Genomic DNA, 57,671 nt, shown 5'->3' on the forward strand with positions numbered 1-57,671 from the left:
AATAAGCATATATAATTAGTCCATAATCAAAATTTAAACGCATAAAAAAGCCCGCTAGCAATAGACGGGCTTTTTTGTTATGTGAAATATTTGCAAAATAGGATATTTGGCTAATTAAATTAATTTTGAATTTGAGTCGTTCGAAATAGGGTAATGCAAATATTTAGAGATTAATTAGGTAAATAATCAATAATATATTAAATTTTATTTGATAGTGTATTAATGCTCTTAAATGACACCAAACATCTTAATTCATCAAGAAAACAAGATAATCTTTTGCGTATCAATCTTATTATTTACCTTTTATCGATTTCTACTTGCTACAACAGTAGCAATGATTTTGATGTAAATTAGTCTAATTGACATTATAAAAATGTTTATTGGTAAATATTTTATAATTTTATCAATTTGTTATATGAAATTACTATTAAAAAAAGGAGGCGGCAACTATTTTTGATATTGCATGATTAGAAAATAGTAAAATATTAGGGATATTAGGTTCAATCGTTTATTACTCATTAAAATTAAATAATTTGTCTAATAATGACAAGATAAAGATTAAGAAATTCATAGTATTATGCATTATTTCTAATACATGTTCTTTTCAATAAAATTAACCTATCACATTGTTTTTATTAATTATTTTTCCTATTTTAAATAAACAAAATCAGCGGTTAAATTCAATTACCGTTGTTAACTTATATAAAGATTTATTATGCCTATAAAAGATCCTAACAACATTAATTGGTATGTTGTCATTTATTTAATGATTGTCACCTTATTGGGCTCATTAGCGAGTTATTGCTATCACGTGCTCAATGGCAACAAATTCAATGTCTGGGTGTTATTTGCACAAATATTTATTTCAATATTTGCCGGTCTATTGGTTGTACTGGGCGCAAGTTATTTCAACTGGGAATTTGAATTAGCAGGAGGCGTAGCTGGTCTAGCTGGTTGGTCTGGTGCAACCCTAATAAAAATACTCGAAGAAAAACTGTTAAAAAAAGCTAAAGGAGAATAACCGTGAAACTTACAGCAAACTTTAAATTAGAGGAATTTACTAACTCTCTATTAGCCAGCAGATTAAAGATAGATAATAGCGTGCCTACAGAGTTGATGCCTAATATTAAATTCACCGCTGCAAAGTTGGAATTAGTCAGACAAGCTTTAGGAAAGCCCATTATTATTACTTCTGGTTATCGTTGCCCTGCGCTAAATGCGCGTGTTGGTGGAGTCGCAACCAGTGCACACACGCAAGGATTAGCCGTCGATTTTCATTCGTCTTTTGGTACACCTAAAGAAATTTGTCAACGCTTAATCGATGCAAGAGTTGAATTTGATAAGCTTATTCAAGAACATAATCAATGGGTGCACATAAGTTTTAGTCCTACATCTAACCGTCAACAGGTGTTAACCGCGATAAAAAACAGTGGAAAAACAACATATGTAAATGGGTTAATCTAGTTACTACTCTTACTTTAACCTTATCAATTTTGCTCAGTGCTTAAATGAATTTTGTAACAATAGATGTTGGTTATGTCTAGCAACTACAAAATTTTTTGAATGGAATCAATTAGTTTATTAATCAAGGGAAAGATAAGCCTGATACGCTGGTAAAACAAATAAGTATCGATATTTTACAAGACATCGTCTTCTACCCCCTTCGAATAACTCATCTCAAATTTCTTGAATTAGAAAATCATCAGACAGATTTTAGTCGACAATTTGAGTCCAATTGGCACGTATCATCTGATACTACAGAAGTAGAATTAGTTGATAAAGAAAATGTCAATTACATTGATTCTACTAACACTTCAAAATACTGCATGGCACAAATAAAAATATGTTTTGTGATGTGCAATTCATTTATATCACTAATCACATTCAAAATATTACTCGATTGGAATTTGATAATGTAAGACATACACCAAACAAAACGATCAGAAAAGCAATATTGAAAGTATAGATATATTCTAATAATAAACTTAGTAAAGAGGTAAAAATTGATTTTGCCTATTTCGGAACGGCTTGAATCATATCTTGAAATAGTTGCAAAACAGGTACAATTATCCATTTTTGATAAAAATGTTACTATTCAACAGAATGATAATGCTTATTTAAGATCAACTTTATTACCAGCGATCACAACCTGTTTCGATTTGGACAGTGAATCAAGAGTTTATTAAGGTGTTTATCAGTACCAATCAATACGGGCAAATCAGATGCTTTGCGTATATGTGATGCGATTATTGCTCACTTCCCACTTAATTTAGAGTTAAAAAAAGACAATTTTGCGCTTTATATTAATTCTGTACCAAGTGCTTATCCTACTATAACGGATAAAACCACTTACACTATTCCCGTCAGTATGAATTATCATGCTGACACTTTAATGTAATAAAATAAAGGAGTTAACACATGGGTTTTGCTTTACCTAATGGTGCACGAGTTTACGTGCAAAAATCAAAAGATGCTAAGCTTGATTTTAATCTAATTACTAACGATAAAGAGGCTGTCGTGACATTAAAAGCTGGGCATGGACTTAATGTTGATGACGAAGTTGTTATTGCTTCGTCTTGGAATAAACTAAATAATGTTGTGGCACGAATTGTACGTGTTAATAATACCGATGTCACTTTAGGTAATATTAACACAAGTAATGTTAATGTATTCCCAGCTAACGAAGGCTTTGGTAGTCTTACTAAAATTACCGATTGGGAACGATTGCCACAAATTAAAGAAGTAGCCAGCGAGGGCGGTGAACAACAATTTGTACAAATTCAATTTTTAGAAGATGAAACAGAACGTCAATTACCGACGATAAAATCAGCTAAAACCAAAACTTTTACCATTGCTCATGATAGCTCATTACCGATTTATCCTTTACTACAAAGCTTAGATCAAACCAATGAAGTTGTGGCTATGAAAATGTATGTACCAAAAGCGAATGAAACACGTTATGACGCGGTGCGGGTTTCATTTGATCCAACACCAGAAACCACGATTAACGAAGTTGAAACAGTAAAAATTAGTACCACTGTTGAATCACCCGCTATTACATTTTATAAAGATAAATAAGGTGAATGGTCAATGGCAAAATTTAAATTAATTGCAGATCCCACTTTTAAATGCAAAGTGCTAATTGCTCGGCCTGGCCAAGAAGACGGATCAGTTGAGTTTACTTTCAAACATTATCCAGTCAATGAGCTTGCTAAATTTGAAGATGAACTGAAAAATAATGGTGTTATTGATTTTATCATGAAAATTGTCGCTGGTTGGAGTTTAAATGATGAATTTAATCAAGACAATATGCAAATTTTATTAAATAACTATCCATCTGCTTCACAAGCAATTACAACAACTTACTATAAAGAATTATTTGGTCAACGCGAAAAAAACTAATTGAGCTTGTCACTGCGTTATATACGCCTGAACCTTCTCAAGATGAATTAGCTGCTTTTGGTTTGTCTGAGGATGATTATGATGGCGAATTTATAGAGATATGGCAGGATAATTTAGATTCATTTCGATTATTTAAAGCCATGTCAACGCAATGGCGTACAAGCATGAGTGGACTAATCGGGCTTGATTATAATTGCCTTCCTTGGGTGATGAAAGTGAATAATATTTTAGAAAGCGAAACGATTTTTCACGATATTCAACTAATGGAAAGCCAAGCCTTAAAAATAATTCATAAAACCAAATAACCGACGAAAGTCGGTTATCTAACACTTATCATTTTTAATCTAAATAAGATAAGCGATAAGTCACATCTATTTATTCATAAATGAGCAATGGAAAAACGAATCGAAACGGATTTATTACCAATAAAAAATAGCATAATAAATTAATTTATTGATATCAAACAAATAAAGATTGTGATAACAAAATTGAAATAATCATTTTAAAACAGCCTAGTGAAGGTGCGCAAACAAAAGTTATTGATTAATTTGCAATTTGTAAAATTGCAATAAACAATCAAATCTAAATTACAAATAGCAAAGTAAGCATACATAATAGAGCCATTAATGAATCAATCCATTTATTAGATTTATAGAAAATTAAGTTAGTTAAGGAAATAGAGATGAACAGAAATATTATTATTGCCGAATCAGATTTTGATAAGTTATATGCAAAATTAAGTCATATCACCGCTATATCTGAGTTATTAATTAGTGATATGGGCAATTCGCATTGGGCCGATGAGACTGTGCTAAATAGCATTTCAGCGATTTCAACCATATCAAATGAAATGCAAGATATAATAACCAAAAGACAAGAAATAAAGTAAGCACTATTATTGTTGGTAATAAATTCTTTAAATAATATTTAGCAACAGATTTAATTTAAGATTGGCTTCTCTATTTTAGTAGAACAACTTATTACTTAATAAACTCGCTTTGGCGGGTTTTTTTATGCCTGGAGAGTATTATGGCAGAACAAATTACATCGCTAACGTTAAAAATTAATGTTAAAAGCGTTACAGAAGTAAATAAACAGCTTGATTTTTTTGTAAAAAAATCAAAGGAATCGGCTGCGGCAATAAATACACTAGGTTCATCGACTGAAAAAAATCTAAGATTTTCTGAGAAGTATACACAATTACTTGTAAAAAATATTAAAGCGATAGAATTAAATTCTAAAGTACTAGAAAAACAAAATAAAGAATTAATGATTCTATCAAAAGTTATTTCTCCAGTTAATGATGAATTATATAATCTTCTTTTAACTCAAAATAGGTTATCTAGAAATAATGGATCAGATTTTTTTGATGCTCACTCATTGAAATTTTATGATGAAATGATCGAGAGTTCTCAAAATAGTTTATTAGAACTGATTGAAATACAGAAGGATTTTTCTGCTTCAAATGATCAAATGAAAGTAACACTTAGTTCGCTTTCTGATCAAATAAAAGAGTTATCGGAACAATCACAAAAAAGTAAAAATCCTCTTTTATCATTTGCTGAATATGGAGTTGAAATTGGGGCACTATTTAAAAATCCGATAGCAAGTATAGTAGGAACAATAGCTGAAATTGGAATTGTTGTTGGTAATGATTTGATTTCCTATTTTTCTAAATCGACAACAGCAACAGAAACACTAAGAAAAGCGCAAGAAAGTTTATATAACGTAATAAAAATTAATCAAGACGGCATTGCTTCTTTCACAAATGAGATAATTAAATTAAATAAAATCAATCCTAAATTAGCGCAAGCAACAGTTGAAGTCGCTAAGCAAGATGCTAATCAGACTCTTAGTTCATTAAAAGAAACGCTAAAACAATATTTTGCTAAAGATAACGTAAATATTTTTAATGATATGGATTTTATTAAAAAAAATCAGCAAAATCCTGGTGGGAGTTATAAATCTGGAAGTTCTATTATTGATGAAGAAAATAGACAACAAGTACAAGAAGAGATAGAACGTAGAAAACAAAAAATTGAAAATGAAGCACAAATTTTAGCGAAAAAATTTAATACAGAAAAGCAATTAATATTAGAAATCTATCAAAAAATATTTGATATTTTATCAACAAAAGATTCAGCTTCATCCTCAAAAAAATTAAATGATTTAGCTGTATTTGTGTCAGATTTAAAATTCAAAGCAGGAGAGGAAGATGACTCATTAAATGATCTTATCAAATTATTAAATGGCTTGGTTGTTAAATCTCATGATGCTGTTGTAAGTTTAAACACTTTAAATGACTATAATGGAAACCCAAACCCAAACCCAAACCCAAACCCAAACCCAAACCCAAACCCAACAAATAATAACATTAATTCTTTCAATTATACGCCAAAGCACAATTTATTAGAATCTAATAGAGAAGTTGAAAAAAGCTTACAGATTCAATTGCTTTCTTTAAAAGAGCAAAATACAACAGTACAAAATATCACGGCTGAACGAAAAAAATACTTAGAATTTCAAGCTCAAATTAAAATGCTTGAAGAAGAAACAGATAAAAGCAAATTAACGGCTGAAGAACGTTATTTGTTGGCTAATAAATTATCTCTAAGTTTGCAGTATGAAAAAAATGCAGCTATAGCAGAAGAAATTAATGCGCTTAACAAAGCACAACAAATAAAAGAAAATATTTCTGAAACTATATCCCAGTATAAAAATAGTATTACTGATAAAAAAGCAACTTTTGGCATGAGCTCGGCTGAAAGTGCCCATTATTCTGAGAGGATTGAACTAGAAAGAAGAAAAGAAAAAGATTTAGATCCTAGTAATCATCTCACATCAGAAGATATTGTTAGCATCACTCAAGATTACATATCAGCAGCCAATCTTTTAGAACAACGTTATGCCTTAGATGATACACAGAAAAGTGATTGGATTATGGGATTAAAAACTGGTTTAAAAGAATTTGCAGAAACCTCTTCAGACGTATTTAGCGCAGCCAAAGGGTTTGCACAAAATACCATGGGCTCTATGGCAAATATGATGACTCAATTAGTGACTACAGGAAAAGCCAATTTTAACGAGTTTGCCCGTTCTATCTTAATTAATATTATTGAAATTATTAATAAGCTAATACTAGCCCAAGTAATTCAAACAGCTTTAGGGTGGATGGGGTTTGGTGGTGGAGCAAGTAAAGCGACAGGGGGACTTCAAGATGCCTACAGTGGCGGCGAAATTCGTGGTTATGCAATGGGTGGTAATGTTGGATATGCGTTAAACCCAGGGGGCTTTACCGGTCGAGGTAATAAATATCAACCAGCAGGTATTGTTCACAAAGGTGAATTTGTTTTCACTAAAGAAGCAACCAAACGTATAGGAGTAAATACACTTTATGCATTAATGAATGATAAAAAACAAGAGTATGCTAATGGTGGATATGTCGATGTTGGTCAGGCTTCACCCATTGCTTTTACTCGTCAATCGAATCAATCAACAAGTGCTGTAAATGTATCGGCAAATATTGCCGTTAATATGTCATCAGAAAACAACTCAGCAACAACTACAACAAATAATATTGATGCAAAAGCTGTTGAGGCTCAAGTTGGTGCCGTTATACAGCAACGCATGAATGAGATGATGAAAAAACTTGTTTCACCAGGTGGTGACTTATATAACGTAATGCATGCAAGATAAGTTATTGGAGAGGTTATGGCAGTAGATAAATTTCAATGGAAAACAATGGGAAATCCAAAAGTTTCGGATCTATCCAATATTAATGAAATTAGTTTTGGCGATGGTTATACACAATTATCAAGCACCGGTATTAATAGTACTACAGAAGAGTGGCAATTGACTTATATGGGGCAACAAAGCGAAGTTAAACAAGTTCGCGCTTTTTTAAATTCTCATATTATCAAATCTTTCAAATGGACTAATCCCTATGGTGAAGAAAAGTTATACCGAGTCGTAAATAAATCTATCGAATCAGAATTTATGGGAGGAAATGTTATTTCACTATCATTCAAATTTATTCAGGCTTATGCACCATAAATTATTATTACCTATTCAATTAACCACCTTTAGGTGGTTTTTTTATGTCTGGAGAACATAAATGCCAATAACACAAGACTTACAAGCACTTGAAGGCAACGAGCTAATTCAACTTATCGAACTTGATGGAACAAAATTTGGATTAGATGAAGTCCTTCGTTTTCATGCGCATAATGTCTCATCAGAGGGTTGGGCCTCTTTTGTTGTTGATAATTTACCTTCTATTAAATGGCAAGGAAAAGAATACTTACCTTACCCTTACGAACTAAAAGGTCTTGAGTTGAGTAGCACAGGCGCCCAACCGACACCAACGTTATCAGTTGGCAATATTGAAGGAAAAGTGACAAGGCTTTGCTTGGATTATGCAGATTTAGTTCAAGCAAAAATTAAAATCCATACCACAATGGCTAAGTATCTTGATGCGGCCAACTGGATTAATGGTAATCCAAATGCAGATCCAGCTCAAGAACGCGTCCAACTATTTTATGTAAATAGCAAAAAAACAGAAACCAAAACTATGGTTGAATTTGAGTTGTGTTCACCTTTTGATATCCAAAATCTACAGCTACCAACAAGGCAAATTACCACTGTTTGCACTTGGTGTATGCGTGGCTGGTATCGAAGTGGTACTGGTTGTGATTATGCTGGTAATAAATATTTCACCAAAACTGGTGATCCAACGGACGATCCAGCAAAAGATGTATGCGGTGGACTTTTAAAAGATTGTAAAGCAAGGCATGGTAATGCTTCGCTTCCTTTTGGTGGTTTTCCTGCAGCTAATTTACAGAGTAAGTAATATGAGACAAAAATTATTAGATGCCATAAAAAATCATGCAGAAAGTCAATACCCAAATGAAGCCTGTGGATTGATTATTGATACGGGTAAATCACAAAAATATGTTCCTTGTCAGAATATTTCTGATAATCCTAAAGAGCATTTTTTGATTGCCGCTGACGAACAGTTACAAGCCGAAAAGTTGGGCGAAATTATCATGATTATTCACTCTCATCCTGATGTTGTATCACTAGTGCCATCTGAATTTGACCGTATTCAATGTGATCATTCAGGTATTGAGTGGGGCATTATATCTGTACCCGATGGTGATTTTTGCACAATATCACCGCGCATAAATCGAGATTATACCGGACGCCAATGGCTACTTGGGCATGCTGATTGTTGGTCACTGATTATGGATTATTATCAGCGAGAATATAATATTGATTTAAATAATTATTCGGTTCCAAGGCAGTGGTGGGAAAGCGGAACAGAACATCTTTATGATGATAATTGGCAAGCTGAAGGATTTGTTGCAGTCAACATCACTGAAATGCAAGTTGGCGATATCATCATGATGCGTATTGGTGCGCAAGTGACCAATCATGCTGCTATTTATGTTGGTGACAATCTTATTTTACATCATTTATACGGTCAATTATCGACTCGTACGCCTTACGGTAAATATTTTCGAGATAGAACAGTTCGCATAGTACGACATAAGGAGTTATTTCATGCTCAGTAATTTAACACTAAAAGGTGCAATGGCTAAGCAGTTTGGTAAAAATCATCAATATGATGTGCAAAATCTTAAAGAACTATTACGCGCACTATGTGCAACGATCAAAGGATTTGAAAAATACATGTGTTCAGCGCATTTAAAAGGTATTAAGTTCGCTTTTTTTGTTGATGGCAAAAATATTGGTATTGATGAGTTTGATATTAATGCGAATGGCAAAAACTATACGATTATGCCAGTCACACAAGGTGCAAAAAGTGGAGGCATGTTTCAAATTATTATTGGTGCAGTTGCATTAGTTGCCGCTTTTTTTACAGCAGGGGCAACATTAGCTCAGTGGGGAACTCTCTTGACGGCTAGTACGATGAGCGCAACATCTATTTTAACAGGAATTGGTATTAGCATGATGTTGGGGGGCGTGGTTCAACTACTGACTCCACAGCCTAAATTTAATGCAGGTAAATCATCGAGTGCCGAAAATAAACCTAATTATGGATTTGGTGGGCCAGTGAATACTAATGCTGTTGGCTATCCTGTGCCTGTTTTGCTTGGTGAACGTGAAATTGGTGGCGCGGTAATTAATGCCGGTATTTATTCAGAAGACCAACAGTAGGTGAGTTATGCAATTGATAGAAGGGCAAAAAGGCGGAAGTAAAAAACAACATACGCCATATGAACAACCTGATAATTTACTGTCAAACGCCAAACTTAAGTTGTTATTAGCGTTAAGCGAAGGTGAAATTCAGGGACATTTAACAGAGCAAGACATTTTTATTGATAACACTCCGCTGGCCAATTTAGATGGTTCTCGTAACTTCAAAGGCGTCAATTGGGAATTTCGCAATGGCTCGCAGACGCAAGACTATATTCAAGGTATACCCGAAATTAGTAATGAATTGCGAGCTGGTTTCACAGTTAAAGCTGATAAACCGTGGGTGCGTGCATTTTCGAATTTAGATCTGGATGCAGTTCGTATTAAATTGAGTTTACCGGCTCACGTTGAGTATAAGGATAATGGTGACTCAGTTGGTACAGTTACCAAATATGTTATCGAATTATCAACTGATGGTGGTGCTTTTCAAACGGTGATAAATGGGACGTTTCAGGGTAAAACCACTTCAGAATATCAGCGTGATCACCGGATTAATTTACCAAAAGCTATTGATGGTTGGGCTATACGAGTAAGACGATTCACTCCTGATTCAAAATCGAGTAAATTGGTTAATGCATTTGGCGTGTCATCCTATGCTGAAATAATTGATAGCAAATTACGTTACCCAAATACCGCCTTGCTTTATATCGAATTAGATGCGAGTCAATTTAATGGTTCAATACCTAAAATTAGTTGTAAAGTTAAAGGTAAAGTTGTCCAGGTTCCTGATAATTACGATCCAGTGAGTCGAACATACATTGGCACATGGACAGGTGGTTTTAAAATGGCTTATACCAACAACCCTGCTTGGCTTGCCTATTACTTAATGCGTGATGAAGTAGCCGGAATGGGGTTAAGAATTGATGCCAGCATGCTTGATAAATGGTCTATCTATCAACTGGGTCAGTATTGTGATCAGATGGTATCTGATGGGCGAGGCGGAAAAGAACCACGTTTTGTTTGTAATGAATATATACAAAGTCAGGAAGAAGCCTATACTGTTTTAAAAGATCTGGTGGCTTCATTTCGAGGCATACTATTTTGGGGTAACGATCAAATCTGTCTAACGGCGGATATGCCACAAGATGAACCTGATTTTATTTACCATCCTTCAAATGTTGTTGGTGATTTTACCTATTCAAGTGGTTCATATAAAAATCGCTATACATCATGTTTAGTGGCCTATTCAGATCCGGATAACCACTACTGTGACGATGTTGAACCCGTATGGGATTATGACTTGATGCGTCGTTATGATGTTAATGTCATGAAGTTAACCGCTATAGGCTGTACATCGCAAGCCGAAGCCCAAAGGCGTGGACGATGGGCTTTGCTTTCAAATGCGAAAGATGAAGTGGTTGCGTTTACTGTCGGATTAGATGGTTACATTCCTTTACCAGCTAGAATTATTGGTATCGCCGATCCCTCACGTTCAGGTAAAGAAAACGGCGGACGAATACAATCAGTTACTGGTCGAAAAATCACACTTGATAGAAAGATAGATTATCAAGCCGGAGATCGTTTAGTGATTAATTTGCCCGATGGTACCGCGCAAAGTCGAACGATTAGATCAATTAGTGAAGATCGGCAAACAATTACGGTGACTGCAAACTATAAAATAACACCTGTCGCTGGAGCAATCTGGTGTATTGACAGTGATAATGTTGCTATTCAATATTTTCGGGTTACCTCAATATCGGCAAGTGAAAATGGTAAATTCAACATTACTGCTGTGGAGCATGACCCCAATAAATTCAACTACATTGATAATGGAATCCGAATTGAGCCTAAACCAATTACTGTGGTACCGCCGACAGCGGTATCATCGCCAAAAACTATTAGTGTTTTTGAAAGTAGCTATATCTCACAAGGACTGTCTATTTCGTGTTTGAATGCTCAGTGGGATGCCGTTGAAGGTGCAACAAATTATATTGCCCAATGGCGAAAAGATAATTCATCTTGGAATAATATTGGCAAAACTAATGGAACTAATTTTTCCATTGAAGGTATTTATTCGGGTACATATGATGTGCGTGTTCGCGCTGTTAATGCGCTTGATACTTCATCACCTTGGGCATATTCACAATCAAAATTCATTAAAGGCAAAGTTGGAACACCCGAAAAACCTGTCGGCTTTAGCGCAAGTGATGATGTGATATTGGGTATAGATTTAACTTGGTCCTTTCCTAAAGGCGCGGGCGATACCAGCCATACCGAAATTCAATATTCCAACAATGAAAATGAAGAAGATGCAAGATTACTTTCTAATGTCAGTTATCCTAGTTGCAGCTATTCACAAATGGGACTTGCAATTGGTCAAACTTTTTTCTATCGTGCTCGTTTAGTTGATAAAATTGGTAATGTGAGTGATTGGACCGATTGGGTGCAAGGTATTTCCAGTACCAATACCAATGACTTAACCGATCACATTTTTGAGGAAATAAAAGAGACTGACGCATGGAACTCATTAGTCGAACAAACAAATAATAACACCAGCTCAATCACAGACCATACTACTATGCTGGCTGAAAATACACGTTTATCAATCGAAAATGCTAAGTCCATTATTGAAAACGCTTTAGCAAATGATGTTGATTCTCAAAGGTGGCGAAAAGAAATCGGTAATGCTCATGCTGAAATAAAAGAAACGAAAGCTTTGGTTGTAAATGAAAGTGAGGCAACCGCAGTTAAATTGACCGAAATCTCATCAAATTTAAATGGCGCGAACGCTTCTATCAATGAACTTAAACAAACGACAGTAAAACAAGGTGAATCGATTGAGTCTCAAAGTAACATTCTAACGCAATTATCATCATCAATAGATAGTGTAAATAATAGTGTTAAAAATAATGCAACAGCCATTAATCAAATGGATACAAAAGTTACCCAGCAAGGTAATGTAATTACTTCACAGGCTAATAGTATTAATTCAATTAATACTAATATCGGTAATGTGTCTGCGCAAGTTAATGATGTGTCAAAAGCCATCCAAGACACCAATGGTAAATTATCTGCCTACCGCACAATGAAAGTGGAGGTTGATAATAATGGTAGGCAGTATGTTGCGGGTATGACCATGGGTGTTGAAAATACCGATGTAGGTATGCAGTCAAATGTTATTTTCCTTGCTGATAAATTGATGGTCATGAATCAAGCTAATGGTACACCAGTACCCGCTTTCATCGTCAAGGATGGTTTTGTCATCATGAATGATGCAATCATAGGTAACTCAACTCTAAATTTTGCAAAAATATCAGATACTATACAATCAGAAAACTATATACCAGGTAAGTCTGGGTGGAGGTTATTTAAGGATGGTACTTTTGAAATAAATAGTTCATTTTATAATGAGGGTCGAATTGTACTCAATGGTGAAGGTTTAAAAGTTTTCGATGAAACAGGTGCTTTAGTTGTTCAAATCGGTAATTTGGAGGTGTAATGTCATTTGGAATTAAAGTTTTCACAAAAACGGGTACGGCATATAAATTAGATAGCAAGTGTACGACAATGTGTATTTCAGGCGCGTTAGGTTCAAATGTATATCCGCAAACAGGATTGTATGTACCTGAGGGATATGATTATTATGCTCATTTGTCAGAGCCGTGTGGGTTTTGGTCTTTTGGTACTGATTCAACAGGGGCAACATTTATTGATGCATCAAGTGATCCTATTGCTTATTTAGATCAAAATCGTCAATTATGTTTCAAGAATGGTGAATACGGGAGAAATTCTTGGTCGAAGTATCCTGATGAAGTATATTTAGACCAAAATCAACAGCTTGTTCTTTTGACGTGGCCGAAATCCATTAAAGCTAATGGTCACGGCATTTTATTTAATGGTGTTAGTTCTTTTTTTCAAATTAATCAGTATAGTAATTTTACTAATGTAATATGGAAAGGAGATATAGAAATCAGCAATCAAGGATGGAGAGTTAGCGATATAGATCCGTCATTATCAAATTATAATTCATTTGTATTTTTTTATTGCGACGATCCAACCATTTCAATTGGTAAAGATTTTGAGCACAGATATTATGACGTTTTTGGTTATGTTCCTTACGATCATAATGGGCATGTAAGTAATCGAACAATTAAAGTTAAAGTTGTCATTTTTGGTGTCGGTCACATAAAAACATCAAAATTTGGCTTGCGAATATATAAGAATAAAAATGTTGTATATGATTCTTGTAATGAAATCTTCATTAATCCGGTGTTAACAAGTTTTGAAAGATACTCACTTGGTCAATGGCAGTCAATAAATGGTATTAAACGCCCGATGCACGCAACGGTTTCAGTCGGAGCTAGTTTTTTTAATGGCAACAAAAATCAAAATTGGGTTTGCGACATCGGCGTAAGATCAAATGGTTATCAACTCTCTACGTCAGAGCAACGAATACATAAAGTTTTTTGGTTTGAATCTGAATTGAGTTATGGGTTCTATATTTCTGCGCAAAAGGTCCTAGTTTTAGACGCTGAAAATTATTTCAATTTTTGAGGTTAACAATGAAAAGATTAATAATTCTATCTGTAATATTATTTTCGTCTTTATCTTTTGCAAATTATTCAAGTTGTAGAGCTATTTATCAAGAAAACTCATTGGGTAATGCAATAAATGGATTTGATATCATCAAGATAAAAAAAATTAATGATAATCACTATGATTTGAGTTTGAACGTTGATGGAACTATACGTTAGATACTCGATAATTTTTCCACCCATATATTAATTATATGTGAGGAGCTCAAATACAAATAAAAAGGGATAACTCAAAAAAATTATTTAAATTATAAATTAAAACCGGAAAATATAAACGCTCTCGTAGCGTTTTTTTATGTCTAAAATTCGAGGAATACTATGTCTTGGTACAAAACAGGTACGATCAATGTAACAAAAGGCAGTAACATCGTGACAGGGATTGGCACTAAATGGGCTAATCCGTTGTTGGGTATTTCTGCTGGTAGAATGTTATTGCTACAATCATCAAATCAAATTGAAATCTATGAAATAGCATCCGTACAATCTGATACGCAATTAATGTTGGCAGATGATTATCGTGGTGAAAGTAAAACAGGGGGTATATATCAAATCCCTACATCACCAACGGTTTCAATTGAAAGTTTAGCATTACGCATCTCTGAAATGTTAAATTATTATCAAACACAACTTAATGCTTGGCAGACAATATTAACAGGTGATGGTAAAGTTACATTGACAGCACCTGATGGAAGCGTTGTTACAATAATTTCGCAATACTCTATTCAACAAGAACTTATTAAGCTTATTGAAGAAAGTAAAGTTTATGTTAGTGAGTCAGCAAAAAATGCAAGTAACGCTCAAAAGGCAAGTACATCAGCAACAGATAGCGCTAATGCAGCCAAAACAAGTGCTGATTCAGCTAATAAATCAGCAACAGCAGCGAGCGTATCAGCTAAAAACGCTAGCGATAGCGCTAATTCAATTAAAACATCCGAAACTAATGCTAAAACATCAGCGAATGCAGCGGCTAAATCAGCAGATGATGCGAAAAGCTGGGCTTCAACAGTAGATACATCGACATTTGTGAAAAAAAACGGAGATACAGTTACAGGTCAACTTACCCTTAAATACAAAGCGTGCGGTATCAAATTCAATTATGAAAATCCTGATAATGTTACAGTAATTCGCCCAATTGGAGACAATTTCTCATTTCTTTTTTATGATGCAGAAAAAAAGAATTGGTTTACAAAGCTTAGATATGCTAAAGATGGTAATGCGTGGAAATTTGATAATATTGATGATGTTACTATTAACGGCAAATCCGCACTAAAAGTAGGTGACTATGGTATCGGCGGCCAAAAGGGTGCTGCTGTCAATAATTTTGATGAACGCTTAGCGGGCGGGTTTTATCAATGTAGGACATCCAATTTTCCTAATTTGCCGTTCAATGGGGGAGATTGTACGGCAACATTGCTTGCGTATCCTAGTAACAGCTCATATTGGAAAGTCGAGCAATTAGCTGTAGTTAATAGCAAGACCCCACGCATTTATTATCGTACAGATTCAAAAGATGATGGTAAGCAAAATTGGTATGAAGTAATAACGACGGCGAATGCTTCCACCGATATTGTAGGGGCTTTACCAGCGGTTAAAACTGTTGTTAATAATACACCTACTTATATGGTAGGTAGCCATGTAGTATTCAAAGATGCCATTGGTGACCAACGTTTAATGCCATTTCGACGTGATGAATTGCCGTTTGGTTGGTATTTTCGTAATGGCGATAATTACTTATTAAGTTCACCGCAAGGCAAGGCTTTAAATGGTTTGTCTGCCAATTATAAAAACGACCATCGTATTACGATTAAAACTATAAATGGACAACAATATATTAATGTGCCAACGGCATTTTCTGCCGATGGGCGTGGTTTTTTTGATCGAGCCGTTGATGGAGCTAGCCGACAAGTAGGTAGTGTTGAAGATGATGCTATTCGAGAAATTTGGGGGCATTTCGATTCCGGCGTCGTTGATAATCATACTCTATATACACGCGGTGCGTTTCAGGGTACGAATGCAATCTATCCGCAAAACGGCGCATTTGAACCTAAAAAGGATTGGTGGGCATGGGGTTATGATTTTTATGCATCACGAGTAGTACCAACAGCAAATGAAAATCGCCCACTTAACATTGGTATGACACCTGTAATTTACCTTGGAGTTTGATATGATTAATTATTATTATGATAATTCAGATGACCTTAAACCGTACACACATCAATTAGAGGCTAACGACGACACAATGCCACCTGACAATGCGTTACGGATTGCTCCTGAATTTAAAGATGGGTTTTGTCCGTGTGAGCAAGATGGTAAATGGGTTTTAGTCGAAGATAACCGCGAAAAAACAGCTTTTAATATTGAAACAAAAGACGCCGTTAAAATTGACTACCTTGGTGAACTTAAAGCAGGATTTACGTTACTTGAACCATTCGAATTTTGCAAATGGAACGGGAAAAAATGGGTAAAAGATAAAGTGGCCGAAAATAACGCTACCATTGAACAAAATCAAGTTATGAAAAATTCACTAATAAATCAAGCCAACGAAAAAATAGCGTTGCTTCAAGATATTATCGATTTAGATATGCAAGAATCTAATGAAGAGGAACAGCTAAAACAATGGAAAAAATATCGCATATTATTAACTCGCATTAGTGTATCTGATACGAATATTTCGTTTCCAACTAAGCCCGAATAAATTAAACACACACTACCAATGTTTTCCATTCATCTTATCCTTCCTTTACTATAATTAAGCAGATAAGCTTTCTTTTTGCTTAATCCTATAAATTATCTCGCTTTATTCATTCATATTTTGATAATAAACAATTATTTGTAAATATTAGGGCATCATTCCTTTCAAAATTGGTAGTGTATTATTTGTTATCATTCATTTTTACACTTAAAATTCTCCACTACACTAACAGAATAATTATTAATTGATTTACTTGATCTCAATTGAGTATCTATTTATCGTTTTTTTGAATAGCGTTACTTAATTTTGTGATTAATTTTGTCACTTTGTTATTAAAATAAAAGTCATCATTATTGCAGCAACTTCATTTGATCTGTTTTACAAATTTGCTGATGAATTAGGCAAGTTAGCGTTAAATTTAAACCTATATTTCAAGTGACACTCCCTTATTTAATCGATAAAATAGCCGATATTTATCCAAAATTAAATAATGATAAGAGTAAATAGGAATGGCAAAGCAAATCAAAATAATCAAGTGCCCAAATTGTGGTAGCATACAAAAAACTGAAATTAAACCCGATCATTATCGTTGTGAAAATTGTCATACTGAATATTTTTTAGATAGTGATGATATTAATGTTAATGTCACTTATGATAATAGACCAACTAATTTAGATAATACGTTTTTTGGTGAATTTAAATCAAAAATAATTGTTATTCTAGGCTGTATTGTGATTGGCTACGTTTGTGTTGTTTTGATCAATATGTTTTTTAAATCGAAGCCTTCTTATGATGCCCCAGTCGCAACTACGCAAATACAACAAAATCAGACTACAACCACTAAATCAGTGTCGGCCAATCCGCAAATTGCGCAAAGTAGTGGTACACTGCGTGTTAATTATAATTTTTGCTCATTAGTTTTAGTCGATAATAAACCTTTTGTGATGGGAATCATTAATCGTTCCAATAGTTTACCCTATGAACAAAAGTATTATTTTACTGTGTATGATTTGCTTTCCGAAAAAATTGTGCAAGAAAGCCCAATTGCTAATGTGAAATTTGATAAGTTTGGTAAAGTTAATTGGACTTCATATGACTTTACTAAAGATAAAACCTATCTAGTTGCAAGCAAACGCACTGTTTTTTTACTTGATAAAAGGAATTTTACCCTAACTGATGTGACATCTTCGTTATTGCAAAATTATCCTCAATTTAATAAAGGCATTGCCTCAGTCAATATCACGACCGCACAAGGCGCCGTTGGCCACGTTTTACATATACTGACTGATGATGGGCAAAAGATCTATTATTTCCCTTTGCAGGATAAAGCTTTTGTTGATAATAATGATTTTTATATGACAATTAAAGATTTTGAGCGGAGTGCAGATGATACCAGTAAACACACTGCTTTTAGCTTTGCCAATAATTATGGTGAGGATTTTAAGTTAATTAAATTTACTTTTATTAGTCCTGATGGTAAAAGCCATTACACTTTTACATCAGCTAAAGTTGGTGATCAAAATACTGATGGTTCAGGCAAGTTTACTGATGCGGCAAACGCTTATAATTACAGTCTTCCTTATTACGATAATCCAAAATATCAACTGGTTTCTCATCAAAACCTTACTCCGGATAGACTTTATTTTAATCCTGAAATTATCTATTTTGACGATAATACATTAATTATAAAAACCAGAACTAGTGCAAGTCCCGATTCAAATTATAATTATCAACGATTGGATATTAATAACGGTAAAGTGATTTGGACATTATCAAGTGATGATATCACCATAAAAGAGATCATGCCTTTTAATGATGGATTTATCATTAAACAGAGTTGCGATAAGTATGCGCAAATAGCTTCTGATGGTACTATCATTAAAAAACTAACTTTAGTAAATGAAAAATAATAAGTATGACTAGTATAAGGAATATGATATGGGATTAGGCAACTTTTTTAAAAGACAACTAAAAACAGTAATAGAGTGGAAAAACCAAGAGCAAAATGTTTTATTTTATGAGTTTCCAACTCCAACTAATGAGGTAAAAAATGCCAGTAAATTAATTATCAATCCAGGACAAGGCTGCATTTTAGTTTATAAGGGTGAAGTGATCGATGTGATGACTAAATCGGGTATTTATGAACTTTCTACATCCAATCATCCTTTCATTACTAATTTAGTTAAAATACTGCAAAGCTTGGAAAGCGAACACAAAATGCATGTGTATTTTTTCCGTTTAGCAAGTTTGGTTAATCAAAAATGGGGCACATCAACGCCGATAAAATATATTGATAGTGTATATCAATTTCCAATTGAACTTGGTGCTTATGGAACCTATGCAATTAAAATTGAACAAGCTCAGCATTTTTTTACCGAAGTAGTAGGCAGTAAATCAGTTTATACCGCAAACGATCTGAGTCAATTAATGATTTCGCGTATCATTCCAACTATCACCTCACAATTAGCAACGGAAAGTTATTCTTATCAAAATATTGATTCACAATTAGTTAAATTATCGGACCAAATTAAACAGAGTTTGCAAGCTATCTTTGGCAAATTAGGTCTTTTGTTAGAGGATTTTCAAATTGAATCCGCCACATTTAGTGAAGAGACTTTAGAGCGCATTAGTAAAATAGCTAATTCAAGAACGGATGCATTAGCTGCCAAAGAGGTCGGTTTAGATTATGTCGAACATGAAAAACTCAAAGCATTACGCGATGCAGCTCAAAATGAAGGTGGACTGGCTGGTGCAGGTTTACAACTTGGTGCAGGTTTAGATTTAGCAAAATCGTTTGATTTAAATAAAAATAATGCCACAAATACCGCAGCGACGGCTAATAATGAACAAATTATTAACCAATTAAAACAGCTCAAACAACTGGTTGATGAAGGTATCTTGACTCAAGAGGAATTTAACGCGAAAAAGGCACAGTTATTGGATAAGCTGTAAACTAATATACTAATTACTAAAACTAGCATTTAATTTACCAATCATTTATGACTAAAATTTAATGATAAGAATATGCATTGGCCACTGGTTACTATTACACTAATCAGTGGTCAATTTATAAATAAGTGGTACTTAACGCATTGTTATTGCTTGCTATTTAAACAGTAGTAATAATGATCGTTATAAATCGTGATGTTGATAATAGGCTCAGAATTTAAATTAAAAAATATTAGCCATTTATGCTTATTTAGCTGTAATAAATTTTATAACTCAATTACAATTTTTTGTATCATAAAGCTATAAGTTCATCTAGCTATATCGTTGTTTAACAGTGGTCTAATTTGACATAAATAGGTAATATCAAAAATAGTATATTTACTTTTGATATTACCTTGCATTGTGATCTATTTGGCAATAATTTCAAAATACTTGAATTTACCTTTACCACTTATTGCTTGTTTTGCTTCGCTGGCAGCAAAAATACCCACTTTCGCGCCAACCCATTTGCCTTTGCCTGCCGCAAAATCACGGCTGATCTTTTGCCAAGCTTTATTGGTATCTTGATAATAAAATTGGCAAATACCGTTTAATCCGACCTCAACTTTTAATTGACAATTCGGTGAATCAAATTGAGTAATAATCTCTTGATATTCATCAACTATCCCAGCATCTTTCATCCAACCATATCGATAACATAAAAAATAGTGATGATTTTTATAACAAAGGGTTAGGGCCGCATAACGTTCGCCATAAATGATCAAACCTGCAAAATCACCCGAATTGTTTGTATTGAGCTCTAATGCAGTTTCAGCAGTAAATTGCCATGACGAAAATTTTTGTAATAACAAATTAGGAGCAAAATAGAGTGTTTGCTGTTTGTTATGTATTGGTAGTGGGTAACAATTTAACGTTAAGCCATCGCTCTGTTCTGCAAGCCAATTTTTTTGAGGATTGGCTTGCCATTGCCACTGTAAACCGATCTTGCCTTGCTTGAAGTCATCGCTCGTTTGCATGGTATAACCATTTGAATTACAAGTGGTTAATGGTTTTGGATATGACACAACAGGTTGACCGCAGTTATCATCGATGGCGGTTCCGATTCTTGGCCAATCATCATCACCCCAGTGCATTGGTTGTAGATGTACGATTCGTCCATATAAATTGGCATCCTGAAAGTGTACAAACCAGCATTGATTATTATCAAGTTCAACCCAGCCGCCTTGATGGGGACCGTTAATAGTGGTATTACCTTGAAATAAGACATTACGAGCAGTCCAAGGCCCCTCTAAGTGTTGGCTACGTAATACGGTTTGCCAACCGGTTTCAACGCCGCCAGCTGGCGCAAAAATATAGTACCAACCGTTTCTTTTATAGAGTTTTGGACCCTCAAGTGTTGGTAAGTCGGCTGTGCCATCATAAATAATTCTTCCATCGTCAATTAAAGCCGTGCCATCATTACTCATACGAAACAGCTGTAATTTATGCTTGATGCCAGAACGGCTTTGTGCAAAAGCATGAACTAACCAGGCTTGACCATCATCATCCCAAAATGGACAAGGATCTATCCAACCTAATGCGGGTTTTACGCAATGTGGTTTACTCCATTGCCCCCATGGGTTATGCGTATTACACATAAATATCCCTTCATCGGGCGTACTAAAAAATACCCAAAATTTTTGGTCATAATATCGAATAGATGGCGCCCAAACGCCTTTCCCAGGTTGCACACAATCATAACCCGGTAAATCAAGAGACGAAAATACATGATTTATAATTTGCCAATTCACTAAATCTTTAGAATGCAAAATCGGCAGTGCTGGCATATGATTAAAGCTAGATGAAACCATGAAAAAATCGTCTTTGACTCTGACAATATCTGGATCTGAATAATCAGCACAGATAATGGGATTGTTATAATAATCAAAACGCATATAATTACCTTTTACATTACATTATTAACGTAACTTTTATCCTAGTTATTGTTTTCAATATTTTTTTGTCTGGCAAGTAAATCTTGTTGAATTTTTTCCATCATTTTGTCATCTAATTTATAAAAACGCATAAGCCACCAAAGTAACAAATATGAAAACGCAGGTCCTATAGTTAACAGCCCAATAATGCCCATCGTTGCAAGTGGCGTTTGCACATCCACACCAGCTTGATAACCTAATAAGCCTAAGCAAATACCAACCAATGCGCCCGCAATTGCCATACCCAATTTAAGTGCAAATAAGTTTCCAGAAAAAGACAAGCCTGTTGCGCGTCGACCAAATTTCCATTCACCATAATCGGCCGCATTCGCCATCATATTCCATTTGAAGGGTTGATACATTGAATGGAAAAAGCCGATTAAAAAATAAAGAGGGAATACCACAGCTAACCAAACTGGTGGAATAAAAAACATAATGACGCCAATGGCAAACAAAATTAAATTAATATTTTTAAATAATTGAATCGCGGTAAAACGTTTAGCAAAATATCCAGCAGCCATTGCACCTAAAATAGTGCCAATTACTGAGGTTGACACAAAAGCAGATTTCATCGCTGTTCCCGCTGCCGAGCTAATACCGCCCATCATTAAATAAGTTGCATAATAGAGTGTTGCTGAACTACGCATCACCCCAGCCATGCTAGAAAAAAACGTAATAATAGCAACAATGCACCACTGATCGTTAGCTAGCAGACATTTTAAATCTTTTTTTATGCTGACATTTTTATCTTCAATGGGTGTTACGCGTTCTTTAGTGGTTGCAAAACAAAACACTAACATCGCAATAGCAATAATGCCCATTACTGCCATTGTCATTTGAAAGCCGAGTTGTTTATTCTCTTTACCAAACCAATCCACCAAAAATAGAGTACCGATTGACACCATTAGTCCAGCTGCTGATGAGATGGTAAAACGAAATGATTGTGCAGAAAGACGATCTTTTTCATCACGCGTAATGACCCCTCCTAGTGCACAATAAGGGATGTTAATAAAGGTATAGCATAGCATCAACAACGCATAAGTAATGTAGGCATATAAGAGTTTACCAGAGTAACCAAAATCAGGTGTAGTATAGGTCATGACTGCAAGCACAGCATAGGGAATGGCAAACCAAATTAACCAAGGTCGAAATCTTCCCCAGCGAGTTTTAGTTCTATCGGCTACCATACCGGTAATAGGATCGATAATGGCATCAAAAATTCGTGTTGCTAAAAACATGATTCCGACTGCGGCAGCTGATAGTCCATAAATATCGGTATAAAAGTAGGTCAAAAACATGGTGACTGATGAATAAACAATTCCACATGCTGCATCACCCATTCCAAAGCCTATTTTTTCCATGACTGATAATCTTTTATTATCCATCATCATCTCCTTATAATTATATAAACACACTGTTTTCTAAACAGTTTTTAAGCATATTTGTTTCTATTTCGAATTATTGAAAATAAACAACGATGGATTGAGTGTATAAAATTCATTATCAAAACAATATTATGATTTTGCGTACTGAAATTACGATATATGGTTAATGTGATAAATATCACAAATTTTATTGTGATATTTAATTATCTAACCAATGATAAAAAGTAAATCTATGGAAAGTCATCTAATAAACAATTTGGTAATCAAAGGAATAATCGCACTTTTTTAACGCTATCAATCCTTGAAAATGAGTTATTACAAAAGTTAATTATTATAAATTTATGCTATTACAATTTTGGGGCATTATATTAATGTAGAAAAGTTTAGCTGTAACGATGCCTTGTGATTTAAAGTTAACCAATTCAATTGTTTAGGTAAATTACTTTCAAATTAACAAACAACCAAAAATTTTTGCCCATTTCTTGCTTATGCCAGACAATATGTTTTCAGTTGTTTCATCGCCGTGTATAAAATAGTTGTTTTCGACATGCTTATTTACAAGCCAATAAATACAGTCGGTAATTAATTTATTTTTTATTACTTAAAAGTTTTATTCAATTTATTTCACTAACAGTAGCAAGATTTTAATATCAACATTTGATTGGTAATGAAATACTAGAATTTTTTTAGAGGTTTATGGTGTTGTTAATTTTGAAACTCTTGGTAATGTACAGATAGTCGAAATGATGCCAAGATATAAACACAATTTGATATTGATATGATAACTCAACGTTAATCGATGTCTGCCATACCATACTTCGGATATTATTCACAAAAAATAGGGGTATTCATTGTGCTGCGTTACTAATGATATTTTGTTGGATTTTTATAATTTGAGTATATAAATTTGGTGGACTCCTGATCAACTTGTTACTCACGCAAAGCCCAAAACGATATTAGATTTAGATTGTTATTAACATGATGAAATTAAAATAGTAACAATACGCTTGATGAAAAAAGTTATTTAATTAAATAGTAATTTATTCAAAACGATAACTTATGCTACCTTCAAATTGGTTTTCACTAGTGGTAAATAATAAATTTTTGATAATAAAATTTAAACACCTTTAGCTAATAATTGTATAGTCGATGGTTAAATCCTAATTAAACCACTCGTTATCATGAACAATTAAAAAAGCTCAATGAGAAAACTTATAGTTAATTGTGTTCTTGATGTCGCCATAGCCATTTACCACTGACTAAGCGGTAGTAGAAGAATATACTTCTAATGATCCAATCAAGAAACATTCCAAACCACACGCCAATTACACCAAAGCCAAGATAAACACCAAATAGATAACCAACGACAATTCGGCACATCCACATACTACCAATTGCCACCCACATAGTATAACTGGCATCCTTGGCACCTTTAAACCCATAAGGTAACACAAAAGACGAAGCCCAAAATGGCGTAAATAGAGCATTTAACCACAGTAAATGTTTTGATATTTCGATAACTTCAGGATCATTGGTATAAAGTGAACTGAGTAGGCCAGCAAAGGGCATTGTCACAAATGCAATCAAACAGAGCAATATATTGGTAAATTGAAAAATAAATTTTAGTTGTCTGGTTGGTTGGTAGATTTGCCCCATACCAAGGCGTTTTCCAACTATAATGGTTGAGGTTGCACCTAAAGTTCCACCCGGTAAATTAAGCAGTCCTGCAATGGAAAAAGCGATAAAATTTGCTGCAATCGTTGACGTGCCCATACCGGCAACAAACGTTTGCGTCAGTAATTTGCCAACATTAAACATCACTGATTCAACACTAGCTGGAATACCGATGCTAAGAATATCAACCAAAATTCTAGCATTAAATGAATGAAAGTAACTTCTCAATGGAATAAAAAGCGCACGACTAGGTTTTATCGTCAAGACTAATAAGATAAAAAACATGCCACAATAACGCGATGTTGTTAAACCAATACCTGCACCAATAAAGCCAAAACCTTGCCAACTGCCAATTCCATAGATAAGTACATAACTAATCGAGATATTTAAAATATTCATAATGATGTTTAGGTACATGGGCAGTTTGGTATTGCCTGCGCCTCTTAATGCACCACATCCCACCAAAATAAACGCTAATGCAGGGTAGCCTAATACTGTTAATCGTAGAAATGTTAAGGTTAAATTTTTAACTTCGGGATCGGCTTTTCCAGCAATGATATCAACAATCCAATAGCCCGAGAATTCGACAAATACAAATAATAGCACGGATACTAATACTAATAGGGTAATGGATTGTCTGGCAGCAAAAACCGCTTTTTTACGATTATGACGACCTAAGCTAAACGCAACGACTACAGAGGTTCCTAATGCTACTGCCATAAAAAATGACATGATAATCATATTAAAGCTTTCAGCTAAACCGACAGCCGCCATTTGTGCTTTACCTATCCAGCTAACTAAAAAGGTACTAAAAATACCCATCAATATCACTGAAAGATTTTCTATAAAGATTGGCATAGCTAATGGGTAAATTTCACGCCATAGTAGTACACTATTTGAATGTCTTTTTTTATATAATTGCAGATTTTTTAAACGGTTAATGAGTTGAACATTCAATTGGAAGCCTAAATCTTATAACTGAAAATTATTGTGATAATTATAACTCCTTTATTGAACAAAAATGAATGTGTGTTTTAAAAAATAACATATTATATAACTAATCTTTATTATATTTGTTGATGCTAAAAAAAAATTAAATACAAGTTTGGATTAAGAACGTTATAGTTTAAATATGTTATTTTTTTCATCTTTTATGCTATTTTGATGACTGGTGAGGTAATAACACAGAGTGTAGCTGTTAATCAGTGTTTACTATTACTGATAACAGTTACCGATTTATTTCTAGCTCATTGCCAGTTAAAGTTTGGTAGTCTTGCTAGTTTTAGGGTAAAGCGTGTTAAGTCGAAAAAAAGATAAGGAAAAGTATGAAAATTCTTCATAATGATGATTTAGAGAATGCGTTATTGAAAAAGGGCAATAAAAAAATCAGCATTGTTTCTGCTTTTGCCAGTCATACCGAAATGATAGTAGAACAATTACTAGAAGATAATAGTATTAAGTTGGAACTGATTATCAGCACCATTAATGCTTTTAACTCGCCAGATTTTATTAAGTTTTGCCAGCAAAAAGCGCAAGATTGTGATAAATTCAGTTTTTATGTCGATTTTCGCTATAACCAAAGTGTCCATTGGAAACTCTATTTGATTCAGTCTGAAGTAGAGACAGAAAAGGTGATTATTGGTAGTGCAAATTTTACTAACATAGGTATCGGCCTTAATCGTGACACATGTGTAATGATACAAAACAAAAAACTGTATGCAGATTATTTAGCTGATATCGAACAACTCAAACAATTACCAGAAGTGGTAAAATCTAGTGATCATAAATTTGATCGATATTTACAGAATTATAAAACACTACATCAACGTATTACAAAAGCATCTATTCCAACTTTAGCCAATTATTTAGCAATAAATCCTATGATTGAATTAGGACTTTTGGTTTGGGATTCTTATTTAAGCGATGAGGATGAACAACTGGCTGAAGAAGTCGTCGCCAGAAAGCATCCAACTATAAAATTTGATATGAATCGCGATTGCTTACTGGTTGAAAAAAAATATGAAAAGGATTTTAGCGTAGATCAGCTAATTTTATGTATGAATAACCAAGGTAAAGAGATTGCGTTTTTTTATTGTCTAGGCATCTATCCTAGCCAATCACAACAATATGTGTTTCTTTTTAATTTTTCAAAAAAGGTCATTCGTCCATTTAAATTAAGTCGGTCACTTAAAGCTGCAATGGCAAAGCAAGCGGCAAGCTGGTGTAACAGCAATAAGCATAAGTTAACTTATGAAGATCTATTAGCACTATGCGAAAATAGTTAACAAATATTGAACTCACATTAGGTAATAAACTTGCCGAAAAGTTTAAGGAAATATATGTGTTTCAGTATAAAAATTGGCGCGTTTATCTTGACGTAAATCTATAACGCTATATTATAGCGACCAATAATGACTACTATCATCAAAATAATAAATGAGTCCTCATGTTAATTAATGCGAAAACAATTCTTGATAAATTAAACCCACATAATAAAGTTAATTATGATTCCGTTTTAAAAGAAGTCATTGCCGATTGGCAGTCGGGTGCGGTTCGTCCTAAATTATTGATTCACAGCTGTTGTGCACCTTGTAGTACTTATGTATTGGAGTATTTAGCACAATATGCCGATATTACTATCTATTTTGCGAATTCTAATATTCATCCACGCGTTGAATATGAGTATCGAAGTGTGGTGCAACAAAAATTTATTGCTGATTTTAATCAAAAGACCGGAAATAACGTACAATTTTTAGAAGCACCTTATCAGCCAGCAGAGTTTATTAAGCAAGTTGGTCATTTGCGCGATGCCCCCGAAGGCGGTGAGCGTTGCCATATTTGTTATAAAATGCGTTTAGATTTGGCGGCAATTAAAGCGCAAGAGTTAGGATTTGACTATTTTGCAAGCGCATTGACGCTCAGCCCTAAAAAGAACAGTCAAAAAATCAATGAATTAGGATTTGAGATCCAAGAGATCTTTTCTGTTAATTATCTCCCTTCTGATTTTAAAAAGAACAATGGTTATAAACGGTCTATTGAACTTTGCAAAGAATATGATGTTTATCGTCAATGTTATTGTGGCTGTATTTTTGCTGCTAAAGCTCAAGGTGTCGATCTAAAAAATGTGATTACCATTGCTAAACAAGGTTTAGAAAAAGCACTTTAAGCCGTTGCAAACTCATTAGATTACTGATTATTTTATAATTGTTATGACCTATATTTGTATGATATAGGTCAGATTCCAGTTAGTTTTAGACAGAATTACAAATCACATCACACCTTCTTAAGATAAATTATTATTGTGTATCGCTTTTGTTTTAGGGGATTTTTTATCCATCCCTATTAAAAAGAACTAAGATTTGGTTATAATGATTTATATAAAAATAAAATTAATAATTTGAGGTTTATTACCAATTTTGTAATAAATTAAATCTAAATTAATAAAATGTGAGTTTATTATGTCAAAAATATATAGGCTCGGATTGGATGTGGGTTCCACTACAGCAAAATGCGTTGTGTTAGATGAACATGACAATTTTGTTTATACTAATTATGTACGCCATAATACGCATATTGTGGCAACAGTACTTCAATTGCTCAGTGAAATTAAACAGAAGCTTGGTGATGATATACGCTTGTCTGTAAAAGTGACGGGTTCTGCCGGAATGGGCATTTCCGAAAAAGCCGATATCGCCTTTATTCAAGAGGTGGTTGCAGCATCGGAAGTGGTACAACGTAAATATCCTGAAGTACGGACGTTGATAGATATTGGTGGTGAAGATAGTAAAATGATCTTCTTTTTTCCCGATCGACCACCCGATATTCGAATGAATGGTAGCTGTGCAGGGGGAACCGGCGCATTTATCGATCAGATGGCAACTTTACTTAATACTCCCGTTCAGCAGTTTGATGCGCTTGCTCAAAATCATGACCAAATTTTTCCTATCGCTTCTCGTTGTGGTGTTTTTGCCAAAACCGATGTCCAAAATTTAATTAGCCGCAATGTCTCGAAAGAAAATATCGCTTATTCAGTTTTACATGCCGTATGTATTCAGCTAGTCAACACCTTGGCTCGTGGCTATGATATTGTGCCAAAAGTGATGTTAATTGGTGGGCCTTTCTCATTTATCCCAACATTAGGTAAAGCCGCACTAAATACGCTAAAATTAACAGATGATCAGGTTGTTACCACCGAACATCCGACCTTACTTTCCGCTTGGGGTGCTGCAATTCACATTATTGAGCGAACCGAGCTTTCGTTGACAGATTTTATTGCACGATTAAATGCTTCTACTCAAATTAAAGTTAATGAATCATTTAGATTAAAACCGTTGTTTAATGAGTCGTTGTCATTTGATAATTGGAAAAAGAAGCGCAAATATATCGAAATTGCTAGATGCAATTTAGCAGATTATCAAAAACAGAATGCTTTTTTAGGCATTGACAGTGGCTCTACTACCACCAAAATTACACTTGTTAGTGAAGATAATGAGCTGTTGTTTACGCATTATGCACCCAACAATGGTCAGTCGATTAGCGCCTTAATTCATGGCTTAACTAAATTAAACGATGAAATTACTGCATCAGGTAAGGAGATTATTATTGCTCGCACCGGTGTGACAGGTTATGGTGAAGAACTATTAAAAGCCGCTTTTGCTATTGATGACGGTTTGGTCGAAACCATGGCGCATTTTGCCGCAGCTAAACATATTGATCCTGATGTCAGTTTTGTGATGGATATTGGCGGCCAAGATATGAAAGCCATTTTTATTACTAATGGTGTGGTTAATCATATCGAATTAAACGAAGCTTGTTCATCGGGTTGTGGATCGTTTATTGAGACTTTTGCCAAATCACTTAACTCTAATACTATTGATTTTGCTGATGCCGCGTGTCAATCTTCTAATCCATGTGATTTAGGAACGCGCTGTACTGTTTTTATGAATTCTAAAGTGAAGCAGGCATTGCGTGAAAATGCCACCATGGGTGATATTTCGGCAGGACTGGCGTTTTCTGTGATTAAAAATGCCATTCATAAAGTGCTGAAACTGCATGATATGCGTAAACTGGGCGATCATATTGTGGTGCAGGGCGGTACTTTTAAAAATCCTGCGGTATTTCGTGCGTTAGAACAGTTAACCGGTGCGCAAATTACCAGTTCTAATATTCCTGAGTTAATGGGAGCTTATGGCGCAGCGTTGGTCGCTAAAAACCATTATTTAGCGCACCCTACAGCTTCGCAATTTATTGGTTTAGATAATCTTCACAAAGCAAAAGACAATAAAGCTAAACCGTCTCGCTGCAAAGGTTGTGAAAATAAATGCGATATTATCATCTACCGATTTGCCAACGGTCAACGTTACTATTCGGGTAATAAATGTGAACGTTTTTTAAGTAATAATCAATATCGCGATAACAGCTCGTTTAATATGTTTGATTATAAAAATGATCTGCTATTTAAACGAACTAATGTGGTTAATGCCGAAGCTAAAATTAATATTGGTATTCCTCGTGTATTAGGGCAATATGAAAACTTCCCTTTTTGGCACACGTTATTGACTCAAAGTGGTATAAACGTGACACTTTCACCTTTTTCAACACAAAGTATTTATGAAAAAGGGGCTGGAACGGTAATGTCTGATAGCATTTGCTTTCCGGCAAAATTAGTGCACGGTCATATCATGGAGTTGATTGAACAGAAGGTCGATCGTATTTTTATGCCGATGGTTGTGTTTGAATCAACTCAGTTTGACAATGCGGTTAATAGCTATAATTGTCCAATTGTCAGCAGTTATGCTGAAGTGATCCACAGTGCGATCAATCCCGAAGAAAAATTTCGCATTCCATTAGATTATCCCGTTATTAACTTTACCAATAGTAAGTTACTTAAAAAAGGCTGTATCAATTATTTAACTTCGTTAGGTATCGACAAAAAAGTTGCCGACAAAGCGTTTGAAGCTGCATTAATTGCACAAGCTGAGTTTAAACATGATTTATACAGTAAAGCGGTTGAAGTACTTAATAATGCCAAACAAACTGGGCGCTATGTATTTATTTTAGCTGGACGGCCATATCATAGTGATAGTTTAATTAATCACAAAACGCCCGAAATTTTAAATGCGCTAGGCTGTGATGTTATTACCGAAGATTCGGTATTAGGTGCCATTCATCAATTATCGCCAGAACTGCAAATTTGTTCACAATGGGGTTATCCAAATCGTTTATATGCTGCCGCTTCATTTGTTGCACAGCAACCGAATAATATTCAATTTGTACAGCTCAATTCATTTGGTTGTGGGCCTGATGCGATTGTCACTGATGAGTGTAAAGCAATCTTAGAATCTAAGGGTAAAACTTGTACGATCATTCGTGTAGATGAGATCACCGCAACGGGTTCTGTCCGTTTACGCTTACGATCGATTATCGAATCAATTCGTATGAATCAACATCAACCATTGAAAATGGTGGAACGTAAAAAAACGGCAGTTTTCAGTAAAAAGGATAAACAGCGTCGTACTATTTTAGCGCCATTTATTTCTGATTTTTATTCACCGTTATTACCGCCGATTTTTGCATTATCAGGTTATAAGCTAGAAACGTTACCAAAACCAGATAAAAGCTCGGTTGAGTGGGGATTAAAGTACTGTAATAACGAAATTTGCTACCCAGCAACGATTATTGTTGGCGATGTGATTAAAGCGTTACGATCGGGTAAATATAATCGTGATGAAGTGGCAATTGGTATCACGCAAACCGGTGGGCAATGCCGTGCGAGCAGTTATCTGTCGTTAATCAAAAAAGCCATGATTAGTAATGGTTTTGAAGATGTGCCGATTGTGTCACTTAGTACCGATAATATGAATGCAAGTGAACAACCTGGCTTTAAAATTAATTGGCTTAAAACTCTGCCAACCACCTTTTTTGCTATGTTATTTGCTGATTCATTATCGAAAATGTATTACGCGGTGGCACCTAGAGCCAAAGTGAAACAACAGGCTAATCAACTTAAAGAGCTGTACATTAGAAAGCTACAGCAGCTACTTAATGAGCAGAAAGGGCATAGAGCGATTTATGCGTTATTGGCGCAAGCTGTTGAGCATTTTAATCAGGTTGAAACCGTCAATAAAGATTGCCCACAAATAGGGATTGTTGGTGAAATCTATGTAAAATATAACAGCTTTGGCAATCAGCATAGTGTCGAATGGTTAGTCGATCAGGGAATTGAGCCAGTAATTCCACCCATGATTGAATTTTTTGCTCAAGTGTTTGTCAATTATGACAGTAATATTGATAATCATCTTTTACCAAAAAGTTATCTATCGTCATTACTGTTCTTTTTTGAAAAAGTGGCCCAACGCTATATCAATAAAACTAATCAGATTTTATCGCATTTTAAATATTATCAACCGTTTCATAATATCCGTGATATCGCTAAAAAAGCCGAGCAAATTCTTAATTTAGCCAATCAATTTGGCGAAGGTTGGTTGATTCCAGCCGGTATTATGACCTTTGCTGAATATGGTATTAATAATGTCATTAGCTTTCAACCATTTGGTTGTATTGCTAATCATGTAGTATCAAAAGGGGTAGAAAAACGGATGCGTGATCTTAACCCTAAACTTAATTTGCTCTATTTAGATTTTGACGACGGTGCTGGTGAAGTCAATGTACTCAATCGTTTGCATTTTATGGTCAGTTCGTTAAAGTATACCCAATTGCAACGAATTGTATAATGAAATAAAAAACTGCTATGTTATATTTTGCCAATATTATCATAGCAGTAGGTTAAAATTTAGGATCATCAGTGATATCAGTTTATCAATTAAAGCCGAAGTTTCAGGCACTACTCAGACCTTATACCCATAAGCTTTATAATGCTGGTGTAACGGCTAATCAAGTGACTTTATTCGCCTGTTTGGCATCGATTTTAGTAGCACTAATGGTTGGGTGTTTCGCCCAATATCATTGGTTATTTATGTTAATTCCAATATGGATGTTTATTCGAATGGCGCTCAATGCTATTGATGGAATGTTAGCACGTGAATTTCAGCAAAAATCTAATTTGGGTGCTTATTTAAATGAAATTTGTGATGTGATATCAGACAGCGCATTATTACTGGTTTTTATGCCACTAGACGGAGTGAGTAGTTTTCTGGTGATTTTGGTCGTGTTACTAGCCTTTTTGACTGAATATAGTGGCGTATTGGGATTAATGATTGGAGCATCACGCCGTTATGATGGACCAATGGGGAAAAGTGATCGCGCCACTATTTTTAGTATAATAAGCTTAGGTATAGCCACCCATTTACTGCCTTTAAGTTGGATTAATACGTTATTGTGTCTGATTACTCTTTTACTTATCTATACCATCTTTAATCGAGTGAACAAAGGCTTATTAGAAGCGCAAAATAAATAAGGAATATATTATGCGTCAAGAGCAACAAAAAACCTTTATAAGCCATGATGGTTGTCAGTTATTTTATCGCTATTGGCCGGCAATCGACAATAACTGTGGTAAAGATCGCGCTATCGTCATTTTTCATCGAGGCCATGAGCATTCAGGTCGAGTGGCACATCTTGCTGACGAACTTGAACTACCTGATTATCAAATTTTCGCTTGGGATGCGCGAGGTAACGGTCAATCGGCAGGTGAACGAGGCGATGCCCCTAATTTTGCCACACTGATTAAAGATGCCCACTGTTTTATACAACATATTAAGCAAGAGTATCACTTTTGTGATCAAGATATTGCTGTTATTGCGCAAAGTGTAGGGGCGGTTATTGCTGCAGCTTGGGCACATGATTATGTACCGAATATTCGAGCCTTAGTCTTAGCTTCACCGGCCTTTAGCGTCAAGTTATATGTCCCTTTTGCGGTATCGGGTCTAAAATTGCTGTATAACTTAAAAGGCAACTTTTTTGTTAACAGTTATGTTAAGCCTAAGCTGCTGACCCATGATGCGAGTCGAGCACAATCGTTTACTCAAGATCCATTAATTACTAGACCAATATCGGTGCGGTTATTATTAGATTTGTATGCGGTGGCAGATCGCATAGTTCAAGATGCAAATGCGATTACGGTACCCACGCAACTACTGGTGTCGGGGTCTGATTATGTGGTAAGGCGTAAACCACAACAACAATTTTATGAGAATTTGGGTACCGCACAAAAAGAGTTACATATATTACCTGGATTTTATCATGATACCTTAGGTGAAAAAGATCGCCATTTCGCTATTGATCGAGCACGGCGATTTATTGTCGGTTGTTTTGCCAATCCGATAAATGTTCCTTGCTTAGTTAATGCCGATTTAGTTGGTTATACAAGGCAAGAGGCGGATAATTTAACTATGCCACCCGTTGGTTTGATTAAGCCTTTATACTGGAAATTTATTCAAACCAGTTTGCGTTATGCCAGTAAAATGTCTGACGGAATCAAACTCGGTTTTGACACTGGGTTTGATTCAGGCAGTACGCTTGACTATGTCTATCAAAACCAACCATCGGGCAGTTCTAAACTTGGACAATTTTTTGATTATATTTATCTACAATCTATTGGTTGGCGTGGTATCCGTCAGCGAAAAGTTCATCTTGAAGCGCTGTTAAAGCAAACTATTTTACAGTTACAACAACAAAATCAATCTGTTAATATTGTTGATATTGCAGCAGGGCATGGACGTTATATTATTGAAACGATAAATCAAATCGCACATAAACCTAATTCAGTGCTATTACGTGATTACTGTGATATTAATATTCGCGATGGACAAGCATTAATTCAGCAGCAGGGCTTAACGGACATTGTTCGTTTTGAAAAAGGCGATGCTTTTAGTCGGCAAGAGTTAGCACAATTATCACCTCAACCTAATTTAGCAGTAGTATCTGGTTTGTATGAGTTATTTAGTGACAATCAATTGTTGCGAGAATCGTTGTCAGGGTTAGCCGATGTCATGTCTGAAGGCGAATATTTAATTTACACTAATCAGCCATGGCATCCACAACTCGAGTTTATTGCCAGAGCATTAACCTCACATCGTGACGGGCAGCCATGGATTATGCGCCGAAGAACGCAACTGGAAATGGATCAACTGGTTAGTGAGGCTGGTTTTCAAAAAATAACCATGAGTGTTGATCAGTGGGGCATTTTTACGGTTTCACTAGCACAACGAATAAAAAAATAATTTATGCCAATACCACGATATACGATGACTAAACTTACCGTTCAAAAATGGCTGTGGCTTATTGGATTAACGTTGTTATTTTTTAGCAGTTATAATTTTGCTAATTGGTTTACCTCAACACGTGTTCAAGTTAATAGTGTGGTTTATGCTTGGGAACAAGCAATCCCTTTATTGCCTTGGACTATTGTGCCTTATTGGTCAATTGATTTGATGTATGGATTGGCTATCTTATTAGCTAAATCTAGTCAGTCACTAAAAATACTTGGCTTAAGATTATTATCAGCACAAATTATTTGTGTCGTTTGTTTTCTTGTTTTTCCACTAAAATTTAGTTTTGAGCGCCCACCATTAGACGGTTTTTTTGGACTTCTATTTGATATTTTAATGGGATTTGATAAACCCTTTAATCAAGCTCCTTCATTACATATTACGCTGTTAGTGATTCTATGGCAGTTTTATGCAAGTTATTACCAAACTGTATTGGTGCGTTATTTACTGCATCTTTGGTGTTTATGTATTGCGTTATCAGTATTAACAACTTGGCAGCATCACTTTTTTGATGTACCAACAGGTTTATGGGTTGGTTATTTTTGTATTTGGTTGTGGCCACAATCAGGGGGATCAATATTAAAAGCTAGACCGCTGTCTAAACAGTATCGATGGGGTGTGATCTACTTTATCTTGTCATTATTATCGTTTAGTTTAGCGATTTATGTTGGTGGTTGGGGGCTGTGGTTATTATGGCTATCGGCATCTTTGTTATTGGTTGCCGTTAATTATGTGATCTTAGATGCTGAGGGTTTTCAAAAACAACTCAATGGACAGTTTAATTTAGCAGTTGCGCTATTGTATCTCCCTTATTTTTCGATTATGTGGCTCAATTCACGATTATGGACAATCAAGCATCAAGATGTTGATCGAATCACGGATAATGTTTATTTAGGTCGAATTCCTTCTGGCCATTTTTTAAATAAATATCAATTTTTAGCGGTGATTGATTTGTGTGCTGAATTGCCCATTGGGCATTTTGACGGTAGCTATAGCCTGATTCCGGTATTAGATATGACGCCATTATCTGAACAACAGTGTCAATATTCAGCGCAACGTATTGAGCAATATCATCGGCAGGGAAAGTTATTAGTATGCTGTGCGTTGGGGTATTCAAGAAGCGCTACTGCCGTTATTGCTTGGTTATTGTGGACTAAAAAAGCATTGACTGTTGAAGATGCAATAACACAGGTTAAAACGTGTCGCACGACTATTGTTATTTCAGATAGGCAGCGTTTAATTTTAACAAATTGGCTTGCTCAGCTCCCTAACAGGGAATCGATATGTTAAGCAGTGAAAATATTAAGCAACAATCCCAGATTAATCAGACTGATATAGCGACATTTTGTAGCTTGCTGACCGTAAGTCAACAACTTGATATATTTTCAATGTTATTGACCTTGTCAGCTGTAATTATGGGATTATTGAGTGATCTATTGCATTTTTCATGGTTCATGTCTTCAACTTGTTTAGTTGTGTTTTTGCTTGGTATTGTCACCAAATATTATGCAGTGCGTATTGCTTTTGATAAAAAACTATTTGATTATTTAACCAATCATTTAGATCAGGTACCTGATGTGCTTAATGAACTCGATCAAGCATTGTTGAAATTGCATTTAATCAAATCGGTTCGAACACCGGTTAGAACCATTAAACAACGTCAAATCGGTACATTAGGTCTTTTCAAAGTACAGTTAATCGTGTTAGCTATACAGCTTTTGCTAGTAGCGGGTGTTTTGATTAGCATAATCATTTGTCGTTGATGAGTTGTATAACGTTTATTTTTGCGAGATGACTTAATTGAGCAATTAGGAGAAAAAATGTCGATTTACCAACGTGATACGTTATTATTATTTATTGGTATAGGCTTGTTTTTGCTGATTGCCACAACGATTGCTTGGGTGTTAAAAAGGCGTACAACAGCACCAAATAGTGTTATTGATAATTTAATTACGCGTATCAATGCATGGTGGGTGATGGTGATCATTATCGGTGTTGCTTTTTGGATTGGTAAGTTAGCCGTAATTTTTATGTTTTTCGTTATATCGGGATTAGCACTGCGAGAATTTTTACATTTAACACCGATTAGCCGTTATGACTATTTTGCTTTAATCTTTGCCTACGTCATTGCCTTACCAATGCAATATATTTTAGTTGCATTGTCTTGGTATGGTCTATTTAGTATTTTTATTCCCGTCTATGTCTTTTTACTTTTGGCGATTTTAGCCTCAATAACCGGCTCAACCAATAACTTTTTAGAAAGAACCGCAGATGTGCAATGGGGACTGATGATTACTGTCTATTGTATATCTTGTGTACCAGCATTACTGGTATTAGATATCGACCATTATCAAGATCGTAATTTATTACTCATCGCTTTTTTGATTTTAGTGGTGCAGTTGTCAGATGTACTCCAATATGTGTTTGGTAAATTATGGGGTAAACATAAAATTAGCCCCAATTTATCGCCGTCAAAAACAGTAGAGGGCTTTATTGGTGGTGTGGTTTCGGCAAGTTTAATTGGCGCAAGCATGTTTTGGATAACGCCATTTAGTTTTGTGCAAGCTGGCCTAATTTCGCTGATGATTACTTTACTCGGTTTTTGTGGTGGATTAGTGATGTCGGCAATTAAACGAGATAAGGGAGTAAAGGACTGGGGCAAATTGATAGGTGGTCATGGCGGTATACTGGATCGCTTCGATTCTATCTGCTTTGCTGCGCCGATTTTTTTCCATGTTGTTCGATATTTTTGGGTTTAAGTCCAATCTTGCTCAACTAAGTAACAACAATAAAAGCGTTATTTTTATCGAAATTTGTATGCAAAAAAAGAGCAAAATAACTCAATTTATGATATAAATACCATTCATTGTATTAACGTAAAGATATAAATAAGGACTTTAGTATGTTAAAAGAACAAATGGTAGTAAAAAATTCAACTGGTCTTCATGCTCGCCCTGTTACCACACTTGTTAAATTAGCAGGTCGTTACAAATCATCAATTGAACTTGTTTATAATGACAAAGCAATCAAATTAAAAAGCATGATGGGATTACTTGGTGCTGGCGTTAAAGGTGGTTCAACTGTTGAAATTATTTGTGATGGTGAAGACGAACAAGCCGCAATGGATGAAATTCGCGAATTATTTGCTAGTGGTTTTGGTGAGTAATCGGTTAAACAAATAGCCACGCTTACAAGATTATTATTCCGTCGACTTAGGTCGACGGAGTTGTTTTAAAAGGGCAGTAACTAGATACTTTAAAGTAGACCAATTTATAAGAACTTAATCTTTGATGATTGAATTTAATTCATGATGATCAATCGATGGCAATAAAGCAGTAAAGCCTTTAGTTAGATAAAGTAGATAGAAAAATCCAATTGCTAACCAAACTAAACCAACAATCATCGCCGTTGCATCAAGGCTGGTCCATAGCCATAGTGAAAGTAAAACACCAATCGCAGGCAATAATCCATATTTAAATAGCAGTAATGCTGTTTTCGCTTTTGAATCCCCTAAGTAACTTTTAATCACGCATAAATTGACAAAAGTAAAAGCCACTAATGCGCCAAAGCTTATCATCGACACCACTAAACTAAGATCTAATACCAGCGCTAACAATGAAAAACAGGCGACAAAAATAATCGATAAATAAGGTGTTCTATAACGAGGGTGAATTTTATAAAAGATTTTTTTAGGCAAAACACCTTCACGTCCCATAGCATAAAAAATTCTTGATACACTGGTTTGCGCTGTCATGGCTGATGCAAAAACACCAGTTAAGTATGCCGCTTGGAAGAAGTTATACATAAAATTACCGCCTAATTGGCTTATATCACCCACTCGACGAACGACGACTAAACTGGCTGTATCTTTATTATCTACAAAATCTGTCCACATAGGATATGCCAAATGAGCACAATACGATACGACTAGAAAAATACAGCCAGCAATTAGAACTGTCCAGATAATTGCTCTTGGTAATGATTTTTGTGCATCGTTAGATTCTTCGGCTAAAGTCGCTATGGCATCAAAACCTAAAAAGGCAAGACATAATATTGCCGCTCCAGACATTAAGCCACTAAAATCTCCTGCATTAACTTGCAGAGGTTTCATCATTGCCTCAGGGGTAAGATTAACATTAGTTAAAGTTAAAAAGATAAATAACCCTATAAAAATCATTTGAACAATAATCAATGTAAAGTTTACAGAGTTAATCAGTTTAATCCCTAAATAATTTAAAAAGCTTACACTGATTAATGAACCCAATACAAAAACATAAGCAGGAATGCTTGGAAATGCTTCATTCAGGTAGATACCTAAAACCAAATAATTCAATATTGGTAAAAATAGATAATCAAGGATTTGTGCCCAACCTACCAAAAATCCAACTTTTCCACCAAAAGTATGTTGTACATACGAGTAGGCAGATCCAGCAATCGGCAGTTTATTTGCCATTCGACAATAACTCAATGCTGTAAAAAAGATCATGGCTAAGGTGATGATATAGGCTATAGGTAAGTGACCATTACTATCAACAGTGACTTCCCCATAAGTGGTAAAGATCCCCAAAGGAACCATATAAGCTAAACCAAATGCAATCAATGCAGGTGTGGTTAAAACTCGTTTCATTTTTATTGCGGACATGACTTTGCTCCTCTGTCCCAAAAAACAATAAAAAACTACTAAGTATAGTTTTGCCTTTTTACCCGCTTAAAGCGGCAAGGAATTCTGCCACATTATGATAATTATGCAAGCTAATTTTTAGTAAAAAGGTACTAAAGCGAGCGATTTATAGACTTTAACACACATTAGTCATTATTTTTAAGCTGTTTACACTGGAATTGCTCGTTAAAACGTAAAATTGAATTGTGCATATTTGTGATCTTGCTCTAACTCTTGATAAGACAAAATTAGTGTCACCGAAAATAATTCATTGTATATTTAATAAACAGAGATCATAAAAGTCAGTAAGTTTAAATATCTATATTTAATTAAAAAGGAGCGGTATATGCAGTCAATACCTGTTTTATCGGTTGAGCTTACCAGTGATATCGTTAATCAAAAATCATCGGTTATTCATTTAATGTCCAATGCCAGTCAAAACTATTTAACTAATGTTGAAACTTTTTTTGATGATGTGATGGCTCATGAGCAAGAGATGGAAACCGATGTGTTACCCGATGTTGCTTTGCCTCATGCCAAAAGTAGCGCAGTAAAAACGCCATTTATTGTGGTGGGAAAATATCTTGATGGCATCATTTGGAATAATGGTAACCAAGTGAAGTTGGTGATTATGATTGGTGCACCAGAACATGCCGATAAGGCGCATTTAGCGATTATTGCTAAATTAGCAACTCATTTAGCGGATGATGATTTTATTGCAACTTTACTTAATAGTGATACCCAGTCATTAGCAGATAAAGTACGAGGTTTGTATGAATAATAGTGCGATTGACAAAAAGAAGATTGTTGCAATTTGTGCCTGTACTGCTGGTATGGCTCACACTTATATTGCTAAACAAAAGATTGAAAATGAAGCAAAAAAACGGGGATGGGATTGTAAAGTAGAAACTCAAGGCGCAGCAGGTATTGATAATCCATTAACTGAACATGATTTAAAAACTGCAGATGTGATTATATTAGCCACTGATATTTCAATTGAAAATGCCGAGCGGTTAGAACCATATAAAAACGTCATTAAAGTAAGCACAGGCGAAGCCGTGAAAAATACGGTCAACATTTTCAATAATGCCGAACAAATGTCAACTAAAGTAGTAAAAGACAGTATTGGTAAAGAAATATTTCGTGCATTAAATACCGGAATCAGCAAATTTTTACCCGTTATTATTGCTTCAGGTATTCTTTTTTCGATTGTGTTAATGACAGGTGATGTAACCAACGATACGATTTTGCCAAGTAATCAGTTTTTTGCTGATTTACAGCAAGTAGCAATTTATGGTTTTGCTATGATGGTACCTGTGCTTGCAGCTTATATGGCCTATTCTATTGGCGGTAATGCGGCGTTGGCACCTGCCTTTATTATGGGCTATGTAGTTAATAACCCAATTGGTGTTAATCATGTCAGTACAGGCTTTATTGGTGCGATGATTTTCGGTGTTTTAATTGGTTATTTTGTAAAATGGTTTAAAACCGTTAAAGTCCATCCTGTCATTGCATCAGTAATGCCAGTCATGATTATTCCAACAGTGACGATATTGGTGATGGCGCCCATTTATATTTACGGACTATCTTACCCGTTAGATTGGTTTGTGAAAGCAATGGTTGCTACGTTAAAAGGCATGTCAGAAGTCAATGCAGCGTTTTTAGGCATTGGTATTGGTATTCTTGCTGCACTAGATATGGGGGGACCATGTAGTAAAGCAGCAACGGCCTTTACTTTGGCAGCTATGGCAGAAGGTGTTTATGGACCAAATGGTGTGTTCCGCATGTGCTGTGCAATTCCACCATTAGGCTTAGCGATTTCATCATTGATTATTTCTCGTTCTAAATATACTAAAGAAGAAAAAGAGTTTGGCATTACCGCTTTCTTCTTATCATTAGCCGGTATAACCGAAGGTGCAATCCCATTTGCCGCTAAAGATCCAAAACGTGTAATTATCGCTATTGTTGTCGGTACGGCAGTGGCAGGTATGTTAGGGATGATTAATGGTATTGAGTCATTAGTAGCGTTTGGTGGGCTGGTTGCCTTGGGTGGCGTAACAAAAGGTGCAATGTGGTATATTATTGACATGTTTATTGGTGCATTGATTATTGCCGCAATATTGCATTTTACGAAAAAGAGAGCAGTAGAAAGTGCCGAGCCAATTGAAATCGAAGCTGAATAACTGTTTATCACGACGCTACCGTTGTGTTGGCGTCGTGATAAATAACTCGATTCTTTAAATGAACAATTACGATGCTTGATATACCGTTTTACCACCAACGATCGTGGTTAATACTTTAACGTTTTGTATATCTGTTGCCGGTATGGTAAATGGATTACGATCTAAAATGATTAGATCGGCAAATTTGCCTTTTTCAATTGAACCAATGTATTGCTCTTGTTTCAATATATAAGCGGCTCCTATGGTTGCACAACGCAGCACTTCTGTTACTGTCAAATTTCGATCACTGTTTAAACGAGGGTGATCGGTATCTATTTGTCGGGTCATTGCCACTTGAAAATCGTACCATTCATTAAGGGGATCGATTGGCCAATCACTACCAAATGCACAATTCACACCAGCATCAATATATTGGCCATGTGCTTCTAATCCATTATAACGTTCTGGACCAAAAAGCGTATGATATTGTTCAACCATTGTTGCGCTGCATCCAGCCCATTGGAACGAAAACACCACACAAGCTTTTAATTTTTGATAGCGTGCAAATTGATGCGCAGCACTAAGCTCATTGTGAGCCGTACTTGGTCTTATATCCGCATCAGGCAATGCTTTTCGCATTTTTTCAATAGCATTGAGTACCACTTCAATTGCACCTTCTCCTACTGTATGCGTATGTGGGTGAAAGCCTGCTTTTGCTGATTCAAGGATTAACGCATCAAGCATTTCTGTTGAATAGTAAAGATCGCCGTAACGATCTTTTTCGTGTTCAAGTTGATAAGGTTTTAATAGCCGTGCCGTCATTAATGGTGCTTGCATAACACCATCAACAAACAATTTAGTATGCGAAATTTTAATACCTGGTTTAGGTTGCCAGTTTTTATCATCATAATGATGAGCAAATTGCTTAACTTTGTCCAATAACAGCGGAATTTGATCTATTGAAGATACATCATCGGGTGGTAACTCATGTGCACCAAATAGGCGTATTGAAAGTGCGTCTTGTTGCTTAAGGGTCAAAAAAGCATCAGCAATGGTTTTAGTAATGCGAGCATCCATCACTGCCGTTACGCCTTGTTTATTCAGTTCTGCTTGTGATAATTTTGCAATATTCACCGCTTGCTGATCGGTCAGTTTAGATATGCTGTCAAATGCACGCATCGCCGGTGCATCTTCTAAAATGCCATTAAGTTCGCCATTATTAGTTCGACCAATCTTACCATCTGATGGTTCAGGCGTATCTTTATTAAGACCAAATTTTTCTAATGCCAGACTATTGGCAACGAGTGTATGGCAATCATTTGAAAACAAAATTACCGGGCGCTGGGTATTAAGTTTATCAAGGTCGAAACGTGTAATATCGGTACCTATTGGCAACACTTCTTGACGTAGCCATCCTCGTACTTGTAACCAATTGGTATCATTATCGTTTGAGTCTTGATCTAAATATTTTTGAATAATAGCTAAAGTTTGGTCAACGGTTAAACTTTGATAATTTAAATTACAAGAAGAGAGTTGCATTCCCCCCCAAAAAGTATGCAAATGCGCATCTATAAGACCGGGAATCATCGTTTTTCCTTGTAAATCGTAAACTGTCGTATTATTATCGACATACTGACTGCTATTTATTTGTTGCGTGCTCCCCGTTGCAATAATATAGCCATTTTCGATAGCAATAGCCTGACAAACACTGTCTTGTTTGTCTGCAGTATAAATATAGCCATTAATATAAATAACATCAGCTTTAGCCATTATTGGTGATTTCCTTAAATCAAGTTCTAAATAAACGTGAACGATAGCAGATTTATAAAAAATTTGTCAAATGCAATAATTTTCTTTATTGTGTGATGAGATTATGCTACAACTACAACCTTTAGTTACAGCGTCACAAGGTGAAAAGATGAAATATCAACAACTCGAAAACCTTGAATGTGGATGGAAATGGCACTATCTTGTGAAAAGGCATTTAGAAGGCGAGTTGATTACTCGTTATATTGAGAAGAGCGCAGCTCAGCACGCCGTAAATGAATTATTACTTTTAGAACATAATCCAATAGGTGTTGTGCAATGGATAAAACAGCATCTAAACCCTGATTTAGATAATCGCATGAAGCAGACCATTCGTGCGAAACGAAAACGACATTTTAACGCTGAGCAACAAAATACACGAAAAAAGTCTATTGATTTGGAATTTTTAGTTTGGCAACGATTAGCTAATTTGGCAAAACGCCGAGGTTGCACGTTGTCACAGACCATTACACAACTTATTGAGGATGCTGAGCAAAAAGAGCAATATGCAACGAAAGTATCGACAATAAAAGATGATTTACTGTCATTACTTGATGTGAAACAAGACAGTAAATAACGTAAATTACAGGATAAAATAGGTTTAATTATGGGAAAATCCCTTGTTATTGTGGAATCACCTGCCAAAGCAAAAACAATAAATAAATATCTTGGCAAAGATTTTGTGGTTAAATCAAGCGTAGGGCATATTCGCGATCTTCCAGTAAGTGGCAGTAGCCATCGAGTTGAAAAAACCACAAAAGATAAAGCCGAAAAAAAAGTAAAACGTTCTGAAAAACAGGTTTTAGTTGATCGTATGAGTGTTGATCCGTATAACGGTTGGAAAGCTCATTACGAAATTTTACCTGGTAAAGAAAGGGTTGTTTCAGAACTAAAAAAACTCGCTAAAGATGCCGATATGATCTACCTCGCAACCGACTTGGATAGAGAAGGGGAAGCAATAGCATGGCATCTGAAAGATGTTATTGGCGGTGAAGATAGCAAATATCGTCGTGTGGTATTTAATGAAATCACCAAGACAGCGATCAAAAATGCGTTTAATCATCCTTCCATGCTTGATATGGATAGAGTTAATGCCCAGCAAGCTCGTCGCTTTATGGATCGCGTTGTTGGTTTTATGCTATCACCTTTACTTTGGAAAAAAGTTGCTAGAGGATTATCAGCAGGTCGCGTTCAATCGGTTGCCGTTCGACTTGTGGTAGAACGCGAGCGCGAAATTCATGCCTTTATTCCTGAAGAATATTGGGATCTTTTTGCTGATTTAAGTACAGCGAACAACGAGCAACTCACTTTACAAGTTACTCATTATCAAGATGAAGCGTTCGAACCTAAAGATAAAGTCGCCATTGATATTGCACTAGCTGAATTAAACAACAGCCAATATCAAGTGACCAATATCGAAGAAAAGCCAACTAAGAGCAATCCAACTGCGCCATTTATTACTTCGACCTTACAACAAGCGGCGAGCACGCGCTTAGGTTTTGGCGTCAAAAAAACGATGATGCTTGCTCAGCGTCTTTATGAAGCTGGTTATATTACCTATATGCGTACTGATTCGACTAATTTGAGCCAAGATGCATTAGCCATGGTACGTGAATATATTGGCAAAAATTTTGGTGATAAATATTTGCCTAAATCACCAAATGTTTACAGTAGCAAAAAGAACTCTCAAGAGGCGCATGAAGCAATCCGCCCGTCAGACGTTAAATTACTGGCGGATAATATAAGTGATGTTGAAGCTGATGCGTGTAAACTTTATCAATTGATTTGGCGTCAATTTGTTGCCTGTCAAATGACTTCAGCCGAATATAACTCGACAACAATTACTGTTAAATCTGGTGATTTCTTATTAAAAGCTAAAGGACGTACCTTGCGTTTTGATGGTTGGACTAAAGTGCAACCGCAATTGGCCAAAAATAATGATGATAAAATTTTACCCGCTGTATCAATTAACGATAAGTTGGGCTTGATTGCGCTTAATCCTAATCAGCATTTTACTAAACCACCAGCACGTTATAACGAAGCATCGTTAGTCAAAGAGTTAGAGAAACGTGAAATAGGCCGCCCATCGACTTACGCAACGATAATCTCAACTATTCAAGATCGTGGATATGTGCGTTTAGATAATCGTCGTTTTTATGCCGAAAAAATTGGTGAAATTGTTACTGATCGTTTAAATGAAAACTTCAATGATCTCATGAGTTATGACTTTACCGCGCGTATGGAAGATGCACTCGATCAGATTGCTAATAAAAAACAAGAGTGGCGAGAAGTGCTCGATCAGTTTTTTAGTGATTTTAGTAAACATCTTGAAGTGGCAGAGCAATCACCCGATAAAGGTGGTATGCAACTTAATCCTTTGGTGCTCACCCCTGAAATTAAGTGTCCTCATTGTGGGCGCGAAATGGGCATTAAAACAGCAGGAACGGGCGTATTTTTAGCGTGTTCAGGCTATGCACTACCGCCTAAAGAGCGTTGTAAACAAACGATTAATTTAATTCCAGAGCACGAAACTCTCAATATTTTAGAAGAGTCGGAAACCGCTGAAACCGATGCATTAAGAGCCCGTAAGCGTTGTCCAAAATGTCATACCGCAATGGATAGCTATTTACTTGATAATGAACGTAAATTACATATTTGTGGTAATAACCCAATTTGTGATGGCTTTGTTGTTGAAAAAGGTCACTTTAAAGTAAAAAGTTATGAAGGTCCAATTATCGAATGTGAAAAATGTGGATCTGAGATGCATTTAAAATCAGGGCGTTTTGGGTTATATATGGGCTGTACTAATCCTGATTGTAAAAATACCCGTAAAATTTTAAAAAATGGTGATGTTGCGCCCCCTAAAGAAGATCCAGTCGATTTGCCTGAACTTAAATGTAGCAAATCTGACGCTCATTTTGTGTTACGTGATGGCGCATCAGGTATCTTTTTGGCTGCACATAATTTTCCAAAATCAAGAGAAACCCGTGCACCATTAATTGAAGAATTACAACGTTTTAAAGATCGGTTGCCCGAAAAGTTTATCTATTTAACGCAAGCACCGAATAAAGATCCGGATGGTAATCCTGCCATTGTTCGTTTTAGTCGTAAAAGCAAACAACAATATGTCACATCCGAAGTTAACGGAAAATCGACAGGTTGGGTGATGCAATACGTTGACGGTCAATGGATAAAGAGTAAAAAATAGGTCACAAAATCTAATATGTTTACCAAGTTGTTTTAGGTAATGCATGCGTTTTAGTATAAAAATGAGTTTACGTTTGTGCTAAAGTGTGAAAGGAGTTATTTTGTCCCTTTACCTCTTTGTTAATCGAAAAGGTGAAGGGAATAAAAAGAAAGGAACCTTTGTCATGAAATTGCAACAACTGCGTTATATAGTTGAGGTTGTTAATAATGATCTTAACGTATCGTTAACATCAGAAAAGCTGTATACTTCACAGCCTGGTATTAGTAAACAGATTAAGTTATTAGAAGATGAACTTGGTGTGCAAATTTTTACCCGCGTTGGCAAGCATCTTTCCGAAGTCACTGATGTTGGCGAACAGATTATAACTTTGGCAAGAGAAATTCTAAATAAATCCAATGATATTAAAATTGTTGCCAAAGAGTATAGTCAGCCAAATCAAGGTACCTTGACCATCACCACCACTTATACACAAGCTCGTTATACACTTCCGGTTGTCATTCAGCAGTTCATGAAACAATATCCCAATATTACTTTACATATGGAGCAGGGTTCATCACCACAATGTTTATTGCAAGCGCAAACCGGACAAGCCGATTTTGCTATTGTGACGGATCTCTCTCAATTAAGTGAAGATATGATTGCACTGCCTTGTTACCACTGGAATCAGGCTGTGATAGTGATGAAAGATCATCCTTTAGCAAAAAGTCGTTTAATTTCGATTGCTGAGTTATCTAAATACCCATTAGTTAGTTATGATTTTTCGAATGATGGGTCTGATTTGAATCAGGCTTTTAATAAGGCTAATCAATCACCTAATATTGTGTTTAGTACAACGGATGCCGATTTGATTAAAACCTATGTTAAATTGGGGGTTGGTGTTGGTATTGTTGCAAAGATGGCAGTGAGTCAAAATGAGGATAATGATTTTGTGGTACTGAGTGCAGGGCATATCTTTCCTTATAGTACGACGTATATTGCATTTTCGCGTTCACTATTTTTGCGCAGTTATATGTATGATTTTATAAGACAATTTTCTCCACATTTAAATAAATCAACCGTTGATCGCCTTATTTTGTGCGAAAATAACGTTGATGTTCAAACTATGTTCAATGGGGTGAAATTACCGATTCGTTAATGAGATTGAAATAATAGCGCTATCTATTTAAGTCCGTAGTAATCAAATCAAATAAAGTGCGAAATCATTCGCACTTTTTCGTTTAGCACTATTTTTTATGGCGTGCTTTTAAAATACCTATCACATCTTGTAGTGATAGATTTTGATCTTGCAATAAGACGAGTAAATGGTAAATCAAATCAGCTGATTCATTTTTTAACTCTTCTTTATCATGAACGGTAGCTGCTAAAGCAGTTTCAACGCCTTCTTCACCTACCTTTTGTGCAATCCGTTTTGTTCCATCATGATATAATTTAGCTGTATAGGATGATGTTGGATCAGCACTTTTGCGCGCTGCAAGCAACTGTTCTAGTTGAAATAAAAAACCCCATGTCGTTTGTGCCTGCGCAAAACAGCTGTTAGTGCCCGTGTGACAAGTTGGACCCACAGGATCAACTAAAATAAGTAATGTATCTTTATCACAATCGGTTGAAATGCTTTTTACATTTAAAAAATTGCCAGATGTTTCACCTTTAGTCCATAGACGCTGTTTAGTGCGTGAATAAAAAGTTACTTTGCCACTATTTTGTGTTTGTGTTAGTGCATCTTGATTCATATAGCCAAGCATTAAGACATCACCCGAGACATAATGTTGGATGATAACAGGCATTAAATTATCCACTTTTTGCCAATCAAGTTTGCTTAAGTCTAATTTGGTATCGGAATTTGGAATTAGCATAATCGAATTTCTACTCCATGTTGAGCTAAATACTGTTTAAGTTCACCAATATTGATAATTTGTTTATGAAAAACAGAAGCGGCTAAAGCGCCATCCACATTTGCGTCCCTGAACGCTTGTAAAAAATGCGCCATTGTGCCTGCGCCGCCTGAGGCAATTAAAGGCACATGACAAACATCACGCACAGCTTGTAGTTGTGTCAAATCGTACCCATTACGCACACCATCTTGGTTCATCATATTTAATACGATTTCACCAGCGCCGCGTTTTTGTACCTCTTTTACCCAATCTAAGGTAGTCCATTTGGTCGCAACTGTACGCTTTTCATCACCTGTAAATTGATAAACATGATAATGTTGAGATTGTTGGTCATACCAAGTATCGATTCCAACAACAATACATTGCACACCATAACAATCTGCTAATTCAGTAATTAAATCTGGATTAGCTAATGCGGGTGAGTTGATCGAAATTTTGTCGGCCCCAAATGTTAATATCTGACCTGCATCTTCAACCGTTTTAATCCCGCCAGCAACACAAAAAGGAATATCAATAACTTCAGCAACTTTTGCCACCCAACTTTTATCAACAACTCGACCATCAGATGAGGCTGTAATATCATAAAATACCAGTTCGTCAGCGCCTTCTTCGGCATATCTTTTCGCTAAAGGTACGATATCACCGATAATTTCGTGATTGCGAAACTGTACACCTTTTACTACTTGACCATTACGAACATCTAAACAAGGAATTATCCTTTTTGCCAGCATGAAATTGCCTCCTGAACTGTAAATTTACCTTCAAGTAATGCTCGCCCAACAATTACGCCTGCTACACCACTGTTTTGTAATGCTTTAACATCGTCTAATTGACCAATCCCACCAGAGGCTTGAAACTCGATTTGTGGGTATTTTTGAGTGATTTCTTGATATAATTCAACATTTGAACCGCTTAAGGTTCCGTCTTTCGAAATATCGGTACACAAAACATGCTTTAAACCAAAAGGTAGGTAGTTATCAATAACTTGTTCAAGTTTTTGCTTTGAGTCCTCTTGCCAGCCATGTATTGCAACGTATTTATTGCCTTGGCTGTCAATTCGAACATCGAGTGCCAATACCAAAGCTTCAGGACCGTAATGCTCAAACCACTGTTTAACCATTTCTGGTTGCTTTATTGCTGTCGAGCCGATAACTACCCGTGCAGCGCCAGCATCGAGCAGGGCTGTGACATCTGCTTGTGTGCGAATGCCACCTCCGATTTGAACCGGTACGTTAACGCCACTTATTAACGTTTTAATCAAGGCTATCTGCCGTGCGTTTGGATCTTTGGCACCAGTTAAATCAACAAGATGTAGTAATTTTGCACCTTGCTTTTCATAAGACTGTAACCGAGTTAAAGGATCGTTACCGTAATTGCGTTTTTGATCATAATCACCTTGATGTAAACGGACAACTGAACCATCAATTAAATCAAGTGCCGGTATAATATTTGGAAATGTTGACATTGTTATATCTCCAAAAAGTTTTTTAGCAACGTTGCACCGACCGAGCCAGAACGCTCGGGATGAAACTGTACGCCGTAAAAGTTGTCTTTTTGTACGGCAGCGGTAAAGCTTTCGCCGTAATTGGTTTCTGCAATAGTTGCTGAGCATAATGGCATCGCGTATCCATGTACAAAATAAAAATAAGCACCATCTGGAATATCACGAAACAGATGATGTCCGGCTTTAGGATAGACCTGATTCCATCCCATATGAGGTAGTGGCAATCCACGATCAGGTATTTCAGTTACTGTTTCATGAATAATGCCTAAAGTATGAACATGCCCTTCATGGCTAAAATCAGCTAAAAGTTGCATGCCAAGGCAAATCCCTAATACTGGTTGGGTGCAAACTTTAATGAGATCAATTAAATCGCGATCTTTGAGTTTTTGCATTGCCGATGAAGCCGAGCCGACGCCAGGTAAAAGCAGTTTATCTGAATTAAGTACCACATTAGGATCAAGACTGATTATCGATTTATAACCTAATCGATCTATGGCATATTTTACTGATGAAAGGTTAGCACAACCGGTATCTAAAATGACAATATTCATTACAGGACTCCTTTTGAGCTTGGTAATCTGTCACTTTCAATCTTAATAGCTTGTTTTAATGTTCTGGCAAAAGCTTTAAACAAGCTTTCTACTTTATGATGATCGTTAACACCTTCAGTTTCGATATGTAAAGTAATTGCCATTGCATAACTTAGTGAGTAAAAAAAGTGTTCAACCATTTGTGTACTCATATCGCCAACTTTTGGTGTAGTAAAATGTGCCGAGAAAACAAGATATGGTCGGCCCGAGATATCCATCGCGCATTTTGCTAAACATTCATCCATTGGAATGACCGAAGCATAACGTGTGATACCTCGTTTATCACCTAGAGCTTGTTTTAAGGCTTCGCCTAAGGCAAGTCCAGTATCTTCAATAGTATGATGATCGTCAACATGTAAATCACCTTGTACTTGAATATTGAGTTTAATTCCGCCATGTGTCGCTATTTGATCTAACATATGGTCAAAAAAACCAATACCGGTGTTGATTTGACTACCACCTTGACGATCAAGCCAGACTTCAACTAAAATTTTAGTTTCTTTAGTATTACGTTCAACTTTAGCATAACGATCAGCTGTGGTTAGCCTTTGGGCTATTTCGCTCCAATTAAGTGTTTCGGGATTATAGTGCAATCCTTTTATTTGCATATTTTCGGCAAGTTGCATGTCGGTAAGTCTGTCACCAATTACATAACTATGCGCTTTATCTAATTTGCCACTGGTAAGATAAGGAAGAACCAGTTGTATTTTAGGTTTTCGACACTGACAATGATCTTCAGGAAAATGAGGGCAGATCAAGACTTCTTCGAAGTTAACTCCTTGTGATGTAAAGATTTGCATCATTAAATTATGCGGTCCATCAAAATCTTGTTGCGGATAACTTTTAGTGCCAAGTCCGTCTTGATTTGTGACCATGACTAATTTATAGCCTGCTGATTGGAGTTTAAGTAGGGCAGGAATAACATTAGGTTCAAAAGCCAATTTTTCAAAACGATCGACTTGAAAATCAATAGGTGGTTCGGTAATTAATGTACCATCACGATCAATAAATAAATATTTTTGTAACATTATTGCTCCTATTTTATCGCTTTGAGTGCTGATATTACAGCTTCACATTCGGCTTGTGTGCCAATAGATATTCGAATAATATTTTTTTGTCCAATGGATTTGCTTTGATCTCGCAAAATGATACCTTGATTCCAAAGGGTCTTAAATACATCTTTATCATCTTGGAATTTAACACATAAATAATTAGATCGACTAGGATAAACTTTTTCAACAATCGATAATTGATTCAGTGCGTTTGCAAATTTTTCTTTTTGGTTATTGAGATTGATAACGTGAAGTTTCATGGTATTTATGCCGTCTTTACTTAAAGCTTGAGTGGCAATGTCTGCTACTGGGGTTGCTAACGGATAGGGAGCAATGACTTTTTGTAATGCATCGATCACCGGTTTATTAGCGATGGTAAACCCGCAGCGTAATCCTGCCAAAGCAAATGCTTTAGATAAAGTCCGTAAAATCACTAAATGTGGATAGGTCGCTAGCCATTTGATCACAGAAGATTCAGGCGAAAACTCGATATAAGCCTCATCAATAACAACCAGTGCGCGGTCTTTTGCCATATTAAGTAATGATTTGATATCATCAGGATGAATTAGGTTACCGGTTGGATTATTGGGCGAACAGACATAAATTAATTTTACGCTATCAAGATTTTGTTTAATTGCGTCAAGATCGAGTTGCCAATCTGCTTTAGTAGGGACTGTTTTGGTTTGAACTCCGAGTGTTTCAGCGCTAACTTGATACATACCATAAGTTGGCGGGCAATATAAAATACTATCTTGTTCTGGCTCACAAAATGCTCGCATTAATAGTTCAATCGCTTCATCTGCTCCTCGACTGACAATTAATTGTTCATTAGTGACTCCTGCATACTGCGCATATCGGCTAATTACCTGTTCAGGTTGTGGTTCTGGATAGCGATTTAAGGTTTGTTCAGTTAATTCAAAATGAGGCGCAACAGGGTATTCGTTAGCGTTAAGCCATACATCACCTTTACCACCAATACGACGGGCGGATTGATATGGGGTCAGTTTTTGCACATTCTTTCTGACTAGTTGATTAATGTCCATTGTTTATCCCTAATTTTACTTGGTTGTATTTAGTGTCGCTAATCGTAAACTAACCGCTTGTTTATGGGCGGTTAGCTGCTCTGCTTCTGCCATGAGTTCAACGGCATGACCAATCTCTTTCAACCCTTCTTGAGTGAGTTTTTGCACTGTCATACGTTTTTGAAAATCAGCCAGTCCAAGGCTTGAGTAAGTTGCTGTATAACCATAAGTGGGTAGTACGTGGTTGGTACCCGATGCATAATCACCAGCAGATTCCGGAGACCAATCACCTAAAAAGATTGATCCAGCACTGTTTATTTTGTCAACTAAGTCATCTGCATTTCGGGTTTGTATAATTAAGTGTTCTGGCCCATAGCGATTACTAATTGTTACACATTCTTCTAAATCTTTAGTCACAATCAAACGGCTTTCTTGTAAAGCTTTTTGGGCAATCTCATGTCGTGATAATGTACTAAGTTGTTTGTCCACTTCAGTAGATACTGCTTGAGCGATTTTTTCATCAGGGGTAAGCAAAACCACTTGTGAATCCGGGCCATGCTCTGCTTGAGATAATAGATCGGCTGCGATAAAGGCTGGATTTGCCAAACTATCAGCAATGACCAAAACCTCAGAAGGGCCCGCTGGCATATCAATAGCAGCACCATCAAGGCGTTGACTCACTTGGCGTTTAGCTTCGGTCACAAAAGCATTACCGGGTCCAAAAAGTTTATCAACTTTAGGGACTGATTCTGTGCCAAATGCCATTGCCGCGATAGCTTGGGCTCCACCTAATTGATAAATTTCGCTAATACCACAAAGTTCAGCGGCATATAAAATTTCGTCAGCGATTGGAGGGGGCGAACATAAAATCACTTTTCGACATCCGGCAATTTTTGCTGGAGTGGCCAACATTAATACCGTTGAAAATAAGGGTGCTGAACCACCTGGAATATATAACCCTACTGAATCAATAGGTCGAGTGACTAGTTGACAATTTATGCCTGGCATCGTTTCAACATTGATGACAGGTTTAACTTGGGCTTGATGGAACTTTTTGATATTTGATACCGCTAACTGCATGGCTTGCTTCAATTCTTGATTGACTCGAGCAGTTGCCGCTTTTATTTCAGCTTCAGTTAATTTTATTTGTTTAATTTGGACTTTATCAAATTTATTACTAAGTGCTATTAGCGCCTTATCACCGTCTTGTTTTACTTGTTCTAAAATTGTCGTAACAGCTTGACTGATAGTATCTGATGCAGCAATGGCAGGTCGCATGAGTAGTGCTTGCTGTTGTTTATCTGAACATTGTTGCCAATATGAGATTTTCATTTTTATTACTCCATCATTTTTTCAATTGGTAATACCAAAATAGAGCTGGCGCCTAATGCTTTTAGTTTTTCCATGGTTTCCCAAAACAGTGACTCACTGCTAACCATGTGCAGCGCAACTCGATTTTGTTCGCCTGTCAACGGGAGGATTGTTGGATTTTCCGCGCCGGGTAACAATGCAACGACTTGGTCTAACACTTCAGTTGGAGCATGTAACATAATATATTTTGATTCTCGTGCTTGAATAACACCTTGAATACGTGTCATTATTTTATCGATTAAGGCTTGTTTGACTTGTGGCATTTCACCTTGTCGCTGAATCAGGCAAGCTTTAGATTGGTAAATAATTTCAATTTCTCGTAGCCCGTTGGCTTCTAACGTGGCGCCACTAGAGACAAGATCGCAAATCACATCGGCAAGTCCAGCGCGCGGAGCGACCTCGACCGAACCATTTAGCAAGCAAGTTTTAAAGTTGACGTTGTATTGAGATAGATAACGACGCAATAAGTGTGGGTAAGTAGTGGCAATACGTAAATCATTTAAACATTCAGGGCCAGTATAATCAAAATCACGCGGCGCAGCGATTGATAAACGGCAGCCACCAAAATCTAAACGTCGTAATTTTTTATATTGTGGATTTTCACCTTCTGCTTGACGGTCGAGTACTTCTTCCTCTAAAACGTTTTCACCAACAATACCAATATCTACGACTCCATCAATTACCAAACCAGGTATATCATCATCACGAACACGTAAAATATCAATTGGCATATTTTCAGCAAAAGCAATTAAACGTTGCTCTTGAAGATTAATTTTAATACCACACTGCGCAAGCAATTTTTTTGACTCATCACTTAAGCGTCCCGATTTTTGCATAGCAATGCGTAAACGTGAATTATCCAACATATTTATTCTCCAACTTAACCAAAATTTATCAACTAAAAACAAAAAACCCTCGGAAGTTTGATCTTCCGAGGGTTTTCTATTTGCTTTTGCGTTATCACCGGAAGATCAAATGTCTTCCAGCACCTATCGCCCGAAGACTATTCAGGAATGATGATGGTGATGATGTTTAATAACTAAAGCGCAAAAACAATTCATAAAATAAACCAATAATTTAATTGACTATAAATACTGTTGTACAAAATATAACAGTTTTTGCTCACTGGCAACTGTTTTTTTAGTTTTGATCAAAAAAATCTAAAAAAAATTTACCTTAAGGTCGATTTGACATGTTTAGTGTGAATAAACATGACCATTTTATAGAATATTTTTTAGCTGGTGACTGACCTTATAACGACAAAAATATTCTATTTTTTCTAAAAAAGTTGTTAGTGCTTGGGGATCAAAACAGCTTTTTATAAAATAACAGCCATCTCCGGTAATTTTATAAAACTCAATTATTTCGCAATAAGATTTAATTAGCTGCTCGAAAGATTCAAATTGATTCGTGTTCATGTAAATAGTGATGAATTGCAGATGTTTGGTTTTTTCTTTGATTGTAAATTTTTCAATAATACCTTTAATTTGTAACTCTACTACTCGTTGACCGACTGCTTGACCAGACAGATAGATTTTTTCACCAATCTCTTTCCAGGATTGTCGACTGTTATTTTTAAGTTCATTTAAAATAGCTCGATCTTTTTTATCCATTTTTTCACGCTGAAAGTTAATTTATCTAAATGCTTTCAATACACTATGTTAGGCAATGACAAATTATCGCATAATTTAGTTGTATAAAACAATGACAGGAGAAAGCAGTGAAACAAGGATTAGTAATTATTGATGTACAAAATGACTATTTTCCGCAAGGTAAATTTACATTAGTTGATACTGAACGTGTTCTAAACAACATCTTAACAATACAAAAATATTTTTCCGAAAATGGCTTACCCATTTTTTATATTCAACATATTAAATTAGATCCTAATGCAACTTTTTTTGCCAAAGGGAGTCATGGTGCCGACATTCACCCAGATTTGCTAGCTTCGAGCAATCAATATAAGCAAATTATACAAAAGTCTTATCCCAATAGTTTTTTTCAAACCGATTTACAAAAAAAATTACAGCAGCAAAATGTTAAACAATTAGTTATTTGTGGCATGATGAGTCATATGTGTATTGACTCCACGACGCGATGTGCCAGCGAATTAGGTTATCAACCAATATTGATTGATGATGCTTGCACTACTCGAGATCTTGAGTTTAATGGTGAATGGATACCGGCTAAAACTGTCCATAACAGTTTTATGTCTGCTTTAATGAATTTTGCATCTGTAATAAGTTGTGAACAGTTTATTGAGATTAGTTAAAGTCATAGAATGAACAATTATTAAATCGATTCTTTTGATGTTTTTATTGAATTTTATTGTTGATTTGCAATGTGATATAATTTAACTATATGAAAAAAGGTTATTTATTATAAGAATTCGTCATGTTGCATCCTTCAGATCATACCGATAGCTATATATTCGTATGGCTGTTTATGTTTCCTTTCTTTTATTTACCGTATTTAAGTGCTTTTTTGTTTTTTGGGATTAGATATCATTGGTTTGTTAAATATTGTTTAGTCATTTTTATTGGTTTACTTTGCTTTGACTTGTTTGATTATATCTATATGGATATGGGTGTGATGGTATTAGTGCTGTTATCCATTTTTACTATTCTTTTTCCGATCACAATTCGATACCATCGTGCTAACAGATTAAATAAATCTAATAACTATAAAGTTGATTTGTATCGTTGTAATCAAGTTGCGACATTAATTATCATTGGATGGTTATCATACAGTCTATGTTATAGGGAATTTTCCCTTTTATTATTTCCAATAACAGGTATTCTTTTTGCCTTTGCTATTCGATATTATCAATTACACAGAAAAACGTACCAAGGTAAAAAACAGAAATTTTTTGATGTGATCTATTTTATCTTACCGTTTTTGTCTACATGCTTTTGGCCTATTTATCTGATTATCCCTACTATGATTGAGTAAACTTCCAAGTAATGAATGTTAACAAAGTAGCGGTTAGTCTTTTTTCTAACGATACGATTTATCGTATTTATCTCAAGTAGGGTTATGATGCAAATTTTGGGATCAATTCTACTGATGTTTCAACTGTCAATTTTTGTGATTCGGTAACCACAGTGTATCAAAAAAATTATTATATTAACTCGGTAACATAAGGGGAGGATAAATCTTAGCAATTAAGCTTAAATTGTCCCATGATATTGCCGACAGTAATTGGGCATGAACAACGTGGTAAAGTGATTAAAAAAAGCGCACAAAGCGCACAAAATTGTTAGTGCTATTATTGAAGAGATGAGCGTAAATTAATTTCCTTAATATTTTCATTGCAACTGTATTAGGAAAGGCAATAAGCTTGTTG

Annotated in this window: 47 protein-coding genes and 1 other annotated feature; of the genes, 33 read left to right on the forward strand and 14 right to left on the reverse strand. The window is 35.6% G+C overall.

The genetic code is table 11. The features are described from left to right. The first annotated feature begins 715 nt into the window (after positions 1-715). From J3U66_RS10880 to J3U66_RS10965, 18 genes are all read left to right on the forward strand, one after another. Positions 716-1,021: a phage holin family protein gene (locus tag J3U66_RS10880; RefSeq protein ID WP_267334192.1), complete on the forward strand. Its 306-nt coding sequence runs from the start codon at positions 716-718 to the stop codon at positions 1,019-1,021. Between the two features lie 2 nt (positions 1,022-1,023). Next, entirely contained in the window at positions 1,024-1,464 is a 441-nt protein-coding gene (locus tag J3U66_RS10885) for a D-Ala-D-Ala carboxypeptidase family metallohydrolase (protein ID WP_267348970.1), read from the forward strand. A 739-nt stretch (positions 1,465-2,203) separates the two neighbouring features. Further along, on the forward strand, positions 2,204-2,398 hold the full coding sequence (locus J3U66_RS10890) for a phage tail terminator-like protein (protein ID WP_267349045.1): 195 nt from the start codon (positions 2,204-2,206) through the stop codon (positions 2,396-2,398). Positions 2,399-2,418: 20 nt separating this feature from the next. After that, positions 2,419-3,078 carry a phage tail protein gene (locus J3U66_RS10895; RefSeq protein ID WP_267334194.1) on the forward strand — a complete coding sequence of 220 codons (660 nt, stop codon included), beginning with the start codon at positions 2,419-2,421 and terminating at the stop codon, positions 3,076-3,078. A gap of 12 nt (positions 3,079-3,090) precedes the next feature. Next, positions 3,091-3,402, forward strand: coding sequence for a phage tail assembly chaperone (locus J3U66_RS10900; protein WP_267334195.1), 312 nt, complete (start codon positions 3,091-3,093; stop codon positions 3,400-3,402). 62 nt (positions 3,403-3,464) lie between these two features. After that, a complete protein-coding gene (locus J3U66_RS10905; protein ID WP_065798292.1) occupies positions 3,465-3,707 on the forward strand; it encodes a DUF1799 domain-containing protein in 243 nt (80 codons plus the stop codon). Between the two features lie 377 nt (positions 3,708-4,084). Continuing rightward, entirely contained in the window at positions 4,085-4,291 is a 207-nt protein-coding gene (locus J3U66_RS10910; RefSeq protein WP_065798291.1) for a hypothetical protein, read from the forward strand. A 140-nt stretch (positions 4,292-4,431) separates the two neighbouring features. Continuing rightward, positions 4,432-7,098, forward strand: coding sequence for a phage tail tape measure protein (locus J3U66_RS10915; RefSeq protein WP_267348972.1), 2,667 nt, complete (start codon positions 4,432-4,434; stop codon positions 7,096-7,098). Positions 7,099-7,113: 15 nt separating this feature from the next. Further along, positions 7,114-7,455, forward strand: a complete 342-nt coding sequence (locus J3U66_RS10920; protein ID WP_065634665.1) for a phage tail protein — start codon at positions 7,114-7,116, stop codon at positions 7,453-7,455. Positions 7,456-7,516: 61 nt separating this feature from the next. Further along, positions 7,517-8,251 (forward strand): phage minor tail protein L, encoded by a 735-nt coding sequence (locus tag J3U66_RS10925; RefSeq protein WP_267334198.1) that lies wholly within the window; start codon positions 7,517-7,519, stop codon positions 8,249-8,251. A gap of 1 nt (position 8,252) precedes the next feature. After that, complete coding sequence (locus J3U66_RS10930) at positions 8,253-8,975, forward strand: C40 family peptidase (protein ID WP_267344020.1); 723 nt, start codon at positions 8,253-8,255, stop codon at positions 8,973-8,975. Beyond that, on the forward strand, positions 8,965-9,582 hold the full coding sequence (locus J3U66_RS10935; protein ID WP_267348974.1) for a tail assembly protein: 618 nt from the start codon (positions 8,965-8,967) through the stop codon (positions 9,580-9,582). The genes J3U66_RS10930 and J3U66_RS10935 overlap by 11 nt, the downstream gene beginning before the upstream one ends. 7 nt (positions 9,583-9,589) lie before the next feature. Further along, positions 9,590-13,060: a host specificity protein J gene (locus J3U66_RS10940; RefSeq protein ID WP_267348976.1), complete on the forward strand. Its 3,471-nt coding sequence runs from the start codon at positions 9,590-9,592 to the stop codon at positions 13,058-13,060. Then, positions 13,060-14,115 carry a hypothetical protein gene (locus tag J3U66_RS10945; RefSeq protein WP_267334201.1) on the forward strand — a complete coding sequence of 352 codons (1,056 nt, stop codon included), beginning with the start codon at positions 13,060-13,062 and terminating at the stop codon, positions 14,113-14,115. Before J3U66_RS10940 ends, J3U66_RS10945 begins: the two co-directional genes overlap by 1 nt. Before the next feature lie 359 nt (positions 14,116-14,474). Beyond that, positions 14,475-16,319: a hypothetical protein gene (locus J3U66_RS10950; RefSeq protein ID WP_267348977.1), complete on the forward strand. Its 1,845-nt coding sequence runs from the start codon at positions 14,475-14,477 to the stop codon at positions 16,317-16,319. Position 16,320: 1 nt separating this feature from the next. Continuing rightward, the gene (locus tag J3U66_RS10955; protein ID WP_267348979.1) at positions 16,321-16,851 is read left to right on the forward strand and encodes a tail fiber assembly protein; all 531 of its coding nucleotides are present in this window, start codon (positions 16,321-16,323) and stop codon (positions 16,849-16,851) included. Between the two features lie 506 nt (positions 16,852-17,357). Further along, a complete protein-coding gene (locus J3U66_RS10960) occupies positions 17,358-18,758 on the forward strand; it encodes a hypothetical protein (protein WP_267348981.1) in 1,401 nt (466 codons plus the stop codon). Between the two features lie 28 nt (positions 18,759-18,786). After that, positions 18,787-19,800 carry an SPFH domain-containing protein gene (locus J3U66_RS10965; protein ID WP_267348983.1) on the forward strand — a complete coding sequence of 338 codons (1,014 nt, stop codon included), beginning with the start codon at positions 18,787-18,789 and terminating at the stop codon, positions 19,798-19,800. A 404-nt stretch (positions 19,801-20,204) separates the two neighbouring features. Here the strand turns inward: J3U66_RS10965 and J3U66_RS10970 are convergent, their stop codons facing one another. The 3 genes from J3U66_RS10970 to J3U66_RS10980 form a co-directional block, all read right to left on the reverse strand. Further along, entirely contained in the window at positions 20,205-21,731 is a 1,527-nt protein-coding gene (locus J3U66_RS10970) for a glycoside hydrolase 43 family protein (RefSeq protein ID WP_267348985.1), read from the reverse strand. Positions 21,732-21,772: 41 nt separating this feature from the next. Continuing rightward, entirely contained in the window at positions 21,773-23,158 is a 1,386-nt protein-coding gene (locus J3U66_RS10975) for a glycoside-pentoside-hexuronide (GPH):cation symporter (protein WP_416379665.1), read from the reverse strand. A gap of 1,215 nt (positions 23,159-24,373) precedes the next feature. Next, a complete protein-coding gene (locus J3U66_RS10980; RefSeq protein WP_267348987.1) occupies positions 24,374-25,786 on the reverse strand; it encodes an EmmdR/YeeO family multidrug/toxin efflux MATE transporter in 1,413 nt (470 codons plus the stop codon). Positions 25,787-26,154: 368 nt separating this feature from the next. Here J3U66_RS10980 and J3U66_RS10985 point away from each other — a divergent pair, with 368 nt between their 5' ends. From J3U66_RS10985 to J3U66_RS11025, 9 genes are all read left to right on the forward strand, one after another. Beyond that, a complete protein-coding gene (locus J3U66_RS10985) occupies positions 26,155-27,114 on the forward strand; it encodes a phospholipase D-like domain-containing protein (RefSeq protein ID WP_267348989.1) in 960 nt (319 codons plus the stop codon). 161 nt (positions 27,115-27,275) lie between these two features. Then, positions 27,276-27,995, forward strand: a complete 720-nt coding sequence (locus J3U66_RS10990) for an epoxyqueuosine reductase QueH (protein WP_065634654.1) — start codon at positions 27,276-27,278, stop codon at positions 27,993-27,995. Between the two features lie 292 nt (positions 27,996-28,287). Continuing rightward, on the forward strand, positions 28,288-32,562 hold the full coding sequence (locus J3U66_RS10995; RefSeq protein ID WP_267348990.1) for an acyl-CoA dehydratase activase-related protein: 4,275 nt from the start codon (positions 28,288-28,290) through the stop codon (positions 32,560-32,562). Positions 32,563-32,633: 71 nt separating this feature from the next. After that, positions 32,634-33,245 carry a CDP-alcohol phosphatidyltransferase family protein gene (locus J3U66_RS11000; protein ID WP_267344031.1) on the forward strand — a complete coding sequence of 204 codons (612 nt, stop codon included), beginning with the start codon at positions 32,634-32,636 and terminating at the stop codon, positions 33,243-33,245. 10 nt (positions 33,246-33,255) lie between these two features. Continuing rightward, positions 33,256-35,010, forward strand: coding sequence for a bifunctional alpha/beta hydrolase/class I SAM-dependent methyltransferase (locus tag J3U66_RS11005; RefSeq protein ID WP_267348992.1), 1,755 nt, complete (start codon positions 33,256-33,258; stop codon positions 35,008-35,010). Between the two features lie 24 nt (positions 35,011-35,034). Beyond that, entirely contained in the window at positions 35,035-36,348 is a 1,314-nt protein-coding gene (locus tag J3U66_RS11010) for a phosphatase PAP2/dual specificity phosphatase family protein (RefSeq protein ID WP_267348994.1), read from the forward strand. Beyond that, positions 36,342-36,821 carry a hypothetical protein gene (locus J3U66_RS11015; RefSeq protein WP_267348996.1) on the forward strand — a complete coding sequence of 160 codons (480 nt, stop codon included), beginning with the start codon at positions 36,342-36,344 and terminating at the stop codon, positions 36,819-36,821. The genes J3U66_RS11010 and J3U66_RS11015 overlap by 7 nt, the downstream gene beginning before the upstream one ends. Before the next feature lie 57 nt (positions 36,822-36,878). Further along, positions 36,879-37,817 (forward strand): phosphatidate cytidylyltransferase, encoded by a 939-nt coding sequence (locus tag J3U66_RS11020; protein WP_267348998.1) that lies wholly within the window; start codon positions 36,879-36,881, stop codon positions 37,815-37,817. A gap of 143 nt (positions 37,818-37,960) precedes the next feature. Then, on the forward strand, positions 37,961-38,224 hold the full coding sequence (locus J3U66_RS11025) for an HPr family phosphocarrier protein (RefSeq protein ID WP_065634652.1): 264 nt from the start codon (positions 37,961-37,963) through the stop codon (positions 38,222-38,224). Positions 38,225-38,338: 114 nt separating this feature from the next. Here J3U66_RS11025 and J3U66_RS11030 read toward each other — a convergent pair whose 3' ends face one another. Beyond that, positions 38,339-39,700 carry an APC family permease gene (locus tag J3U66_RS11030; RefSeq protein ID WP_267334211.1) on the reverse strand — a complete coding sequence of 454 codons (1,362 nt, stop codon included), beginning with the start codon at positions 39,698-39,700 and terminating at the stop codon, positions 38,339-38,341. A gap of 364 nt (positions 39,701-40,064) precedes the next feature. Between J3U66_RS11030 and J3U66_RS11035 the strand changes: the two genes are divergently transcribed. Then, entirely contained in the window at positions 40,065-40,499 is a 435-nt protein-coding gene (locus J3U66_RS11035) for a PTS sugar transporter subunit IIA (protein ID WP_267349000.1), read from the forward strand. After that, a complete protein-coding gene (locus J3U66_RS11040) occupies positions 40,492-41,901 on the forward strand; it encodes a PTS fructose transporter subunit IIC (RefSeq protein ID WP_267349002.1) in 1,410 nt (469 codons plus the stop codon). The genes J3U66_RS11035 and J3U66_RS11040 overlap by 8 nt, the downstream gene beginning before the upstream one ends. Positions 41,902-41,967: 66 nt before the next feature. Here J3U66_RS11040 and J3U66_RS11045 read toward each other — a convergent pair whose 3' ends face one another. After that, a complete protein-coding gene (locus J3U66_RS11045; protein ID WP_267349004.1) occupies positions 41,968-43,650 on the reverse strand; it encodes an amidohydrolase in 1,683 nt (560 codons plus the stop codon). Between the two features lie 148 nt (positions 43,651-43,798). Here J3U66_RS11045 and matP point away from each other — a divergent pair, with 148 nt between their 5' ends. The 3 genes from matP (at position 43,799) to cysB (ending at position 48,029) form a co-directional block, all read left to right on the forward strand. Next, on the forward strand, positions 43,799-44,263 hold the full coding sequence (gene matP, locus J3U66_RS11050) for a macrodomain Ter protein MatP (RefSeq protein WP_416379607.1): 465 nt from the start codon (positions 43,799-43,801) through the stop codon (positions 44,261-44,263). 30 nt (positions 44,264-44,293) lie between these two features. Beyond that, on the forward strand, positions 44,294-46,894 hold the full coding sequence (topA, locus tag J3U66_RS11055; protein WP_267344040.1) for a type I DNA topoisomerase: 2,601 nt from the start codon (positions 44,294-44,296) through the stop codon (positions 46,892-46,894). A gap of 163 nt (positions 46,895-47,057) precedes the next feature. Continuing rightward, positions 47,058-48,029: an HTH-type transcriptional regulator CysB gene (gene cysB, locus J3U66_RS11060; RefSeq protein WP_267334217.1), complete on the forward strand. Its 972-nt coding sequence runs from the start codon at positions 47,058-47,060 to the stop codon at positions 48,027-48,029. 88 nt (positions 48,030-48,117) lie between these two features. Here cysB and hisIE read toward each other — a convergent pair whose 3' ends face one another. From hisIE to J3U66_RS11105, 9 genes are all read right to left on the reverse strand, one after another. Beyond that, the gene (hisIE, locus tag J3U66_RS11065; protein WP_267349006.1) at positions 48,118-48,747 is read right to left on the reverse strand and encodes a bifunctional phosphoribosyl-AMP cyclohydrolase/phosphoribosyl-ATP diphosphatase HisIE; all 630 of its coding nucleotides are present in this window, start codon (positions 48,745-48,747) and stop codon (positions 48,118-48,120) included. Further along, entirely contained in the window at positions 48,741-49,517 is a 777-nt protein-coding gene (hisF, locus tag J3U66_RS11070; RefSeq protein WP_267334219.1) for an imidazole glycerol phosphate synthase subunit HisF, read from the reverse strand. Before hisF ends, hisIE begins: the two co-directional genes overlap by 7 nt. Beyond that, positions 49,499-50,251, reverse strand: coding sequence for a 1-(5-phosphoribosyl)-5-[(5-phosphoribosylamino)methylideneamino]imidazole-4-carboxamide isomerase (hisA, locus tag J3U66_RS11075; RefSeq protein ID WP_267349008.1), 753 nt, complete (start codon positions 50,249-50,251; stop codon positions 49,499-49,501). Before hisA ends, hisF begins: the two co-directional genes overlap by 19 nt. A 2-nt stretch (positions 50,252-50,253) precedes the next feature. Next, a complete protein-coding gene (gene hisH, locus J3U66_RS11080) occupies positions 50,254-50,841 on the reverse strand; it encodes an imidazole glycerol phosphate synthase subunit HisH (protein ID WP_065634642.1) in 588 nt (195 codons plus the stop codon). Then, on the reverse strand, positions 50,841-51,908 hold the full coding sequence (hisB, locus tag J3U66_RS11085) for a bifunctional histidinol-phosphatase/imidazoleglycerol-phosphate dehydratase HisB (RefSeq protein WP_267334221.1): 1,068 nt from the start codon (positions 51,906-51,908) through the stop codon (positions 50,841-50,843). The genes hisH and hisB overlap by 1 nt, the downstream gene beginning before the upstream one ends. A gap of 8 nt (positions 51,909-51,916) precedes the next feature. Then, the gene (hisC, locus tag J3U66_RS11090) at positions 51,917-52,975 is read right to left on the reverse strand and encodes a histidinol-phosphate transaminase (protein WP_267349009.1); all 1,059 of its coding nucleotides are present in this window, start codon (positions 52,973-52,975) and stop codon (positions 51,917-51,919) included. A 15-nt stretch (positions 52,976-52,990) separates the two neighbouring features. Continuing rightward, positions 52,991-54,286, reverse strand: coding sequence for a histidinol dehydrogenase (gene hisD, locus J3U66_RS11095; RefSeq protein WP_267344045.1), 1,296 nt, complete (start codon positions 54,284-54,286; stop codon positions 52,991-52,993). A 5-nt stretch (positions 54,287-54,291) separates the two neighbouring features. Further along, the gene (gene hisG / locus J3U66_RS11100; RefSeq protein ID WP_267334224.1) at positions 54,292-55,191 is read right to left on the reverse strand and encodes an ATP phosphoribosyltransferase; all 900 of its coding nucleotides are present in this window, start codon (positions 55,189-55,191) and stop codon (positions 54,292-54,294) included. 37 nt (positions 55,192-55,228) lie between these two features. After that, positions 55,229-55,354, reverse strand: a sequence feature (His leader region). A gap of 191 nt (positions 55,355-55,545) precedes the next feature. Then, positions 55,546-55,938, reverse strand: coding sequence for an Lrp/AsnC family transcriptional regulator (locus J3U66_RS11105; RefSeq protein ID WP_267349010.1), 393 nt, complete (start codon positions 55,936-55,938; stop codon positions 55,546-55,548). Positions 55,939-56,045: 107 nt separating this feature from the next. Between J3U66_RS11105 and J3U66_RS11110 the strand changes: the two genes are divergently transcribed. Beyond that, a complete protein-coding gene (locus tag J3U66_RS11110) occupies positions 56,046-56,597 on the forward strand; it encodes a cysteine hydrolase family protein (protein ID WP_267349011.1) in 552 nt (183 codons plus the stop codon). Positions 56,598-57,671: the final 1,074 nt, after the last annotated feature.

It is taken from the genome of Gilliamella sp. B2969 (assembly GCF_026536195.1).
GTDB lineage: Bacteria > Pseudomonadota > Gammaproteobacteria > Enterobacterales > Orbaceae > Gilliamella.

Bases quoted from the DNA above. Each gene is read 5' to 3' on its own strand.
- J3U66_RS10880 (WP_267334192.1), top strand. From the start codon at position 716: ATGCCTATAAAAGATCCTAACAACATTAATTGGTATGTTGTCATTTAT.
- J3U66_RS10895 (WP_267334194.1), top strand. From the start codon at position 2,419: ATGGGTTTTGCTTTACCTAATGGTGCACGAGTTTACGTGCAAAAATCA.
- J3U66_RS10900 (WP_267334195.1), top strand. From the start codon at position 3,091: ATGGCAAAATTTAAATTAATTGCAGATCCCACTTTTAAATGCAAAGTG.
- J3U66_RS10910 (WP_065798291.1), top strand. From the start codon at position 4,085: ATGAACAGAAATATTATTATTGCCGAATCAGATTTTGATAAGTTATAT.
- J3U66_RS10915 (WP_267348972.1), top strand. From the start codon at position 4,432: ATGGCAGAACAAATTACATCGCTAACGTTAAAAATTAATGTTAAAAGC.
- J3U66_RS10920 (WP_065634665.1), top strand. From the start codon at position 7,114: ATGGCAGTAGATAAATTTCAATGGAAAACAATGGGAAATCCAAAAGTT.
- J3U66_RS10925 (WP_267334198.1), top strand. From the start codon at position 7,517: ATGCCAATAACACAAGACTTACAAGCACTTGAAGGCAACGAGCTAATT.
- J3U66_RS10930 (WP_267344020.1), top strand. From the start codon at position 8,253: ATGAGACAAAAATTATTAGATGCCATAAAAAATCATGCAGAAAGTCAA.
- J3U66_RS10935 (WP_267348974.1), top strand. From the start codon at position 8,965: ATGCTCAGTAATTTAACACTAAAAGGTGCAATGGCTAAGCAGTTTGGT.
- J3U66_RS10940 (WP_267348976.1), top strand. From the start codon at position 9,590: ATGCAATTGATAGAAGGGCAAAAAGGCGGAAGTAAAAAACAACATACG.
- J3U66_RS10945 (WP_267334201.1), top strand. From the start codon at position 13,060: ATGTCATTTGGAATTAAAGTTTTCACAAAAACGGGTACGGCATATAAA.
- J3U66_RS10950 (WP_267348977.1), top strand. From the start codon at position 14,475: ATGTCTTGGTACAAAACAGGTACGATCAATGTAACAAAAGGCAGTAAC.
- J3U66_RS10955 (WP_267348979.1), top strand. From the start codon at position 16,321: ATGATTAATTATTATTATGATAATTCAGATGACCTTAAACCGTACACA.
- J3U66_RS10960 (WP_267348981.1), top strand. From the start codon at position 17,358: ATGGCAAAGCAAATCAAAATAATCAAGTGCCCAAATTGTGGTAGCATA.
- J3U66_RS10965 (WP_267348983.1), top strand. From the start codon at position 18,787: ATGGGATTAGGCAACTTTTTTAAAAGACAACTAAAAACAGTAATAGAG.
- J3U66_RS10970 (WP_267348985.1), bottom strand. From the start codon at position 21,731: ATGCGTTTTGATTATTATAACAATCCCATTATCTGTGCTGATTATTCA.
- J3U66_RS10975 (WP_416379665.1), bottom strand. From the start codon at position 23,158: ATGATGGATAATAAAAGATTATCAGTCATGGAAAAAATAGGCTTTGGA.
- J3U66_RS10985 (WP_267348989.1), top strand. From the start codon at position 26,155: ATGAAAATTCTTCATAATGATGATTTAGAGAATGCGTTATTGAAAAAG.
- J3U66_RS10990 (WP_065634654.1), top strand. From the start codon at position 27,276: ATGTTAATTAATGCGAAAACAATTCTTGATAAATTAAACCCACATAAT.
- J3U66_RS10995 (WP_267348990.1), top strand. From the start codon at position 28,288: ATGTCAAAAATATATAGGCTCGGATTGGATGTGGGTTCCACTACAGCA.
- J3U66_RS11005 (WP_267348992.1), top strand. From the start codon at position 33,256: ATGCGTCAAGAGCAACAAAAAACCTTTATAAGCCATGATGGTTGTCAG.
- J3U66_RS11010 (WP_267348994.1), top strand. From the start codon at position 35,035: ATGACTAAACTTACCGTTCAAAAATGGCTGTGGCTTATTGGATTAACG.
- J3U66_RS11015 (WP_267348996.1), top strand. From the start codon at position 36,342: ATGTTAAGCAGTGAAAATATTAAGCAACAATCCCAGATTAATCAGACT.
- J3U66_RS11020 (WP_267348998.1), top strand. From the start codon at position 36,879: ATGTCGATTTACCAACGTGATACGTTATTATTATTTATTGGTATAGGC.
- J3U66_RS11025 (WP_065634652.1), top strand. From the start codon at position 37,961: ATGTTAAAAGAACAAATGGTAGTAAAAAATTCAACTGGTCTTCATGCT.
- J3U66_RS11030 (WP_267334211.1), bottom strand. From the start codon at position 39,700: ATGTCCGCAATAAAAATGAAACGAGTTTTAACCACACCTGCATTGATT.
- J3U66_RS11035 (WP_267349000.1), top strand. From the start codon at position 40,065: ATGCAGTCAATACCTGTTTTATCGGTTGAGCTTACCAGTGATATCGTT.
- J3U66_RS11040 (WP_267349002.1), top strand. From the start codon at position 40,492: ATGAATAATAGTGCGATTGACAAAAAGAAGATTGTTGCAATTTGTGCC.
- J3U66_RS11045 (WP_267349004.1), bottom strand. From the start codon at position 43,650: ATGGCTAAAGCTGATGTTATTTATATTAATGGCTATATTTATACTGCA.
- matP (WP_416379607.1), top strand. From the start codon at position 43,799: ATGAAATATCAACAACTCGAAAACCTTGAATGTGGATGGAAATGGCAC.
- topA (WP_267344040.1), top strand. From the start codon at position 44,294: ATGGGAAAATCCCTTGTTATTGTGGAATCACCTGCCAAAGCAAAAACA.
- cysB (WP_267334217.1), top strand. From the start codon at position 47,058: ATGAAATTGCAACAACTGCGTTATATAGTTGAGGTTGTTAATAATGAT.
- hisIE (WP_267349006.1), bottom strand. From the start codon at position 48,747: ATGCTAATTCCAAATTCCGATACCAAATTAGACTTAAGCAAACTTGAT.
- hisF (WP_267334219.1), bottom strand. From the start codon at position 49,517: ATGCTGGCAAAAAGGATAATTCCTTGTTTAGATGTTCGTAATGGTCAA.
- hisA (WP_267349008.1), bottom strand. From the start codon at position 50,251: ATGTCAACATTTCCAAATATTATACCGGCACTTGATTTAATTGATGGT.
- hisH (WP_065634642.1), bottom strand. From the start codon at position 50,841: ATGAATATTGTCATTTTAGATACCGGTTGTGCTAACCTTTCATCAGTA.
- hisB (WP_267334221.1), bottom strand. From the start codon at position 51,908: ATGTTACAAAAATATTTATTTATTGATCGTGATGGTACATTAATTACC.
- hisC (WP_267349009.1), bottom strand. From the start codon at position 52,975: ATGGACATTAATCAACTAGTCAGAAAGAATGTGCAAAAACTGACCCCA.
- hisD (WP_267344045.1), bottom strand. From the start codon at position 54,286: ATGAAAATCTCATATTGGCAACAATGTTCAGATAAACAACAGCAAGCA.
- hisG (WP_267334224.1), bottom strand. From the start codon at position 55,191: ATGTTGGATAATTCACGTTTACGCATTGCTATGCAAAAATCGGGACGC.
- J3U66_RS11105 (WP_267349010.1), bottom strand. From the start codon at position 55,938: ATGGATAAAAAAGATCGAGCTATTTTAAATGAACTTAAAAATAACAGT.